This window comes from Stagnimonas sp. FW305-C-60 (assembly GCF_058782965.1).
In genome coordinates, this window is sequence record NZ_JBYSYF010000008.1 from 1 (window position 1) to 57,132 (window position 57,132).

Sequence of the window (57,132 nt, forward strand, 5' to 3'; positions counted from 1 at the left end):
GTCTTGCCATGGTCAACGTGACCAATCGTGCCCACGTTTACGTGCGGCTTGTTACGGGAAAACTTTTCCTTGGCCATCGCTGCGCTCCGCGTCTAAATCAAAGAACTGTCATTAAAAAGATGGTGCTCACAATCGGGATCGAACTGACGAGGAGCTTTGCCCCTCGTCAAAACCCATGACCCGATCATTAGAGGTCATCGGTTCGCTTCCGATTGAAGCGGCCTGCATTTACATCTGAAAGGTGGTGCTCACAATCGGAATCGAACCGATGACCTCTTCCTTACCAAGAAAGTGCTCTACCGACTGAGCTATGTGAGCGCTGCTGCTAAATACTGCTTCTGCTGGAGCGGGTGATGGGAATCGAACCCACGCTATCAGCTTGGAAGGCTGAAGTTCTACCATTGAACTACACCCGCCGGAACCGCAAGAAAATCAACAAATAACTGGTGAAAATGGTGGAGGGAGAAGGATTCGAACCTTCGTAGACATAAGTCAGCAGATTTACAGTCTGCCCTCGTTGGCCGCTTGAGTATCCCTCCAGCAAACGAGCCCGAGATTCTCCGGGGTTGCACCCCATTCTGTCAAGACAGAGCGCCGGAATTCTAGAGGCTCTTGTGTGCCTCCAAGCGCTCCCAGCGCTGATAGGCGCTGGACAGCTCTTGGTTGAGCGCCGACACCCGCTTCTGCACTTCCACCGCCTTGGCCGGCTCGCGGCCGTACAGCTCGGCCAGCGACTCCCCCAGCTTGGCGATCTCGGCCTCCAGCTTCTCGATGCGCGCCGGCAGCTCCTGCAACTCGCGCTTCTCCTTGGGACTCAGCGCCTGCGTGGCCGCCACGGGGGGATGGACCACAGCCGGTGCCTCCGCCGCCCGAGCCGCGGGCTTAGTGGCCGCCACGGCCACCGGCGCCGGACGCTGGCGCAGCCAGTCGCTGTAGCCGCCGATGTATTCCGCCACCCGCCCGCCGCCTTCAAAGGCCAGGGTGCGGGTGACGACGTTGTCGAGAAAGGCGCGGTCGTGGCTGACCACCAGCACGGTACCGGCGAAGTCCAGCAACAGGTCTTCGAGCAGGTCGAGGGTCTCGACGTCGAGATCATTGGTCGGCTCGTCGAGCACCAGCAGATTGGCCGGCTGGCTGAACAACTGCGCCAGCAAGAGGCGCGAGCGCTCACCGCCAGACAGCACCCGCGTCGGACTGCGGGCGCGGTCGGGCGTGAACAGGAACTCCTGCAAATAGCCCATCACATGCTTGCGTTTGGCGTTGTCGCCCTCGCCGATGGTGACGAACTCCTTGCCGCCGGCGATGTTTTCCCAGACCGGCTTGTTCTCGTCGAGCGTGGCGCGCATCTGGTCGAACCAGGCGACTTCGATATTGGTGCCGGTCTTCAACTCGCCGGAGCTGGGCTGCAGACGCCCGAGCAGCAGGTTCAGCAGCGTGGTCTTGCCGGCGCCATTGGGGCCGATGATGCCGATCTTGTCGCCACGGATGACGTTGAGCGAAACATTACGCAGGATGGTGCGCCCGCCCACCGAGTAACCCACGTTCTTGGCCTCGGCCACCAGCTTGCCGGAGGCAGCGGCTTCCTGAACGATGAACTCCGCCTTGCCCTGCAGATTGCGCCGCTCGGCGTACTGCCGGCGCATCTCCAGCAGGCGGCCGACGCGGCCCATGTCGCGAGTGCGCCGGGCCTGGATGCCCTTGCGAATCCAGACTTCCTCCTGCGCCAGCTTCTTGTCGAACTCGAACTGGGTCTTGGCCTCCGAGGCCAGGCGCTCCTCGCGACGACGCAGGTAGTTTTCGTAGTCGCCGGGCCAGCTGGTCAGCTGGCCGCGGTCGAGTTCGACGATGCGGGTCGCCAGCCGGCGCAGGAAGGCACGGTCGTGAGTGATGAACAGCAGCGCCCCAGGCCAGGACAGAAGAAAACTCTCGATCCAGGCGATGCTGTCGAGATCGAGGTGGTTGGTGGGCTCGTCGAGCAGCAACAGATCCGGCTCCAGCGCCAGCGCGCGGCCCAGCAGGGCGCGGCGCTTGTAGCCACCGGAAAGATCGTTGAACAAGGTGTCGCCGGGCAGCTCCAGGCGGGTGACGATGGACTCCACCCGCGCGTCCAGCGTCCAGCCGTCACCGGCATCCAGACGCCCCTGCAGCTTGCCCATGCGATCCAGGATCTGGTCCAGGCGCTTGGGCTCGGCATGCTCGGACTCGGTGAGCAGATGGTGGTACTCGGCCAACACCTGACCAATCTCGCCGAGACCGCTGGCGACCACGTCGCGCACCGTGCCCGGCAGGCTGGCCGGGATGTCCTGCGGCATCTCGGCGATGCGCATGCCCGGCGCCTTGATCACCTCGCCGTCGTCCGCCACCTGGGTGCCAGCGATGATCCGCAGCAGCGTGGACTTGCCCTCGCCATTGCGGCCGAGCACGCAGACGCGCTCGCCGCGCTCCACCACCAGGCTGACGCGGTCGAGCAGCGGCGGGCCGCCGAAGCGGAGGGTGAGATTCTTGATGGTCAGCACGTGAAAGGAACTCGCTAAAGAGGAGCCAGGAGCAGCGCCTGCTGCTCGGCCGAGGACAGCGCGGCGAAAGCGCGCGGCTCCGCGGGAGGATCGAAATGGGACTGCAAGGCCAGCTGCCACCAGCCGACGTCATGCCAGGCGGCGCACTTGTACCCGACCCGACGGTAAATGCCCACCAGCGAGAAGCCGCAGGCCTCATGCAGGCCAACGCTGCCGGCGTTGGGCAAGGTGATGCCGGCATAGGCGTTATACAAGCCCAGCGCGCGCAGGATGTGGAACAGGCGAAGGTAGAGCCGCCGCCCCAGCCCCTGCCGATGCGCCTCCGGCGCCAGATAGATGCCGACATCCACGCCCCAGCGATAGGCGGCACGGCTGCGATGCTCGCTGGCGTAGGCATAGCCCAGAACCCTGCCCTCGCGCTCGACCACCAGCCAGGGGTAGCGCGCCAGTACCGTCTCCAGGCGACGGCCCATCTCGGCCGCGTCCGGCGGCGGGTCGATCTCGAAAGTGATGACCGTGTCGCTGACATAGGGCGCGTAGATCGCCGCGATGGCGGCGGCATCGGCGGTGGTGGCATAGCGGATGAGGGTGGTCATGGCGGGGACTCGCAAACCGGCTCGTTAAGTAGTGTTTACGGCAAGGAGTGCCGATCAGGTGCCACGCGGCTTTGCCCGCGCGGTGGCCTGCGCCGCCAGCGGATCGTCCGGCCAGGGATGGCGCGGATAGCGGCCACGCAGATCCTTCTTCACCTCAAAGTAGCTGCGCGCCCAGAAGCCGGCCAGATCGGCGGTAATGGCGATGGGCTTGCGCCCCGGCGAGAGCATGTGCAGCACCACCTTCACCCGGCCGTCGCAGACCGTCGGCGTGTCGCTGGCACCGAACATCTCCTGCAACTTCACTTCCAGCGCCGGTGCCTGGCCCGGCGTGTAGCCGAGCGCGTGGCGGTTGCCGCTGGGCGCGCTCAGATGGGTCGGCGCCAGGCGCGACAGCGCCTGCTGCTGCGGGTAGTCGAGCAGAGCGTTGAGCGCGCCCATCAGGTCCAGCTTGTCGAGATGGCTCAGCCGGCTCATGCCGTCCAGATAGGGCGAGAGCCAGTCTTCCAGGCTAGCCAGCAGGGCCTGGTCGCTCACCTCCGGCCAGCCGGCCTCCGGCTGCCAGTGGCGCAGCGACTCCACCCGCGCCTGCCAGCCGCGCGCACCCTCGCTCCAGGGCAGCGCATGGATGCCGGTAGCGCGGATGCCGGCGATCAGCGCGGCGCGGATCTGCTCGCGCGCGGCGGCATCCGGCTCGCGCAGGGGCCGCGCCGACAGCACGATGGCGCCCAAGCGCTCCTGTTGTTCGGCCTGCACCGCGCCGAGGCTGGCATCCCAGCGCACCAGCGCTTCGCGGCGCAGGCGGCCGCTGTGTTCGGCGCGCAATTGCGCCTCGTCCAGCGGGGCGGCGAGGCGGATGCGGCGCTGGTTGTTCTCGATACTCCAGTGGGCGATGGCCAACCAGTCGGCGCGCGCCAGCGGATCGGTTTCCGGCAGCCGCGCCTCGCCGCCGTCGGCGCAGAGGAAGGCCACCTCGCGCTGCTGGCGACCGCTGTCGCGGCTGCCCTCGCGGCGGCGCGCCAGACGCTCGGGAAAGGCGTGGGAGAGCAGTACCGCGACGGCGTCCTCTCCTCCCCCCGCCTGCGGGGGGGCGTTTGGCTCCAGCGGGACTGACTTAATGTCAGTCCCGATCCGGCCAAACGCGGGAGGGGGGCGGTCGGGCGTGAACCGCCCCCTCCCCGACCCTCCCCCGCTCGCGGGGGAGGGAGAATCCAGCAGGCGAAGGAACTGCCGCACCGCGTCCTGCACCCGCCGCAGCTGTCCCGGATCGCCGCGACCGGCGCGCAAGCGGGCGACGCGCTCGCCGGCATCGCTGCCGCCGTCGGCCTCGCGCTCCTCCAGCGCCGCCGCCAGCCAGGCCGCCAGCTCGCCCTGCCCGCGCGCCTGCCCTTGCAGCAGCAGATGCGCCAGACGCGGCGCGGTGGGCAGGCGCGCCAGCTGACGGCCGTGCAGCGTGATCCGGCCCTGGGCGTCGATGGCGCCCATCGCCAGCAGCAGTTCGCGGGCATAGCTCCAGTTGGCGGCGGTCGGCGCGTCCAGCAGGCGCAGCTGCGCCGGGTCACTGATGCCCCAGCCGGCCAGTTCCAGCGCGAAGCGGCTGAGGTCGGCGGCGAGGATTTCCGGGGTGTCGTGCGCCACCAGGCGGCCGTGCTGCTCCTGCGACCACAGCCGGTAGGCGGTGCCCGGCCCGAGACGGCCGGCGCGGCCGGCGCGCTGGTCGGCCGAGGCGCGCGACACCCGCCGCGTCTCCAGCACATTGGCGCCGGCGCCGAGATCGAAGCGGGCAATGCGCAACAGGCCGCCATCGACCACCGTGGTCACGCCCTCGACGGTCAGCGAGGTCTGGGCGATGTTGGTGGCGAGGATCAGCTTGCGCCGACCCTCGGCGTCCGGGCGCAAGGCCAGATCCTGCAAGTCGCTGGACAGCTCGCCGTACAGCGGCCGGATCGCCAGCTCGCGGTAGCGCTCGGCAACCCGGCGCTCGACGCCACGGATTTCGCGGGCGCCGGGCAGAAAGCAGAGGATGTCGCCCTCGGTTTCGGCCAGCGCGCTGCTCACCAGCGCCGCCACCGCCTCGTCGTGCGCGGCCTCCGGGCGCCCGGGCCGGTAGCGGATGTCCACCGGGTAGAGGCTGCCGCCGGCGCTGACGATGGGCGCGCCATCCAGCAGAGCCGCGACCCGCTCGGTATCCAGCGTCGCCGACATCACCAGCAGGCGCAGTTCGGGATTCAGGTTGTCGCGGGCGTCGAGGGCGAGCGCCAGCGCCAGGTCGGCATCGAGGCTGCGCTCGTGGAACTCGTCGAAGATCACCAGGCCCACGCCCGGCAGCTCCGGGTCAGCCTGCAGGCGGCGGGTGAGCAACCCCTCGGTGACCACCTCGATGCGCGTCTCGGGGCCGATGCGGCGCTCGAAGCGGATCTGGTAGCCCACCCGGCCACCGACCTTCTCACCCAGGAGCGCCGCCATGCGCGCCGCGGCGGCGCGCGCCGCCACCCGACGTGGCTCCAGCAGGACGATCTTCTTGCCAGCCAGCCAGGGCTCGTCGAGCAGGGCCAGCGGAATAGTGGTGGTCTTGCCCGAGCCCGGCGGCGCCGCCAGCACCGCCCGCCCACCGGTGCGCAGCGCCGCCCGCAGGGCGGGCAGGGCTTCGAGCGCGGGATAGTCGGGCAGCTTCATGGGGCGCGCATTGTCCCCGATGCGCGACAATTCGCCCATGAGTGAAATCGAATTGCACCGCAAGCTGCTGGGCGACGAGGCCCGCAACGCCGCCTTCCATGCCGCCCTGAAGTCGGTGATCGTGCCGGGCAAGAGCACGGTCGCCGACCTGGGCGCCGGCACCGGTTTTCTGTCCTTCCTGGCACGGCAACTGGGCGCCACGCACTGCACCCTGATCGAGTACACCGATACCCTGAATCTGGCCCAGGAGCTGGCGCGACAGAACCGCATCGACGGCCTGAGCTTCATCCAGGGCCACTCGGCCGAGCTGAAGCGGCCGCCCAAGGTCGACATCGTGGTCTCGGAAACCCTGGGCAACTACGCGCTGGAAGAGGGCCTGCTGGAAACCCTGGCCGACGCCCGCCGCTACCTGAAGAAGAACGGCGTGCTGATCCCCTGCGGCCTGCGGCAGTTCGTCGCGCCGGTGCTGAGCCCGCGCCTGCAGGACGAGATCGACATCTGGCCCCGGGTCGGCTACGGCATCCGTCTCGACGAAGCCCGGCGGGTGAGCCTCAACAACATGTACGTGCGCCGTATCGAGACCGCCGATCTCGGCGGCGACGAGACGCTGGCCAAGGTCTGGGACCGTCTGGAGTTCCGCGCCGATGCCGAGCCGGCGCCCTCGCTGCGGCGGCAGAGCCTGCACTGGTCGGCGAAGCTGCTCGGCGAGGCCAGCGTCCACGGCTGGGCGCTGTGGTGGGAAGCCGATCTGGTGCCCGGGATCAGCCTGTCCACCGCGCCGAGCGCACTCGCCACCCATTGGGATCAGGTCTATCTGCCGCTGCTGCAACCGGTGAGTCTGGCGGCCGGCGAAACCCTGGAGCTGACGCTGACCAGCGACACCCGCGCGGAGGTCGGCGTGCGCGTCGGCTGGCGCAGCCGCCGGCTCGCCGAAGGCAAGGCCCTGCACACGCAGGAGCAGGACATCATGCAAGGGAGGCTCTGAACCCGTGCTCAAGAAGCTGCTGTGGCTGGCACTGGCGGTCGCGGTACTGGTATTCGGCGGCATCGCCGGCCTGGCCTGGCTGGCGCCGGACACCGCCACCCGCCTGGCGATCAAAGCCGAGCGCCGCGCCTCGGGTCTGAGCGAGCGCCGGGTGACGGTCGATGGCCTCACCTGGGCACTGCTGGAGGGTGGGCCGGCGGGCGACAGCGCGCCGCCTCTGGTGCTGATCCACGGCTTCGGTGGCGACAAGGACAACTGGACCCGCGTCGTCCGCACGCTGACCCAGACCCAGCGGGTGATCATCCCCGACCTGATCGGCTTCGGCGACAGCGACAAGCCGCCGATCACTGCCGGCTACACCGTGCCGCAGCAGACCGAGCGCCTGCACCGTCTGCTGCAGCAGCTGGGAGTGAACAAGCTGCACCTGGGCGGCAACAGCATGGGTGGCTGGATCGCCAGCACCTATGCCGCCGCCCATCCCGACGCGGTGCTGAGCCTCTGGCTGCTGGCTCCGGCCGGCGTCGCCAATGCCGACAAGAGCGAGATGACGCGTTTCATGGAAACCGGCGGCGCCCTGCCCCTGGTGGTGCACGACCGCGCTGAATTCGACGCCCGCCTGGACTGGGTGTTCGGCAGCGCGCCACCGCTGCCCGGCTTCGTGCGCAAGACCATGACCGCCCGCGCCATCGCCAATGCCGCCTTGCATGAAGAAATTCGCCAGCAGCTCTACGGCGTCTCGCCGCCGCAGGAGACCGTGCTCAGCGATAGCCCGGCGGCGCAGTTGCCGGCGCTGATCGTCTGGGGCGGCAAGGACCGAATACTGCATAGCTCCGGCGCCGGCGTGCTGCGCGGCTTGATGCCGAACTCGACCTCCATCCTGCTGCCCGGCGTCGGCCATCTGCCGATGGTCGAGCAGCCCCGGCAATGCGCCGCCGACTATCTGAAGTGGCGCGCCGGGCTGCTGCCCTGAGCCTTTTCAGCGCGGCGGCGGCGGCCGGGTCTGCCGCTCCAGCTCGGCGATCCAGACCAGCGCGTGTTCGCGGCTGTCGCCGCACATCTCCGGCTCGGGTCTTAAGCTGGCGCAGACGCGCGGCCGGGTCGGCTCGTGGAAGATCGCGCAGCGCAGATCCTCGGTGAGATATCCGCAGCGCACGCCCGCCGGCTTGCCCTGCGGGTGCAGCGGCATGGGCGAGGAGATCGACAGCGCGATGCAGCAGGCACCGCAACCCGGCCGGCAATTCATCGGCAGGAACGGCGGGCAGCCGCGATAATGGGGGCATTCATTTCCGCCATTTCAGCACACGATGAGCGACGACAGCCCCAAGACCACGTCCGAAACCTTCCTGCGCGAGCTGGTTGCCCAGCTTGATCTGGAGACTCTGGAACTCAATCTGTTCCGCGGCAGCTCCCGCGATCTCGGCGGCCGCAGCGTGTTCGGCGGGCAGGTGATCGGCCAGGCCATCGTCGCCGCCACCCGCACCGTCGAAGGCCGCATGCCGCATTCGCTGCATGCCTACTTCCTGCTGCCCGGCGACATGAACGCGCCCATCGTCTACGAGGTGGACCGCATCCGCGACGGCGGCAGCTTCAGCGCCCGCCGCGTGCAGGCGATCCAGCACGGCCGGCCGATCCTGTCGATGATCGCCTCCTTCCAGGTGCCGGAAGACGGCCTGGAGCACCAGGTGGCGATGCCGGATGTGCCGACGCCGGAGTCGCTGAAGTCGACCGCCGAGCTGATCCCGCAATGGATCGCCGAGGCCGGCGAGGTGCATCCGCGCATCCTCGCCTCGCTCAAGCGCGCCGAAGTGCTGGAATTCCGCCCGGTGTATCCCTGGAGCCCGCTCAAGCCGAACATCACCGAGCCGCGCCAGGCAATCTGGTTTCGCATCGGCCAGAATCTGCCGGACGACCCCATCCTGCATCGCTGCCTGTTGGCCTACGCCAGCGACTTCAACCTGATCGGCACCGCGCTGCGCCCGCACGGCAAGAGCTGGTATTCGCCGGACATGGTGGTGGCCTCGCTGGACCACGCGCTGTGGTTCCACCGCGATCTGCGCGTCGACGACTGGCTGCTCTACTCGATGGACTCGCCCACCTCCCAGAGCGCTCGCGGCATGACTCGTGGTCAGGTGTTTGATCGGCAGGGGCGTCTGGTGGCGAGCGTGGCGCAGGAAGGCTTGTTGCGGCTCACCGACAAGAAGGCCTGAGGCCCTCTCCCTCTGAATTGCCTCCTGGCATTTTTCCTTCTCCTTGCGGGGGGAAGTGGAATGCAGTTCGCGCGTTCGCGCTCTTTTGGCTGCGTGCGTGTTGAGAGCTTTTTTCGCCTCTTGGCGACTCACTTTTCTTTGCTTGTGCAAAGAAAAGTAAGCAAAAGAAAGCACCCCCCTGCGTAGCGCCCCCTACGGGGGTAAACCTGCGATGCTCGGTCTCCGGGGGACGCCGGCGAACTCGGCGCCCTATAGGCGCCTCAAACAGGCGCCGGCTTCCATACCCCCGGAGACCTCCGCTTCTCGGCGCCACGAAGGGGACCGGACCATCTACAGCACGGCGGTCTTCGCCTGCCGCAAAGACAGAAGCAACCGAAGGCGCGCGCTTCGCTCGCGCGATGTTGGCGCAGCCAACGAGCCTGAGTGCTGTTGATGTGGCTTTTGACTTGCCCTCCCCTTCGTAAGCGCCGAGAAGCGCAGTGGACGGGGGGTATGGAAGCGCCCGCATGTTCGAGGCGCCTATAGGGCACCGAGTTCGGGCGCGCCCCCCCGGCCACGAGCATCGCAGGGTACCCCGTAGGGGCGCGACGCAGGGGGGTGCTTTCTTTTGCTTACTTTTCTTTGCACAAGCAAAGAAAAGTGAGTCGCCAAGAGGCGAAAAAAAGACCTCAGACAGCACACACAAGGCAGAGCGCGAACGCGCGAACCGCACACACAGCCCAACGCGAAAACACTGCACTCCGCTCCTCGCGCACTTGCCACGACCACAACATCTGCGCAAATGCCGCACTGCAACCCGCCATCCAGCCAGCACACTCAGTTGTACAAGTGCTCCGCCGCCATCTTCTCCAGCCCGCCGCGGTAGTAGTCGAAGCGCTGCGCCAGCTCGCGGTAGGTCGCGGTCAGGCCGAACTCGTCGGCCAGCGGATGCCGTGAGGCCATGTGGAAGCGCGAAGCACCCATGTCGCGGTAATAGCCCAGGGTCACCGGCCGGCGCTTGTAGCGGTGGCGGTGTTCCACCCACTCGGCGCAGACGCCGCCGAGAAACAGCGAGTAGTTGGCGATGTGCGCCTGCACCACGAAGCGGCGCGAGGCATCGGCGGCCTGCTCTTCCATCACCAGATCGACCAGGTAGTCGTAGGCGGTGTCGTCGCCGTCCTGCACCCGGCGCAGACGCTCGGCGCGGCTGAACAGGGCCAGCAGATGGGCGATGTAGTGCAGGGCCTGCTGCTCCTGGCGATTGCGCCGGCCCGGCAGGGCGTTGCGCAGCATCACCTCGAACCAGAGCTGCGGCGAGACCGGCAGATCGAGGGTGTCGGCGTCGCGCAGGGCGGCGTACACGTAGTCGGCGTCGAGCATGGAGTCGAGGGTGTTGAAGAACTGGCCGACCTCGGTGATGGCGCGGGCGATGTCGATCTTTCCCGGGAAGCGCTCGAACAGGAAGTTGAGATCGCGGGCCGGCAATGGCGGATGGCCAAGCTGGGCGAAATCGGGCGTCTGCATGCGTATTACCTCCGGTGCTGAACTACCTTCCCTTGCCTTGAGGTTCTGCAAAGTCCAGGCCAGTTCACCAGCCAGGAAGCCGACGCTCCCTGCCCGCCAGCGCGCCGGAAAGACAAAGCCCCAGCTAGCCGGACTGCTGCTCGCGCCAGGCCGAGGGGCTGAGGCCGGTCCAGCGCCGGAAGGCGCGGCTGAAACTGCTGGCGTCGGAGAAACCCAGCAGGAAGGCAATCTCGTTGAGCGAGATCCGCGCCTCGCGCAGCTGCGCCAGCGCCAGTTCGCGGCGGGTGTCGTCGAGCAGATTCTCGTAGCGCAGGCCGCGTTCGGCGAGTTTGCGTTGCAGGCTGCGCAGGCTCAGGTGCAGGGCCGCGGCCAGCTCGGCGGCGGTGGGTTCGCCATCCGGCAGGCGCTCGATCAGCAGGGCGCGCAGCCGCGCCGGCAGGTCGGCCTGGTCCAGCCGCGCCAGTTGCTGCGCGGCCAGGCCTTCGTTGATGCGCGCCAGCTCGGCGTTGGCGCCTTCCAGCGGCCGATCGAAGTCGGCGGCGGCGAACACCAGGCGGTTGTCGGCGGCCCCGAAGGACACCGGCGCGTGAAAGGCGCGCCGATAGGGCTCGATCTGCGCCGGCGGCGCCCGCCGCAACTGCACCCGCAGCGGCAGCACGCTGCGCCCGGAGAGGCCGCGCACGGTGCGCACCTGCAGGGCGGCGAAGGCATCGGTGGCCTCCTCGGCCGGCGCCGCCTCGCCGCGGACGGTGTGCAGCAGCAGATGGCACTCCTCGCCCTGGCGCTCCAGTTTCAGCTCGCCGGCGTCGGTGACGATGCGGCAGTAGCGCTCCGCGCGGGCATAGGCCTCGGCCAGGGTGGCGCTGGCGGCCAGCGCATAGCCCAGAGCCTGGAAAGTGGTGGGCTGCACCTGACGCGCCACCCGCAAGCCGAAGGCGGGGTCGCCGCTGGCGGCGACCGCCAGCTGCCAGAGCCGGCGGGTCTGCGCCACCGGCAGGCGCGCGTCGGGATCGGCCAGGCGCTCGGGCGCGATGCCGGCCTCGGCCAGCAGGGCCTCGGCGTCGAGTCCGGCGGCCAGCAGGGCCTTGCGGATCGCGCGGGTCCAACTGGCGAGGGCGGTGAAGGCGTCTGGCTTGGCGTCTGCGGTCAAGCGATTGGCGCGCCGGGCTGGGCGCGGGTAAGGGGTTGGCTCCTAGAGTCTGCGACACAAACCCCGAGCCCGTCACCGACCTCCATGAGCACTGCCGCCTACAGCGACGCCGAGAAGACCGCCCGCATCAAGACCGTGGTCTACGCCGCCGGCGAGAGCCTGCGCAAGCGCCACCCCTGGCTGCGCCGGCAGGACGCCATCGGCGCCGGGATCATGGCCTTTGCGCTCGCCGGCATGGGCCTATCCGGCTGGCTCTACTACCGCGGCGATCTTGCCTGGTGGCTGTGCCTGCCGCTGTCGGCCTTCTTCGCCTCGCTGATCCACGAGCTGGAGCACGACCTCATCCACCTGATGTACTTCCGCAAGCGGCCCCTGCCCCACCATCTGATGATGGCGCTGTGCTGGCTCTCGCGCCCCGGCACCATCAATCCCTGGATCCGCCGCAAGCTGCACTTCCAGCACCACAAGTATTCCGGCAGCCACCGCGATCTCGAAGAACGCGGCATCACCAACGGCCAGCCCTGGGGACTCAAGCGCTTCCTGATGCTCGGCGACTGGCTGCTGGCCCTGTGGCTGCGGGTGCCGCAGATGCCCAATACCAAGCGCAAGCTGCTGCTGGCCTTCGCCGCCCCGCTGGGCTATTTCCCGCTGGGCTGGATCCACCTCGCGATCTGGTACTGCTTCCTGGGCTTTCACGGCGCCAACCTCTACGCCGCGCTGAGCGGCAGCGAGATCGCCTGGAGCGCGGCGACGCTGGCACGCATGCCCTGGATCGACCTCGCGACGGTGGTCTGGGTCGGCCCCAACCAGTTGCGCATGTTCTGCCTGCATTTGGTCAGCTCCAACATGCACTACTACGGCGATGTCGAGGCGGACAACGTGATCCAGCAGACCCAGGTGCTGAACCCCTGGTGGCTGCTGCCGTTCCAGCTGTTCTGCTTCAACTTCGGCAGCACCCATGCCATCCATCACTTCGTGGTGAAGGAGCCCTTCTACATCCGCCAGTGGACGGCGAAGCAGGCGCACGCGGTGATGCGCGAGATGGGCGTGCGCTTCAACGACACCGGCAGCTTCGCGCGCGCCAACCGCTGGCAGCGCAGCACCGTGGTCACGCCGGCTCAGGCGGAAGGCTTGGCACTGCGATAGCGCTGCGGGCTGCGGCCCGCCCAGCGCTGGAAGGCATGGATGAAGGCCGCCGGCTCGGCATAGCCGAGCTGGTCGGAGATCGCCTCGATGCTCAGGCGACTGTGCTCCAGCAGCTCGCGCGCCTTGCGGTAGCGCGCCTCAGCGGCCAGGGCGCGGAAGCTCAGCCCCTCCTCGGCCAGACGCCGGCGCAGCGTGCGCTCGGCGAGGCCGAAGTAGCGCGCCACCCGGGCGGCGCTGGGCGCGCGGTCGTCGAACAGTTGCAGGCAGTTGCGCACCTGCTCGGCCAGCCGATCCGGGCTCTGCAGCTGCTCGACCAGTTGCTCGTCGCAGAGCCGGCGGTACAGCGCATGGGTGGCCGGGTCGTGCGCCGGAAAGCGCAGTTGCAGCAGCTCGCGACGGAACCAGAATCGCGCCTGCGTCTCGCCCCACTGCACCGGGCAGCCGAAATGGCTCTCGTAGGCCGCCGCCTCCGGTGGCCGCGGATAGGGCAGATCGACCCGCTGCGGACGCAAGTCGACGCCAATGCTGGCCTGGATGTCGCGGATCAGCTTGTAGGTGCCGGACATCTCGCCATCGACGCGAAAGCGGAAGGCGCGGCCCGGCAGCGGCGGCGGCTCCAGGCACAGCGCGCTCAAGGGATCGCCGGGCAGGAAGCTCAGGCTGCTGTAGAGATAGGTCAGCCGCTGGTAGCGCACCCCGCAGGCGAAGGCCTCGCCGGCATTGGCGCAGGTGATCAGCAGCATCGACAGCGGGCCATAGCCGGCGAAGCTGAAGTGACGGCCGCTCTTCAGGCCGGCGAGAGGGTCGCGCAGCACTTCCGCCACCTCGCAATGGATGCGCAGCTCCAGCGTGCGGTCGATGCGCGCCGAAGGGTCGATGCGGTCGAGATCGAGGCCGTGCCGGGCCAGCACCGGCGCCACGTCCTCGCCCAGGCTGCGCAGGCCTTGCAGGCTGTACATCAACCCCAGGATCGAACGCTTGGTCATGCCGGGACACTCCAAACCGGCAATTGCCGGCGGCCGAATTTATCAATTTACAGCCGCTGACAGCATGGTGGCGCCCAAGTCGCGGCCCTAGATTGGGCAGGCACCCGAGGAGGTGCTCATTACTAGTAGAGGTCGAAATGAATGCCAGTACCCGCCAGTCCAGTCTTCCCCCGATCGAAACCGAGGTGGCCATCGTCGGCGCCGGCTTCGGCGGTCTGTGCATGGCCATCAAGCTGCTGGAGGCCGGCCGCAAGGACTTCCTGATTCTGGAGAAGGCCGACGAGGTCGGTGGCACCTGGCGCGACAACGGCTACCCGGGCGCGGCCTGCGATGTGCAGTCGCACCTCTACTCCTTCTCCTTCGCGCCGAAGACCGACTGGAGCCAGCGCTACGCCGGCTGGCGCGAGATCCAGGACTACATCCTCGACGTCACCGAGCGCTACCAGTTGCGCCCCTACCTGCGCTTCGGCCAGGAGGTGATCGGCGCCCGCTTTCGCGAGGACGAGGGCCGCTGGGAGATCCAGACCCGCGGCGGCGCCACCATCCTCGCCCGCCACTGGGTGCTGGCCTCGGGGCCGCTGCATGTGCCGGCGATTCCGGAGATTCCTGGCCTAGCCAAGTTCAAGGGCAAGCTCTTCCACTCCGCGCAGTGGGACCACAGTTACGACCTCAACGGCAAGACCGTGGCCTCGATCGGCACCGGCGGCAGCGCCATCCAGTACCTGCCGGAGATCGCGCCCAAGGTGAAGCAGCTGCACGTCTTCCAGCGCACCGCCGCCTGGGTGATTCCGCGCGACGTGCGCAAGTACTCGGAGTTCCGCAAGAAGCTGTTCGCCCAGTCCACGCTGCTGCGCAAGCTGCACCGCGCGCGGCTGTACTGGACCAACGAGTCGCGGGTCTGGCCGATCTTCCACCCGGCGCTGGCGCGCGGCCTGCAGAAGCTCGCCGAGATGTTCCTGCGCTCGCAGGTCAAGGACCCGGAGCTGCGTCGCAAGCTGACGCCGGACTACACCATCGGCTGCAAGCGGGTGCTGATCTCCAACGTCTACTACCCCACCTTCAACCGTCCGAACGTGGCGCTGATCACCGAGGGCATCAAGGAGATCCGCGAGCACAGCATCGTCACCCGCGACGGCGTCGAGCGGCCGGTGGACTGCATCGTGCTCGGCACCGGCTTCGTGGTCGATCCGCGCGTGTACATGAAGGGCTTCACGCTCAGCGGCCGCGATGGCCACGAGCTGGGCCGGGACTGGCAGCGGGCGCCAGAAGCTTATCTGGGCACCACGGTCAGCGGCTATCCCAACATGTTCCAGTTGGTCGGCCCCGGCACCGCGCTGGGCCACAACTCCATCATCTTCATGATCGAGGCCCAGGTTCGCTACATCCTCGACTGCCTGAAGCAGCTCGATGCGCAGGGCGCCGACTACCTCGACCTCAAACCCGAGGTGCAGCGCGAGTTCAACACCGAGTTGCAGTCCAAGCTCAAGGGCTCGGTGTGGTCCACCGGCTGCAAGAGCTGGTACCAGACCGCCGAGGGCGTCAACTTCACCATGTGGCCCTGGTCGACCTGGCGCTTCTGGCTGCGCACCCAGCGGGTGCAGCCCGAGGACTATCACTGGCTGCGAGCCACTAAGACGGTGAATAACAAAGCCGTAACGACTACCTAGACGGTCCGCCGCTTCGACGCTGGTCAATTGCCGTGGCCTTGGCCGGGCCTTCGCCGCGACGGCAAAAAACCAGCAGAAACACCGCCCGGAAGCCCATAGTCACCCGCTAGCGAGGTCAAAACAGAGGAAGTAGTCCGTGCGACGGGCCGGTGAGGCCGCCCGTCGCAAGAAGCAAGTGGTCAACGGCCTGGGTGACAGCCTGCTCCAACAGTCTCACCCACGAAGAATTACCTGATGCACGCTTACACCAGCCGGGTCTTCTTCGGCGCGTTCGAAATGCCGCCTTCGCGAACTCGTTTTGACCTGGAGTAGTGCCAATGGGCAGAACTCGTTCTCCGAGAACAATTTTCCAGGCTTCTGCCCAGCGGATAGCCCCGGAGTGTTTCGAGGCCGACAACGCAGCCAGGATCGCCTCGATCATTCAATGGTCCGACGACGCGATCATTGGCAAGTCACTGGACGGGACGATCACCTCCTGGAATCGCGGAGCCGAGAGGACATATGGCTTCACCGCGCAGGAGGCGATCGGCAGGCCCATCGGCATCATCCTTCCGTCCAATCGCAGTGATGAAATGCAGACCGTTGTTGAAAGACTTCGGGCTGGTGAGCGGATCGAGCACTACGAAACGGAGCGTCAGCATAAGGACGGCCGGATTCTGGACGTCGCGTTGACGGTTTCTCCGATCATGTCCGAGTCGGGGGCAATGGTGGGGGTTTCATCCATCAGCCGCGACATCGGCGGCGCTCGCCAGGCGAGCCACTATGTTCGCAGTCTGATTGAGGCGTCTCTGGATCCATTGGTGACGATTAGCTCCGAAGGCAAGATCACCGACGTGAACGAAGCCACCATCCGGGTGACCGGGGTGCCCCGGCAAAAGTTGGTCGGAACCGATTTCTCCAACTATTTCACAGAGCCAGAGAAGGCTCGCGAAGGCTACAAGGAGGTTTTCGCCAAAGGCTCGGTGACCGACTACCCGCTGACAATCCGTCATAAGGAAGGACGGCTCACCGATGTGCTCTACAACGCCTCGGTCTACAAAGACATCCGAGGCGCCGTGCTCGGCGTGTTCGCCGCCGCCCGCGACGTGACCGCCAGCAAACGCGCCGAGCAGAAATTCCAAGCGCTAATCGAGGCCGCTCCAGACGCGATGATCATGGTCAACCGTTTGGGCACGATCATGCTGATAAACGGGCAAACCGAACGTAGCTTTGGATACTCGCGTAATGAGCTTCTCGGAAAATCCATCGAGCAGCTTGTTCCCGAGAGATTCCACGGATTGCATCGCGGCCATCGGATTGCGTTTTTTGAGAAACCGATGCCTCGCCCGATGGGGGCTGGACTGGACCTGTGGGGGCGGCGAAAGGACGGAACCGAGTTTCCGATCGAGCTCAGTTTGAGTCCCATCGAGACCGACGAAGGAACGCATGTCACCGCGACCATCCGCGACATCACCATCCAGAAGCAGGCGAGCCACTATGTTCGCAGTCTGATTGAGGCGTCTCTGGATCCATTGGTGACGATTAGCTCCGAAGGCAAGATCACCGACGTGAACGAAGCCACCATCCGGGTGACCGGGGTGCCCCGGCAAAAGTTGGTCGGAACCGATTTCTCCAACTATTTCACAGAGCCAGAGAAGGCTCGCGAAGGCTACAAGGAGGTTTTCGCCAAAGGCTCGGTAACCGACTACCCGCTGACAATCCGTCATAAGGAAGGACGGCTCACCGATGTGCTCTACAACGCCTCGGTCTACAAAGACATCCGAGGCGCCGTGCTCGGCGTTTTCGCCGCCGCCCGCGACGTGACGGTGCAAAGGAGGACGGAGGCCGAACTGGTCTCGGCTCGTGAAACCGCTCTTCAGGCGAGTCGAGCGAAATCGGCGTTTCTGGCGACGATGAGCCACGAAATTCGCCCCCCCATGAACGGGGTTGTTGGAATGATAGAAATACTCGCGAGAAGCTCTCTCTCCGATCACCAAGCCGAACTGATTCAGACCGTTCGAAAATCAGCGGACACCCTGCTCCGGATCATTGACGACATCCTGGACTTTTCGAAGATCGAGGCCGGCAAACTGGACCTGGATCTGCGACCGGTCTCTGTCGTCGACATCGCCACCGGCGTCTGCATGTCGCTGGGTTCCATGGCCTCGGTCAAGGGAGTGAATCTGGAACGATTCATCGACCCGCGCATCCCACCCTGGGTGCTCGCGGACGACGTCAGGCTGCGTCAGATTCTCTACAACCTGGCGGGCAACGCCATCAAGTTCAGCGGGGGCCGGCAGGATCGGGCGGGAGAGGTGTCTGTTCGGGCAGAAATCGACTCTGAGTATCCTCTGCGTCTGAGATTCCGAATTGCGGACAACGGAATCGGAATGAGTCCAGAGACTGTGAGCAACCTTTTCGCGTCGTTTAGCCAAGCTGAAGTCTCAACGACGCGCCGCTTTGGCGGGACCGGTCTGGGGCTGGCAATCAGCAAGCGCTTGGTCGATCTCATGGGCGGCAGCATCGAGGTATTGAGCACCCTGGGAAAGGGATCCGTTTTCACCGTCACGCTGCCATTCGACGTCGCCTCGGAACCTCCACGGAACAGCCTCCAGGACTTCCGTGGAATCCCCAAGCAGTCAATCACACAGGCGCGCGCCGCCGGCAGGTCGGTCTTGGTTGCCGAGGACGACCCGGTAAACCAAAAAGTCATTCGACAGCAACTAGAGTTGCTTGGGTATGCCGTGGAGGTCGCCAGCAATGGCGAGGAGGCCCTACGGTTATGGCGCGGAGGCAGCTACGGCCTTCTGCTCACCGACCTCCACATGCCGGAAATGGACGGCTACACGCTCACGCGAGCGATCCGCAACGGCGAGCCAGCGCTGCAGCGAGCTCCAATCCTGGCACTGACGGCCAACGCGCTGCGCGGCGAGGGGAATCGAGCCCGTGACGCCGGCATGGATGACTACCTGGTCAAGCCCATAACGCTGGATCGGCTGAAGGCGGCGCTGGAGAAGTGGTTCCCCGATGCGACCAGGGCGGAGGCGTACGCCCCCTTTGGCGCTGGACAGGATTTGGCAGATCGGGAGGCCGCCATCAAGCCCGAGGAGGCAGTCGACGTGTCCACCTTGGAGGCTCTCGTTGGGACCGACGCAACGACCATACGAGGCTTGTTGAGCGACTATCTCGCCTCCACCACCTGCCAGGTCCAGCAGGTTCTGGAAGCCCAAGACAGCGGCGATCTAGACGTGGTTTCCATGACCTGTCATAAACTGAAATCCTCTTCCAGAGCGGTCGGGGCGGCGCGCCTCGGAAGCACCTGCGAGGACCTGGAAGCCGCTGGAAGCGCGAAGGATCAGGAAGCCGCCAGACGGCTGATTCCGGAGCTTCAGAGAGGCCTGTCTGAAGTCGAACGGTTTATCGCGCGCTTTCTAGAACGCTAGAGAGCCACGCGACCATGAGGCCTCGCCGATGAATGTCATGCTGATCGATGACGATCCGTTTTGGCTGAAGTTGCTCTCCCAGCAGATGGAAAAGCTTGGCTACCCCAGCGTCGCGCCCTATTCGAACGCACTCCGGGCCTTGACCGACCTTGAGGGTCGTTCCTGGATGTATGACCTTATCGTCTGCGACTTGCAGATGCCCGAGATGAACGGGATCGAATTCCTGAGCCAGCTCGCCCTGGTCGATTTCCAGGGCCGCCTGATCCTGGTTTCCGGAGAGGACGAACGCATTTTGGCCGCGGCCCGTCAGTTGGCGGAGGCGAAGAAGCTCAAGATTGCCGGCGCACTTCACAAACCGATTTCCCTACCTGGTCTACGGCAGGTCATCGAGCAGCGGCAACCGGAACTTCCCGCGCACGACGCTTCCACGAAAAACTATCTCCCTGAAGAGCTGCTCAGAGCCATAACCAACGGCGAGCTGATGAACCATTACCAACCGCAGGTCGATATGGCGACCGGCGACTTGCTTGGGTTCGAGGCTCTGGTTCGATGGCAGCATCCAACTGACGGGGTAGTACTCCCAAGCAGGTTCATCCCCCTGGCGGAGGAGCACGGCCTGATAAACGCACTGACCCGACATGTCATGACCGAGGCTCTGCGTCAGATCGCCCAATGGCAAACCTCCGGCCTGGCGACGCGAGTCGCAGTCAACGTGTCGATGGAAAACCTCGACACGCTCGAGTTCCTCGCGTTCATCGACGCAGCAACGGCGGGCGAGGGAGTGCTCAACTCCAACCTGGTGGTGGAAATCACCGAAAGCCAGACCATGCGGCGACCATTGATTGCCATGGACATTCTCACCCGACTTCGGTTGAAGAAAATCGGCCTGTCGATCGATGATTTCGGGACCGGTCACTCCTCCCTGGTCCAGCTTCGCGATGTGCCGTTCGATGAACTGAAGATCGACGGCAGCTTCGTCCATGGCGTCGCCGACAACGCCAGTTGCCAGGCGATCGTCGAAGCCAGTGTGACGATGGCGCGCAAGCTGAAGATCAAGACCGTGGCGGAAGGCGTCGAGGACCGTGCCGATTGGGACTGGGTCCGGAACGTGGGTTGCGATGTCGCCCAAGGGTTTTTCATCGGCAAGGCCATGCCGGCGCAGGCGGTCAGCCGCTGGATGGCCGACTGGCGATCACGGTGCCCGATCCGTCAGTTCTGACCAGGCCGAAGCAAGCCGCCCACTCGGATGCACTGTGAGTCACTCGTCCTTTTCTGGGAGGCCGGGGACGAGTGCGAGGGCGTAGAGTCTCCTCCAGAGCCGCGATTCCACGGCCTGGAGGAGAACCATGAAAACCCACCCCCTGGGCGGCCTGCGCGGCTCGGTGCGGCTGGCCGGCGTCGGCTTCGAGCAGATCACCACCCGCGTGCAGGAATTCCACCGGGCGATCGCCGACATGCCGTTCAACACCGCCGCGGCGGTGCCGGGCATCGAGCCCGGCGCACGCTCGGCCAAGCAGTTGCACGACAGCATCACCGATGGCGTCTACGCCGCAGTACGCGGCATCGGCGGCGGTCTATTCAAGCTCGCCGAGGGCAGCCTGAAGGCGGCCGAGCGCAACTTCCAGCCGGCCAGTCGCCAGGCCCTGGCGCTGACGCCGGCGGCGCTGGCGCGCGACAACCTGGTGAGCGCGGTCAGCGGCCTGGTCGGCGACTTCATGGCGCAGGAGCGCAATCCGCTGGCGGTGCGCATGGGCTTCTATCGCGAGGGCCACCGCCGCGCGCTGACCCCGGCGTCCCTGGCCGCCGCCTATCCCGAGGCCAGTGGCCGGCTGGTGGTGTTCATCCACGGCCTCTGCTGCAACGAGCACACCTGGCGCTTCTACCAGAACCCCGACGACCCCGAGACCCGCCCCTACGGTGATCGCCTGGACGAGGCCGGCTGGACCTCGCTGTACCTGCGCTACAACAGCGGCCTGCGCATCTCCATGAACGGCCGCCAGCTGGCGCGGCAGCTGCAGAAGCTGGTCGAAGCCTGGCCGGTGCCGGTGCAGGAGATCGCCCTGATCGGCCACAGCATGGGCGGCCTGGTGGCGCGCTCGGCCTGCTATGCCGGCGGCAAGTCGCAACTGGGCTGGACGCAGAAAGTCAGTCAGGTGATCTGCCTGGGCTCGCCGCACACCGGCGCGCCGCTGGCGCGCGGCGCGCATCTCGCCGCCAACGCCCTGGATGTGTTCCCGCTGTCGCGGCCGGTCGCCAAGGTGCTCAATGTGCGCAGCGTCGGCATCCGCGACCTGCGCCACGGCTACATCGCCGACGAAGACTGGCGCCGGCGCCCGGAGAACGCGCTCAATGCCGATGCGCTGACCCCGATCCCGCGCCTGCCCGGGGCGCGCTACCACTTCATCGGCAGCAGCTTCGGCGCCGACGAGCACGATCTGGTCGGCAAGGTGCTCGGCGATGGTCTGGTGCTGCTGCCCAGCGCCACCGCGCGGCACCTCGCCGATGCCGATACCGCCGTGCTCTACCGCGCCCATCACATGAGCCTGCTCAACCACCCGGTGATCTACGCGCAGATCGCGGCGCGGCTGGGCGTGCGCAAGCCGCCAACGCGGCGGCGGCTCGCCCCCTCCTGAAGGAGGATTCGAGACGGGCGGGCAGCGCATACAATTCCGTCCCGATTTTTACCCTCAACTACAACGCAGATCAGGAGAACAAGATGCGTATCGAAGGTTCCAGCTTCATCGTCACCGGCGGTGCTTCCGGCCTGGGCGGCGCCACCGCCCGCCGTCTGGTCGCCCTGGGCGGCAAGGTGGTGATCGCCGACCTCAACGAGGCACTCGGCCAGCAGCTCGCCGCCGAGCTGGGCGCCAATGCCCGCTTCTGCAAGGTCAACGTGACCTCCGAGGCTGACGCCCAGGCGGCGGTGGAGCTGGCGCACAGCGCCTTCGGCGGCCTGCAGGGCCTGGTCAACTGCGCCGGCATCGCCACCGGCGACCGCGTGGTCGGCAAGACCGGCCCGCACAGCCTGGAAGGCTTCGCCCGCACCATCCAGATCAACCTGATCGGCAGCTTCAACATGCTGCGCCTGGCCGCCGACGCCATGGCCAAGCAGGAGCCCAACGAGGGTGGTGAGCGCGGCGTGATCATCAACACCGCCAGCGTCGCCGCCTACGACGGCCAGATCGGCCAGGCCGCCTACAGCGCCAGCAAGGCCGGCGTGGTCGGCATGACCCTGCCGATCGCCCGCGAGCTGGCCCGCTTCGGCATTCGCGTCATGACCATCGCTCCCGGCATCTTCGAGACCGCGATGATGGCCGGCATGGCGCCCAATGTGCGTGCCTCGCTGGAAGCCACCGTGCCCTTCCCGGCCCGCCTCGGCCGCCCCGAGGAATACGCGCAGCTGGTGCAGCAGATCGTCGAGAACGCGATGCTCAACGGCGAAACCATCCGCCTCGATGGCGCCATCCGCATGGCCCCGAAGTAAGCCCGAAGCAAAGCGACCTCATGCGCCGCATGGGGTCTGATGCCTGACCAGGGCGCGCCGCGGTGAAACCTCACCCGGCGCGCCTTCTTTATTTGCCGCCCCGCAGGCCTTGACCCTGAACTCCCTGCTGCTCCTGAAGCTGCTGCTGGTCCCCAGCCTGATCGCCGGCATCACCGCCGCCGGCCGGCGCTGGGGTCCGGCGGTGGCCGGCTGGCTGTCGGCCTTTCCGGTGGTTTCGGCGCCCATCCTCTGGCTGCTGGCGCTGGAGCGCGGGGCGGGCTTCGCGGCACAGGCCGCCGCGGCCACTCTGTCGGCGGTGCTGGCGATCCTGGTGTTCGGCATCGCCTACTGCCGCGCGGCGCGGCGCCACGGCTGGCCGCTCAGCTTGCTGTTCAGCCTCGCCGCCTATGCGCTGGCGGTGGCGCTGCTGAATCTCTGGACACCGCCGCTGTGGCTGGCCGCCACCGGCGTGCTGCTGGCGCTGTGGCTGGCCCCGGGCGCCTACCCCGCGCCACCGCCCTACACCGCGCCCTCGCGCGCGGCCCGCGGCGATCTGTTCTGGCGGATGCTCGCGGCGGCGGCACTGGTGCTGGGCGTCACCGGCGGCGCGGAAACCCTGGGCGCGCGGCTGAGCGGACTGCTGGCAATGTTCCCGGTGATGGCCAGCGTGCTGGCGGTGTTCTCGCATCACCAGGCCGGCGCCGGTTTCAGCATCCGCCTGCTCAGGGCGATGGTTTACGGCTACTACGCCTTCGCCGGCTTCTGCCTGGTGCTGGCGCTGGCCCTGCCGGCGATGAGCCGGGGCCTGGCCTTCACGCTGGCGCTGGGGGTGGCGGCGCTGATCCAGGCGCTGGCGCGGTCGCGCATGCAGCGCGCCGCGCTCTGAGTCCCTCTCAGCGCTTGCCTTCGGCCACCGCCGAGGGGCGTGGCGCCGGCAACATGGGGATGTCGAAACGCCGGTAGAGGTCGGCCAGCAGCCACAGCGGGCCGATCAGCAGGAACTGCAGATCCTTGAAGAACGAAGGCTTGGCACCTTCGATGTGGTGGCCGATGAACTGCAAAACCCAACCCACCACGAAGATCGCCGCCGCCAGCCAGATCAGCTTGGCTCCCGCGTAGTCTTCCAAGGCCAGCACGCCGGCGTAGAAGAGGCCGGACAGCAGCGCCATGCCCAGCGCCAGACGCCAGGACAGCAGCAGGTAGTAGCCGACGAAGACGGCGATGGCAGCAGTGGCGAGATTGAGGCTTTGGCTGCCGACAGGGACCGCCTTCAGCGCGCACCAGATGGCGAACACGATCAGCGGGATGCCAAGCCAGTGTGTGAGCTTGTTCTTGGGATTGCGGTGGCTGGCGCTGTACTCGTCCAGCCACTGGTTGAGTGTCTTCATGGCGCTGTCCTCCTCGAAAAGCTCTGTTATTTACGCTTTTTTTAAGTATCCGCTTGCCCCCTGGGGCCCGCGATAGTAAAAGCGGCTTACAGGTTTTAGACCTCGTTTGTTCACAATTTTGGAGATGGCTCGCGCATGGTGGACGTTCCGCGCACGGACAGCGCAGACCCGGTAGACCGGGTCATCGCCCTGCTATACCGCTCGGTGCTGGCGGTGCCACCACCGGAATTCCGTGCCTGGGCGCTGGACCGCATCAACTCGGTGATCCCGCACGATGCCGCCCTCTGGGGCACTGGCTTCTGGGAAGGCCGCCGCTTTCACAACGTCACCCTGCGCGACGTACCCGACGACTACCCGCTGCGGCTGGAGCGCACCGCCGACGAGAACCCGCTGATCCGGCAGATGCTGGCGGTCCCCGAGGTGCCGACCACCATGGACAGCGTCTATCCGGATGAGCAGTTCTTCCAGTCGCGGCTGTACCACGAGGCCTTCGAGCCGGTGGGCATCCAGCGCATCCTCGCCACAGTGCATGTCGACACGCGCTCGGGGCTGTACTCGCTGGTGTCGCTATACCGGCGCGACCGCAAGGCCCGCTTCACCGAAGCGGAAATGGCGATCCAGGGGCGGCTCAACTACCACCTGTTCAACGCCGTCTCGCATTCCTTCTTTATTCATCTCGCGCGCACCCACCGCGACCGTCCGGCGCAGGCGATGGCGGCGGTGGTGGATCAGAGCGGTCAGTTTCACGAGGCGCAGCCGCGCTTTCTCGATGCGATGGAGCAGCACTTCCCCGAGCATCGCGGACACACGCTGCCGTTCCCGCTGCCGGCTCCGGGCGAGACCCGCAGCATCGGCAGCCTGTGCGTGCGCTGCGAGGCCATGGGCGATCTCTACATCGTCCACATCTGGCCCTCGGGGCCGCTGGACAAGCTCACCCACCGCGAGCGCGAGATCGTCATCGCCGTGGCGCACGGCCTGTCGTTCAAGCAGGCGGCGCGCAAGATCGGTGTCGCGCCCTCCACCGTCGCCAACCACCTGTACCGTATCTACCGCAAGCTGGGCGTCGCCAGCCGCACCGAGCTGGCCGACCTGATTCATGCCGAGGTTCCAGCCGAGGACTGAGGGTTTGTGAATAAACCTACTGCGCTACCCATTCGCCGCCTCATGCGGTGCTCGCAATCCTCACGCACACAAGTGCGCTGCGGTTGCTGCGCTCCTATTCGTTGCGACTGGGCATGCTCGCTACGGTTTCTTCACAAACTCTGAGCGGCTGACAAAGGCCGCCGGGAAATCAGTCGGCGCGGTCTATAAACTTTCTGCCCGGTTCGCGCATCCGAACCGCCAAGGCCAAACCACCCGCCATGCAAATCATCAGCCCGCAAGACTTGAAGCCCCTGCTCGCCCAGGGCGCCGTCACCCTGCTCGACGTGCGTCTGCCGGACGAGGTGGCGACCGCCAGCCTGCCCGGCGCGGTGCTGATCCCTCTGCACGAGCTGCCGGCGCGGTTCGCCGAGCTGCCCCGGGACAAGCCGCTGGTGGCCATGTGCCACCATGGAGTACGCAGCCAGACCGCCGCGCGGTTTCTGGAACGCAATGGCTACCCCGAGGTCTTGAGCCTCGACGGTGGCATCGACGCCTGGTCGTGCAGCGTTGATGCGACCATCCCCCGCTACTGAGCATCCCCATCACCACACTCTTCGGACCCGCCATGCGCCTGAACCGCTACGCCGTTGCCCTCGCCGCCGGCTGCTGCGCCACCGCCGCCCAGGCCAACGCCCTGCTCGACGTCTACCAGCAGGCGCTCGCCAACGACAAACCCTTCCAGGCCGCGCAGTTCCAGCGTGACGCCGCTCTGCAGGCCAAGCCGCTGGCGATTGCCAACCTGCTGCCGCAGATCGGCGCGCAGGGCTCCTACACCGAAGAGAAGAGCAACAGCTCCTACTCCTCGGCGCGCTTCGGTTCCACCACCTCCGGCACGGTGGATCAGGACAGCGACGGCAATACCACCGCTTATTCGGTGTCGCTGACCCAGGCGATCTTTGACTGGTCGTCGATCCAGAAGCTGCGCCAGTCCAACGACCAGGTGGCCCTGGCCGAAACCAGCTACCGGGCCTCGCAGCAGGACCTGATCCTGCGGGTCGCCACCGCCTACTTCAACGTGCTGGCCGCCGCCGACACCCTGCGCTTCTCGCAGGCCGAGAACCAGGCCGTGGGCCGCCAGCTGGAGCAGTCCAAGCAGCGTTTCGAGGTCGGCCTGTCCGCGATCACCGACGTGCAGGAGGCGCAGGCCCGCTATGACCTCACGGTGGCCTCGCTGATCACCGCCGAAACCGCACTGTCCAGTGCCCGCCGGGTGCTGGCCGAGACCACCGGCGGCACCGACAGCGCCGCCGGCACCGTCCCCGAGGACATGCCGCTGGCCGGCCCCGATCCGCAGACGCCGGCGACCTGGATCGAGGCCGCGCGCAAGGACAACCTCAATGTGCTCGCCGCCCGCCTGCAGACCGAGATTGCCAAGAAGGACATCCAGATCGCCCGTGCCGGTCACCTGCCGACGCTGAGTCTGCAAGCCGGCTACAACAACTCCTCCGGCGACTCCACCATCACCACGACGGCGGGCGGCACCACCAGCACCAGCGACTCGCCACAGGACAGCGACGGCACCTCGATTGGCCTGGTCGCCAAGCTGCCGCTGTTCGCTGGCGGCGCGGTGCGCGCCAGCGTCAAGGCGGCGAGCAGCACTTCCAGCCAGCGCCAGGCGCTGCTGGAAAGCGCCACCCGCACCGCCGAGCGCCAGACCGGCGACGCCTACCAGGGCGTGCTCTCCGGCATCGCCCGGGTGAAGGCCTACAAGCAGGCGGTGATCTCCTCCAAGACCGCGCTGGAAGCCAGCGAGGTGGGTCTGCAGGTCGGCGCCCGCACCTCCATCGACGTGCTCAACGCCCAGCAGCAGCTCTACTCCGCCGAGCGCGACTACGCCCGCGCCCGCTACGACTACCTGCTGTCGGTGCTGCAACTGAAGGCCAATGCCGGCCGCCTCGCCGAGGCCGACCTGGCCGAGATCGACCGCCTGCTGGTCGGCGGCTGATTTATTTAGTCTCGGCTGCGACCTTAAGGCCGCCTGCCGCATCCACTGCGGCAGGCGGCCTCTTGCGTTTGCGAGGCTATTTTCAAGACCGAAGCCGACCATCCTCAGCCCCGTGGCGCGCCGGCGGTTGACGCGCTAGCTTCGCGCACCTGCCTAGGAGAATCTAATGCGCCCGTCCCTGCCTGCCCACCGCGTGCTGCTGTTCGTCGCCACCGTGCTGGCCACGCCGCTGGTGCAGGCGGCGACGCTCAAGCCCCTGGCGCTCGCGGCGGTGCCACAGACGCTGCTGGCGCCTGCCGAAGTTCAGGCCGAGATCGGCCGGGTGCAGGGCAACCCGCTGCGCTATGCGGTGGCCGAGGCGCTAAATCTCGACCAGCGCCATGGCGTCTGGGATGAACCGGAAGCCGGCCTGGCGCGCTGGCGCCTGCGCATCGCCTCCGAAGGCGCGCGTTCCCTGAGCCTGCACCTGCGCGAGCTGAACCTGCCGGAAGGCGCCCAGCTCTGGCTCTACGACGCCAGCGGCAGCGGCGACCGCCAAGGCCCTTATGACCGCAATAGCGCCGCGCTCTACCAGGGCGAGCTCTGGCTGCCGGTGGTGCGCGCCAGCGAGGCGGTGCTGGAAGTGCAGCTCCCGTCGTCCGCCGCCAGCGAGCTGCGGCTGGGCGTCGCCGAGGCCTTCCACGGCTTCCGCAGCCTGAGCGCCGCGGGTGGTGGCACCGAACCCAAGGCCTCGATCGGCAGCGACTCCGGCAGTTGCAACGTCGATGTGGTGTGCAGCGCCGGCAACGGCTGGAGCAGCGAGATCCGCTCCACCGTGCTGCTGTCCACCGCCGGCGTCAGCCTGTGCAGCGGTTCGCTGGTGAGCAACACCTTGCAGGACGACCGGCCGCTGATTCTCACCGCCAACCACTGCGGCATCCGCAGTACCAATGTCCGCACGGTGACCGCCTACTTCAATCTGCAGTCCGGCACCTGCGGCGGCAACCAGAACGGCCGCACCGACCAGAACCTCGCCGGCACGAGCTTCCTGGCCCGCGATCAGGAATCCGACTTCACCCTGTTCACCCTGGCCAGCGCGCCGCCGGCCGCCTACAACCCTTACTACGCCGGCTGGGACGCTCGCAGCGGCGTCGCCCCGCAGTCCGGGGTCGCCATCCACCACCCTAGCGGCGACGAGAAGAAGATCAGCGTCTACAGCGCCGCCGCCAGCGCCGCCGACAACGTCAGCATCGGCGAGGGCAGCAGCGCCTTCTTGGTGGACGCCTGGCGGGTGGTCTGGACGCAGGGCACCACCGAGGCGGGGTCTTCCGGCGCGGCCTTGTGGAACCAGGATCATCGGGTGGTCGGCGTGCTGTCCGGCGGCGGCGCCTCCTGCACCACGCGCTCGGAACCGGACTACTTCGCCCGTCTGGAGCGCGGCTGGACCGCGAACAGCAGCAGCAGCGGTCAGCTCAAGGCGCACCTGGACCCCAATAGCAGCGGCTGCCTGACACTCAACGGCAAGAGCCTGGGCAGCGCCGCGCCGGTGACCAGTTGCAGCGGCGGCTCCTCGGGCGGCACCAGCGGCGGCGATTCCGGCAGCGGCGGTGGCGGCGGCAGCCCCGGCCCGGCGCTGCTGGCCGGGCTGGCGCTGCTGGCTATTTCACGCCGTGCATGCCGCGCCGCAGCAGCGGCGTAGCCAGCGCGTAGAGCACCCCGGCGCCGATGCCGACCGCGGCCATCAGCTCGAACAGCTGCACATAGCGGGCGGAAGCCTCGGCGAAGTTGAGCACGCCGCCGTCAGGAATCTCGATGGAGGCGAGCTTGCCGAACTGCGCGGCCAGCACTTCCGAATAGGCGGTGGCGAGCCAGAAAGCACCCATCATCAGGCCCACCACCTTGGCGACCGACAGCTGGGTGACGGCGGACAGGCAGATCGGCGAGATGCACATCTCGGCGATTTCGAGAATGAAGTAGGCCAGGGCCAGCCACCAGACACTGGCCATCACCCCGCTGGCGGCGGATTCGGCGGCCAACACCATCGGCAGGAATGAGGCTCCGGCGAACAGCAGGCCGATCGCCATCTTCGCCGGCTTGCTGGGGTTGAGGCCGCGCCGCTCCAGCCAGGGCCAGAGCCAGGAAAACACCGGCGCCAGCGCGACGATGAAGAAGGCGCCGAGGAAGGTCAGCGAGCCGGCGGTCTGCGGCACCAGCACGATGTCGTGGACGATGGCGACCACCAGGCCCAGCACCAGCAACCCGACCATCGCATAGGCGAGCTGGCTGCGGCCGCGATCGCTGGCGGCGAGTGCCGCCACCATCAGCGGCGGCGAGGCAAGCAGCGAGTACAGCGCCCAGGGCAGATGGCCGACGGCACCGACATCGATGGCGAACAGCTCCTTGGTCAGCAGGCGGTCGGTGAAGGTGATCCAGGAGCCATAGGTCTGCTCGTAGAGCGTGAAGAAGATCAGCACGCCGACGATCAGCACCACCAGGGTCAGCATCTGCGCACGCTCGGTCTTTGAGCAATGGCGGACCAGATACCAGACGAACCAGGCCAGGAAGCCGAGCGCGATCAGGTGCATGGCGCCGTGCACGGTCCAGGTGCGCTGGATCAGCTGCCAGACCAGGGCGACACCGCCAGCGCCGGCCAGGTAGATCAGCGATTCGCGGCTCAGCGGGCCGACCCGTTCGGCAAGCTTGGCGGGGTCGGCGGGCTCGGCATGGCCATGCAGATACTTCTGCCCCCAGAGGAACATGGCGAGGCCGGCAAGCATGCCGATGCCGGCGGCGCCAAAGCCGTACTTCCAGCCGTAGGTCTCGCCGAGAAAGGCGCAGATCAGGCTGGCGAACAGCGCGCCGACATTGATGCCGGCATAGAACAGGGTGAAGCCGCCATCGCGGCGCGGATCGTTCTCGGGGTAGAGCTTGCCGACGATGGTGGAGATGTTGGGCTTCAAAAAGCCCACGCCCATGATGATCAGCGCCAGCGACAGGTAGAACACCTGCAGCGCGAAGCCGTCGCGCACCACCACGCCATCGACCAGCTTCGCCGCGTGGCCCTCGTAGGCCATGCCCAGGTGCCCCAGCACCAGCAGCACGCCGCCATAGATCACCGCCTTGCGCATGCCCAGGTAGCGGTCGGCGACTAGGCCGCCAACCACCGGCACCGCGTAGACCAGGCCGCCGTAGGCGCCGAGCAGGTCGTAGCCGGCGTCGTCGCTGAACAGGTGGTACTTGAGCACGTAGAGCAGCAGCAGCGCCTTCATGCCGTAGAAGCTGAAGCGCTCCCACATCTCGGTGAAGAAGCAGACGTAGACGCCCTTGGGATGGCCGAGGAAGTCCGTGTGCGCGTGGGCGGAGGCGGTCATGGGGGAAGACAAAAGGGGAATGCCCCGAGTGTAGCCATGCCGCGACGCGAAAACGTAACATCGACCCGTTCGTGCCCCGCACGCCTCGCCTTTCCGCCCCGATGAAACGTCTATTACTCGCCGCCACCCTGGCGGCCACCGCCACTGTTGCCATGAGCGCCCCACAGCCCTTCACCTACAACGAGCTGGTCCGCTTCGAGCGGGTCAGCGATCCCGTCGCCTCGCCGGACGGCCTGCGCATCGCCTACACGCTGCGCAAGACCGACTACGAGGGCAACAAGGGCGTGCGTTCTATCTGGCTGCTCGATCTCGCCAGCGGCAAGACCCGCCAGCTCACCGGCGGCAAGGGCAGCAGCGACAGCGCCCAGTGGGCGGCCAATGGCGATCTCTACTTCCTCTCCAGCCGCTCCGGCTCCTCGCAGGTGTGGAAGTTGAGCCTCGCCGGTGGCGAAGCCCAGCAGGTCAGCGACCTGCCGCTGGACGTGGTGGCCTACACGCTGTCGCCGACCGGCGACCGGCTGGCGGTGGCGCTGGAAGTGTTCCCCGACGCCAAGACCCTGGCGGAGACCAAGGCGCGCCTGGAGAAGGCCGAGAAGAGCCCGAGCGCCGGCACCGTCTACGACCGGCTGTTCGTACGCCACTGGGATACCTGGGCCAACGGCGCCCGCAACCAGTTGTTCGCGCTCGCGCTCAAGGACGGCATCGCCGTCGGCGAGCCGGTGCCGTTGAGCCAGAACCTCGATGGCGATGCGCCCTCGAAACCCTTCGGCGGCGCCGAGGAGTTCAGCTTTTCGCCGGACGGCAAGACCCTGTACTTCTCGCTGCGTCTGGCCGGCAAGACCGAGGCCTGGAGCACCAACCTCGATGTCTGGAGCGTGCCCGCCGACGGCTCGAAGAAGCCGAGCAACCTCACCGCCGGCAACCCGGCGACCGACGTCGGCCCGGTGGTCTCGCCGGATGGCAAGACGCTCGCCTACCGCGCCATGAAGCGCGCCGGCTTCGAGGCCGACCGCTACGCCATCATCCTGCGCGACCTGGCGACCGGCAGTAGCCGCGAATTGGCCGCCGACTGGGACCGCTCGGCCGACAGCCTGGTCTGGTCTGCTGACGGCAAGACGCTCTACACCAAGGCCGACGAGCTGGGACAGAACAAGCTGTTCGCCATCGACGTCGCCAGCGGCAAGCTGAGCACGCTCACCGGCCCCGGCACGGTGGAAGGCTTCACCCTGAGCGCGCGTGGCCCGGTGGTCGCCCACAACACGCTGGACCGCCCCACCGATCTCAAGCTGGTCGACGCCAGCGGCCTGAAGCCGCTCACCGCGCACAACGCCGCCGTGCTGTCGAACCTGAAGTTCGGCGAGTACGAGCAGTTCAGCTTCAAGGGCTACAACGACGAAACCGTCCACGGCTATGTGGTGAAGCCGGCCGGCTACAAGAAGGGCAAGAAGTACCCGGTGGCCTTCATCGTCCACGGCGGCCCGCAGGGCAGCATGGGCAACCACTTCCACTACCGCTGGAACCCGCAGACCTATGCCGGCGCCGGCTATGCGGTGGTGTTCATCGACTTCCACGGCTCCACCGGCTACGGCCAGGCATTCACCGATTCAATCTCGGGCGACTGGGGCGGCAAGCCGCTGGAAGATCTGCAGAAGGGCTGGGCGCACGCGCTCAAGACCTACGACTTTCTCGACGGCAACAAGGCCGCGGCGCTGGGCGCCAGCTACGGCGGCTACATGATGAACTGGATCGCCGGCAACTGGCAGGACAGCTTCAAGGCCATCGTCAACCACGACGGCGTGTTCGACAACCGCAGCATGGGTTACTCCACCGAGGAGCTGTGGTTCGACGAGTGGGAGCACAAGGGCACGCCCTACGAGGTGCCTGCGGCCTACGAGAAGCACAATCCGGTCAACTTCGTGAGCCAGTGGAAGACGCCGATGCTGGTGATCCACGGCGCCAAGGACTACCGCATTCCGGTCGAGCAGGGCCTGGCCGCCTTCAGCGCCCTGCAGCGGCGCGGCGTGCCCAGCCAGTTGCTGGTCTTCCCCGACGAGAACCACTGGGTGCTGAAGCCGCAGAACAGCGTGCAATGGCACCAGACCGTCGAGGCCTGGCTGGCACAGTGGCTGAAGTAAGCCATCCAAGACGTTAAGGATCACTCCATGCTCAAGAAGCTCAGTCTCACCACGCTCGTCGCCGGCCTCGTAGCCTGCGCCGCGCCGCCCCCCTACCCGCTACCGGAGCCGGAAACCCCGGTGGAGCAGATCGCCGGCATGGCGATCAGCGCCGCCGGCCTGGCCACCACGATCGGCGCGCTCGCCTCCGACGCCTTCGAAGGCCGCCTGCCCGGCACGCCCGGCGAGGACAAGACCGTCGCCTACCTCAGCGAGCAGTTCAAGGCGCTGGGCTTGAAGCCCGGCAACCCGGACGGCCGCTACGTGCAGGACGTGCCCCTGGTCGGCATTGACGGCACGCCCTCGCTGAGCTTCCAGGCCGGCAAGACCACGCTGGCGATGACACCGGGCAAGGACTTCGTCGCCGCCACGCCCCGCTTCGTGCCGGAGGTGACGGTCAGCAACTCCAACCTGGTGTTCGTCGGCTATGGCGTGCAGGCGCCGGAGTACGACTGGGACGACTACAAGGGCCTGAACGTCAAGGGCAAGACCCTGGTGATGCTGATCAACGACCCGCCGGTGCGCGGTGCCGACGGCCAGCTCGACCCGACCAAGTTCGCCGGCAAGGGCATGACTTACTACGGCCGCTGGACCTACAAGTTCGAGATCGGCAGCAAGCTCGGCGCCGCCGCCGTCATCATCGTCCACGAGACCGAGCCGGCCGCCTACCCCTGGAGCGTGGTCGAGCACTCCTGGACCGGCGAGCAGTTCGAGCTGGCCGCACCCGACAAGAACATGAGCCGGGTGCCGGTGCAGGCCTGGATCACGGTGGACAAGGCGCGCGCGCTGTTCGCCGCCGGTGGCCGCGACTACGACGAGCTGAAGCAGGACGCGGTGCATCCCAACTTCCAGCCGGTGTCGATCAAGGCCAAGGCCAATTTCCACATCAGCAACCAGGTGCGCACGGTGGAGTCGCACAACATCGTCGCGCGCCTGCCGGGCAGCGACCCTCGGCTGACGGCGGAAACGGTTATCTACACCGCGCACTGGGACCACCTCGGCCGCGACAACCATCTGCAGGGCGACCAGATCTTCAACGGCGCGGTCGACAACGCCTCCGGTGTCGCCGGCCTCTTGGAGATCGCCAAGGCCTACCAGGCCCTGCCCTCGCCGCCCAAGCGCTCGGTGCTGTTCCTGGCGGTGACCGCCGAGGAGCAGGGCCTGCTCGGCTCGCGCCACTACGCGCGCAATCCGCTCTATCCGCTGCCGCTGACCAGCGCGGTGATCAACATGGACGCGCTCAACCCCTGGGGTCCGACCAAGGACTTGCAGGTGATCGGTTCCGGCCAGACCACGATGGAAGACACGCTGGCCGCGGTGCTCGCCGACCGTGGCCGCATCACCGTGCCGGACGCGCAGCCGGAGAAGGGCAGCTATTACCGCTCCGATCAGTTCGAGTTTGCCAAGGTCGGCGTGCCCGGGCTCTACGCCTGCCGTGGCAGCCAGGCCATCGGCCAGCCGGAAGGCTGGCTGGCGGAGAAGAACAAGGTCTTCACCAGCAACAGCTATCACAACGTCAGCGACGAGGTGCGCGAGGACTGGAACCTCGCTGGAGCCGCCAACGATATGCAGGCCCTGTTCGAGGTCGGCTACCGACTGGCCCAGGGCACGGCGACCGCCGAGTGGAAGAGCGGCTCGGAGTTCAAGGCGATCCGCGAGGCCTCGCTGGCGTCCTGGGCGCCCTGAGCCGTTCGTTACCCGAAGCGATCACGGGCCGCACATCGCGGCCCGTTTTTTTGTCCGCCGCCGGCCTCGGAGCATTCTTTGGCTCAACACGAACCAGTCCCCTCCCCCGCGAGCGGGGGAGGGTTAGGGTGGGGGCGACGAGCGGAGCGGGCGGCGCTGCGACCAGCTTTCGCGAAAGCAACGCTGCTAGCGTTCGCCCCCATCCCGGCCTTCCCCCGCAAGCGGGGGAAGGGGACCAGCCAGGTCACCGTTTCCGCGAAGAGCTGCCCTAGTCTTCGTCCGGCAGTCGCTGCACATAGTCCTCGATGGCCTGTAGCACCCGCCGCGGATCGGATTCTTCCAGCAGTTGCTGCTTGCGCTCCGGCGCCACCGGCAGCAGCTCGCAGAGACGGTAGGCCACCCAGGCGGCATCGTCGAAGCGCGCCGGCTGTGGGAAGTTCTCGGCACCCAGTTCGCGGATCAGACGCTCCAGCAACTGGCCGAGCAGGCGGTAGCGCTCCGGCAAGTTCAAGGGGTCGGGCGGCTCGACCAGTTCGACCTCGGCGCGGATCAGGCCATCGCTCTCGGTCCAGCGGCGCCGGATGCGGAAGCGGCTTTCGCCGCGCGCCAGCAGGTGGAACTGGCTGGGTACCGGCATGTCCCATTCGGCGATGCGCGCGGTGCAGCCCCAGTCGCAGGGGATCGCCGGCTGGCCGACCTCGTAGCCGGCGCGGATCAGCGCCACGCCGAACGGGCTCTGGTCGCGCAGGCAGGCCTTGGTCATCTCCAGGTAGCGCGGCTCGAAGATGCGCAGCGGCAGCCGCCCGGCCGGATACAGCACCGTGGTCAGCGGGAAGATCGGAATCTCCAGCAGTGTCTGCGGCTGCATGCGCCCCCCGATCTAGCTTCCATATTTAGCCTACGCCATTGAATCGCCGCCGCGCCGCTCCAATAGTCGCTGACATGCCCCGTAAAGCTCTCCTGGTTCTCGGCCTGATCAGCGCCCTGCTGCACGCCTATGTCGGCTGGCGCCTGCTGCCGGATCTGCCCTGGGGCCAGACGGGCATGGTGCTCGGCCTGCTCTGGCTGGCGGTCTCCACCCTCGCCACGCCGGCGCCGCTGCTGCTGTTGCGCGGCCTCAGGCCGCACTGGCTGGCCGATGCCCTGGCCTGGCTGGGCTATCTGGCGATGGGCGTGTTCTCCTCGCTGCTGGTCCTCACTTTTCTGCGCGACCTGCTGCTACTCGCCGCGCCGCTGCTGCCGGCGGCCTGGACCGGCGACTCGCTGCGCTCGGTCTCGGCGCAGGCGGTGGTACTCCTCAGCGCGCTGATCAGCCTCGTCGGTTATTTCAACGCGCGCCGGCTGGCGCGGGTGGTGACCGTCGAGGTGCCGATCGCCGGACTGCCGGCGGCGCTGGCCGGCTTCCACATCGCGCAGATCAGCGACATCCATGTCGGCCACACCATCCGCCGCGGCTATCTCGACGCCATCGTCCAGCGGGTCAACGGCCTGAAGGCCGATCTGGTGGCGATCACCGGCGACGTGGTCGATGGCAGCGTCGCCCGGCTGCGCCCGCATGTCGCGCCGCTCGCCGAGCTACAGGCACGCCACGGCGTCTATGCGGTGACCGGCAACCACGAGTACTACTCCGGCGCCGAGGCCTGGGTGGCGGAATGGCGGCGCCTGGGCCTGCGGGTGCTGATGAACGAACACCGGGTGCTCGACCACGATGGCGCGCAGCTCCTGGTCGCCGGCGTCACCGACTACTCGGGCGGCCACTTCCACCCGGACCACCACAGCGATCCCGCCGGCGCCCTCGCCGACGCGCCCGCGCTGGTGGACCTGCGCCTGCTGCTGGCGCACCAGCCACGCTCGGCGCCGCAGGCCGCCGCCGCCGGCTATCACCTGCAGCTCTCCGGCCACACCCATGGCGGCCAGTTCCTGCCCTGGAACTTCTTCGTGCCGCTGCAACAGCCCTACACCGCCGGCCTGCGCCGGCTGCGGCAGCTCTGGGTCTATACCAGCCGCGGCACCGGCTACTGGGGACCGCCGCTGCGCTTCGGCGCGCCTTCCGAGATCACCCTGCTGAGGCTGGTCGCGGCCTGAGGGCCGCCCGCACCGCAGCTTCCGCTCCTGGGCGCGAATTGTCGCCCGGCTACTGCATTCGGCCGATGGGGGCCGACGCCGGCTTGCGCACACTCGCGGACGACCCGGCACGGTGCCACTGCATCGGCCATTTCCTGGAGGGGAAATCATGCTTCTTGCCCATCACGCGGCCCGTTGGAGCCGCGCCCTGGCGCTGGCCCTGTTCGCACTCGGTACCGGCCTGGGTCAGCCGGCCAGCGCCGAGATCGACAATGCCGCGCTCGCCAACCAGGCCGACAGCCGCAACTGGGCGGCCTGGGGCAAGAACTTCGACGAGCAGCGTTTCAGCACGCTGGACCAGATCAACAAGCAGAACGTCTCGCGCCTGGGCCTGGCCTGGTCGCTGGAACTCCCCGATGTCTGGAACGTCTCCAGCCAGCCGCTGGCCATCGACGGCGTTCTCTACTTCGCGGTCGGCTACAGCGTGGTGCATGCGGTCGATGCCAAGACCGGCACGCTGCTGTGGAAGTACGACCCCAAGGTCGACAGCAAGAAGATGCGCATGGCCTGGGGCAGCCGAGGGCTGGCCTACTGGCAGGGCAAGGTCTACACCGGCGTGCAGGACGGCCGACTGTTCGCGCTCGACGCCAAGACCGGCCAACTGGTCTGGGAGACGCTCACCACCGAGCCGGGCGACAACCGCTACATCACCGGCGCGCCGCGCGTCTGGGCGGGCAAGGACGGCAAGGGCAAGGTCATCATCGGCCACGGCGGCGCCGACTTCGGCCATGTGCGCGGCTATGTCACCGCCTATGACGCCGACACCGGCAAAGAGGCCTGGCGCTGGTGGGTGGTGCCGGGCAATCCCGCCGACGGCTTCGAGAACCAGGCGATGGAGGAAGCCGCCAAGACCTGGAGCGGCGAGTGGTGGAAGTTCGGCGGCGGCGGCACGGTCTGGAACGCCATGACCTACGACCCCGAGTACAACCGCATCTACCTCGGCACCGGCAACGGCTCGCCCTGGAACGCCAAGCTGCGCAACCCCAAGGGCGGCGACAACCTCTACCTGTGCTCGGTGGTCGCGCTCGACGCCGACACCGGCGAATACCTCTGGCACTACCAGACCACGCCGAACGAGACTTGGGACTTCAACTCGACGATGGACATGGTGCTGGCCACCGTCGAGATCGATGGCAAGCCGCGCAAGGTGCTGATGCACGCTCCCAAGAACGGCTTCTTCTATGTGCTCGACCGCGAGACCGGGAAGCTCATTTCCGCCGAGAAGCTGGGCAAGGTCACCTGGGCCGAGAAGGTGGACATGACTACCGGCCGGCCGGTGGAGAACAAGGGCGTGCGCTACGAAGGTGGCGAGGCGCTGACCTGGCCCGGCTCCGGCGGCCTGCACAACTGGCAGCCGATGGCCTACAGCCCGAAGACCGGGCTGGTCTACATCCCGGCGCGCGAGATGGCCGGCTACTACAACGACAAGGAGATCGACCCGCGCACCTGGCAGATGGACAAGGACGGTCCGCTGGGCATCGCCGGCTTCTTCGACGACGTACCCAAGAACGCCGGCAAGAGCTCGCTCCTGGCCTGGAACCCGCTGACCCAGACCAAGGCCTGGGAGCTGCCCACACCCGGCGCCACCGCCGGTGGCGTGATCGTCACCCAGGGCGGCCTGGTGTTCCAGGGCCAGGCCGACGGCAAGTTCGTCGCCCACGATGCCGACACCGGCGCCGAACTGTGGAGCGCGCCGATGGGCGTCGGCACCCAGGCGCCGCCGCTCACCTACGAGGTGGACGGCAAGCAGTACGTCAGCGTGCTTGCCGGCTGGGCCGGTGGCCAGATGCTGCTCGGCTCGCTCTCCGCCCAGCACGGCTGGGTCGGCCGCGAGCATCCCCGCCGTCTGCTCACCTATGTGCTCGACGGCAAGGCGCCACTGCCGGCCTCGGCGGCGCCCAGCGAGGTGAAACCGCTGCACGACCCCAGCTTCGTGATCGACCAGGCGCTTGCCGCCAAGGGCAAGCCGCTCTACGGCAAGAACTGCACGATCTGCCACGGCACCGGCGTGGTCGCCGGCGGCTATGCGCCGGATCTGCGCGCTTCGCCGCTGCCGCTCGCCGCGCCGGCCTTCAAGGCCATCGTCCAGGGCGGCGCGCTGGAGGCGCGTGGCATGCCCAAGTTCGACGAGCTGAGCGACGAGCAACTCGATTCCATCCGCCACTACATCCGCCTGCGCGCCGAGGAGAAGCCGACGCTGTGGTCGCAGGTCAAGGCGATCTGGGGCTTCATCGTGCTGATGGTGAAGATGGAGCTGCTCAAGCGCGGCTGGATCGACGGCTGAACTAGGGCTGGTTCTGGCGGCGAGGCGGACGCACAATGGGCTCCGCCAGCGCCACCGGAGGGTCGTCATGCTCCAGCTCCGCCCCAGTTGCGAATGCTGCAACAAGGACTTGCCGCCGGACTCCGAGGAGGCACGCATCTGCTCCTTCGAGTGCACCTTTTGCGCCGCCTGTGCCGACGGCCCGCTGGGCGGCATCTGCCCCAATTGCGGCGGCGGCCTGGTTGCCCGGCCGCGACGACCCGCGCACCTGCTGGCCAAGTATCCCGCCTCGACCCTCAGGGTCTACCAGCCGGCCGCCTGCCGGCCTGCTGCCAGCGCCTGACTGCCAGCGACGGCGCTATTGACCTCGGTCATCGGCGCCGTCGCCATTCCCGGGCAGGCTCAAGCTGCCCTAATTGCCGGAGTCCGTCATGAGCACCTACCGCCACATCCTGGTTGCCGTCGAAGCCGACGAGGAGGCCGATCGCCTGCTGGCGCGCGCCCACGACCTGGCCCACCTGTTCGGCGCCGAGTTGAGTGTGCTGAACGTGGTCGAGCCGATGCCGATGGATCTCAACGGCGATCTCGGCGTGATCCCGATGAACCTGAGCAGCGAGATGAGCGAGCAGGCGCGCAAGACGCTGCAACCGCTGTGCGCCGCCCATGGCCTGGCGCCGGCGCGGCTGCGCGTCGCAGTAGGGCAGATCACCAGCACCATCCTCGATGTCGCCCAGGAGCTCGGCGCCGATCTGGTCATTCTCGGCCACCACCGCCAGCGCGGTCTGGCGGCGCTGTTCTCGCACACCGACAAGGGCGTGGTCAGCAAGGCGCGCTGCGACGTGCTGGTGGTGGCCCTGACGCCGCCCAGCGCCACCGCCAAGGCCTGAAACCGCCGCCGGTTGATCCACGTCAACCGGCGGGGGCGCGTGCAGGTACAGACTTCAAGGCACCCCTGTAGACCCTGGAGTCCCCCGTGAGCACTTATCAACGCATCCTGGTGGCGGTTGAAGCCGACGACGAGGCGCGCCCGCTGCTCGCCCATGCCCATCAGCTGGCCACCCAGTTTGGCGCCAGCCTCGACGTCCTGAATGTGGTCGAGCCGGTCTTGAGCGACTTCAGTGGCGATGTCGGCGTGGTGCCGACCAATGTCACCAGCGAGCTCAGCGAGCTGGCCAAGAAGACGCTGCAACCCTTGTGCGCCAGCCACGGCCTGGAGCCGGCGCGGCTGCGCATCGAAATCGGGCAGATCACCAGCACCATCCTCGAGGTCGCGCAGGAGCTCAAGGCCGATCTGATCATCCTCGGCCATCACCGCGCCCGCGGTCTGGGCGCGCTGTTCGCACACACCGACAAGGGCGTGGTCAGCAAGGCGCGCTGCGACGTGCTGGCGGTAGCCCTGAAACCGGCCTAGATCCTCCGCCGGCTTTTTAGCGCAGCATGGCCTTGAGGAAGCGTCCGGTGTGCGAGCGCTTGTTCGCCGCCACCTGCTCCGGCGTGCCTTGGGCGACGATCTCGCCGCCGCCGTTGCCGCCCTCGGGGCCAAGGTCGATCAGCCAGTCGGCGCGCTTGATGACATCGAGGTTGTGCTCGATCACCACCACGGTGTTGCCGGCATCACGCAGGCGCTCCAGCACCTTGAGCAGCTGCGCGACATCGTGGAAGTGCAGGCCGGTGGTGGGCTCGTCGAGGATGTAGAGCGTGCGGCCGGTGTCGCGCTTGGAGAGCTCCTTGGCCAGCTTGATGCGCTGCGCCTCGCCGCCGGAGAGCGTGGTCGCGTTCTGGCCCAGCGTGATGTAGGAAAGGCCCACGTCCATCAGGGTCTGCAGCTTGTTCTTGAGCGCCGGCACCGCCTTGAAGAACTCCAGGCCGGCCTCGACGGTCATGCCCAGCACCTCGTCGATACCCTTGCCCTTGTACTTGATCTCCAGTGTCTCGCGGTTGTAGCGGCGGCCCTTGCAGGTGTCGCAGACCACGTAGACATCGGGCAAAAAGTGCATCTCGACCTTGATCAGGCCATCGCCCTCGCAGGTCTCGCAGCGCCCGCCCTTCACGTTGAAGCTGAAGCGCCCGGCCTCGTAGCCGCGCGCGCGCGCTTCCGGCACCTCGCAGAACAGCTCGCGGATCGGGGTGAACAGGCCGGTGTAGGTGGCCGGATTGCTGCGCGGCGTGCGGCCGATGGGCGATTGGTCGATGTCCACCAGCTTGTCGAGGTGCTCGAAGCCGCCGATGGCGTCGCACTCGGCCCAGCGGCTAGCGGCGCCGTTGAGGTGGCGCGCCGCGTAGTTCATCAGGGTGTCGTTGATCAGCGTCGACTTGCCGGAGCCGGAGACGCCGGTGACGCAGGTCATCAGCCCGGTGGGAATCTCCACCGTGACGTTTTTCAGGTTGTTGCCGCGCGCGCCCTGGATCACCAGCATCTTCTTCGGATCGGGCGGGTGGCGCTGCTTGGGGATCGCGATCTTCTCGACGCCGGAGAGGTACTTGCCGGTCAGCGAGTCGGGGTGCTTCTCGATGTCCTCCGGCTTGCCCTGGGCGATGATGCGGCCGCCGTGCACGCCGGCGCCGGGGCCGATGTCCACCACATGGTCGGCGTGGCGTATGGCGTCTTCGTCGTGCTCGACCACGATCACGGTGTTGCCGAGATCGCGCAGATGGAAGAGGGTCTTCAGCAGCCGCTCGTTGTCGCGCTGGTGCAGGCCGATGGAGGGCTCGTCGAGCACGTACATCACGCCAACCAGGCCGGCGCCGATCTGCGAGGCCAGGCGGATGCGCTGCGCCTCGCCGCCGGAGAGCGTCTCGGCGCTGCGCGCCAGGCTCAGGTAGTCGAGGCCGACGTTGTTGAGAAAGCCCAGGCGGGCGACGATTTCCTTCAGGATCTTTTCGGCGATCTCGCCCTTGTGGCCGGGCAGGCGCAGGTTGGCGAACCAGTGCTCGGCCTCGCGGATCGATAGCGCGCTGAGCGTGTGCATGGGATGGTCGGCGACGAAGACATTGCGCGCCATGCGGTTGAGCCGCGCGCCGCCGCAGTCCGGGCAGGGCTTGTCGGAGAGGTACTTGGCCAGCTCCTCCTTCACCGCCAGCGACTCGGTTTCCTTGTAGCGGCGTTCGAGGTTGGGGATGATGCCCTCGAAGCGATGCACCCGGCTGACCCGCTTGCCGCTCATGTCCGGATAGTGGAACTCGATCTTCTCCTCGCCGCTGCCGTAGAGGATCAGGCTGCGGATCTTCTCGGCGAGTTTCTGGAACGGCTTGCCGGCGTCGAACTTGTAGTGCTTGGCCAGGCTTTCGATCAGCGCCCAGTAATAGGCGTTCTTGCGATCCCAGCCCTTGATCGCGCCGTCGGCGAGCGAGAGGTCGGGTGCCGCCACCACCCGCTGCGGATCGAACACCTGCAGGCTGCCCAGGCCGTCGCAGGTCTGGCAGGCGCCGTGCGGGGCGTTGAAGGAGAACAGCCGCGGTTCGAGTTCCGGCACCGAGTAGCCGCAGTGCGGGCAGGCCATGCGGTTGCTGAAGGTGATGTCGTGAGGGGTGAGGGGTGAGGCCTGAGGCGTGAACTGCTCAGCCGACGCCCCGGCGGCGCCTCCCGCCTCCCGCCTCCCGCCTCCCGCCTCACCACCGTGCGGCGCCACCAGCACCAGACCATCCGCCAGCCGCAGCGCAGTCTCGAAGGATTCGGTGATGCGCTGCTTCAGATCGGCGCGCACCTTGAAGCGGTCCACGACGATCTCGATGTCGTGCTTGAGCTTGCGGTTGAGGATCGGCGTCTCGTCCAGCTCCAGCACCTTGCCGTCGACGCGGGCACGCACGAAGCCCTGGGCGCGCATTTGCTCGAACCATTCGGCGTGCTCGCCCTTGCGGCCACGCACCACCGGCGCCAGCAGCATCCAGGCGGAGCCCTCGGGCAGGGCCAGCACATGATCGACCATCTGCGCGACGCTCTGCGCCTCCAGCGCGACTCCGTGGTCGGGGCAGCGGGCGGTGCCGACGCGGGCGAACAGCAGGCGCAGGTAATCCTGGATCTCTGTGACCGTGCCCACCGTCGAGCGCGGGTTGTGGCTGGTCGACTTCTGTTCGATGGAAATCGCCGGCGACAGACCCTCGATGGAGTCGACGTCGGGCTTGTCCATCATCGACAGAAACTGCCGGGCATAAGCCGACAGCGACTCGACATAACGCCGCTGCCCTTCCGCGTACAGGGTATCGAAGGCCAGCGAGGACTTGCCGGAACCGGACAGCCCGGTAATCACCGTCAACTGGTCGCGCGGCAGGCTCAGCGAGACGTTCTTGAGGTTATGGGTGCGGGCGCCACGAATCGTGATCTGGTTGCTGCTCGCGCTCATGGACAGGGGGGCTCAAAAGTTGATCGGCTATTATGCGCGGCCTTGAACACCCGAAACGTCTAGCAACATGAATGCCCTGGAAATCCGCGCGACCATCGGCCTCGCGCTGATCTACGCGCTGCGGATGATCGGTATGTTCATGATCCTGCCGGTGTTCGCGCTCTACGCCCACGCCCTGCCGGTGCCGGCCAGCGATCTGCAGATCGGGCTCGCCATCGGCATCTACGGCCTGGCCCAGGCCGGCCTGCAGATTCCGCTGGGCATCGCTTCCGACCGCTGGGGCCGCAAGCCGGTGATCGTGCTGGGCCTGGCGGTATTCGCCGCCGGCAGCTTCCTGGCCGGCGCCACCCAGGACATCCACTGGATCATCGCCGGTCGCATCCTGCAGGGCCTGGGCGCGGTGTCCTCGGCGGTGTCGGCCCTGCTCGCCGACCTCACCCGCGACCAGGTACGCACCACCGCCATGGCCATCCTCGGCGCCGGCATGGGCCTGGCGTTTCTGGGCGCCCTGGTCGCCGGGCCGGTGGTGGCCGGGCATATCGGCGTCGACGGCATCTTCCGGCTCACCGGCCTGCTCGCCCTGGGCGGCATCCCGGTAGTGCTCTGGCTGGTGCCGACCGCGACCCTGCCCAAGGTCAGCAATGCCGGCGTCTGGTCGGTGCTGCAAGACCCCCAGCTGCTGCGCCTGGATGGCGGCATCCTGCTGCTGCACGCCCTGCTCACCGGCCTGTTCGTCGCCGCGCCCTTCGCCATCGTCGAGACCTTGGGCCTGCCTTCGGAAGCGCACTGGAAGCTCTACCTGCCGGTGCTGCTGCTGTCGCTGCTGCCGGTATTCCCGCTGGTGCGCCGCGCCGAGCGCCGCCACGCCACCCGTGGCCTGTTCCTCACCGCCATCGTCGGTCTGGCCCTGGCGCTGCCGCTGCTGGCCCTGGGCTACCGCCAGCCGGCGGTGCTGGTCGGCGCGCTGACGCTGTTCTTCGTCGCCTTCAACACCCTGGAAGGTCTGCTGCCCTCGCTGATCAGCCGCCGCGCGCCCGCCAACCAGCGCGGTGCGGCGCTCGGCGTCTACGGCAGCGCCCAGTTCCTCGGCCCCATGCTCGGCGGCGCCCTGCTGGGTGGGGTGAAGGGCCACTGGGGACTGTCGGCGGCCTTCGCGGCGGCGGCCGTGCTGCCGCTGATCTGGCTATCATTCGCCACTGGCCTGCGCGCACCGCCTGCGGCAGCGGCGGCGGCCCCCACTCACGACTAATAAGGACAGGCTCATGGCCCGTGGCGTAAACAAAGTCATCCTCATCGGCAACCTCGGCAAAGACCCCGAGGTGCGCTACCTGCCCTCCGGCGGCGCGGTCACCAATGTCACCATCGCCACTTCCGAAAGCTGGACCGACAAGGCCACCAACGAGAAGAAGGAAAAGACCGAGTGGCACAACGTGGTGTTCTTCAACAAGCTGGCGGAAATCGCCGGTCAGTACCTGAAGAAGGGCGCCAAGGTCTACGTCGAAGGCAGCCTGCGCACCCGCAAGTGGGAGAAGGACGGCATCGACCGCTACACCACCGAGATCGTGGTCAGCGACATGCAGATGCTCGACGGCCGTGGTGGTGAAGGCGGCGGCGCCGGAGCCGGTGGTGGTGGCGGCGGCTACGCCCGCAGCTCCGGTTACGACCAGCCGCCGGCGCGCAGCAGCGCCCCGGCCCGTCCGGCGGCACCCGCCCCGGCGCCGATGCCGGAGCACGGCGGCTTCGACGACGACGATATTCCGTTCTGAGTCCCGTGGAGGCGAGAGCCTGTCACCCCAGTCAGCCCCGGTCTCCGGGGCTGATTTCGTTGAGCCCGGCGACGCGGCGATCTCAGGAGCTGGCGCGACCTTGATCGGCGCTGCGACGTCTGGGAGGAGGCTGAGTCCCGCTCACCGGACGGCCGCCCCGCAGCCGCCGCCGGGCGCGCTCCAGAGTGTGCTGAACCAGCAGCCTTTCCACCAGCCCATCCAGCCCGCCGAGGGCCTTGCCCATCAGCTCGGCGCCGACGCTGCTGACTTTCAGTTCCGAATCCAGACCCAGCGGCTGACCGCTGAGCACACCGGCATCGAGCATCTCCCGCAGGGCCAGCGCCAGATCGGCCTCGCGCAGGCCGGTGGACTTCCAGGCCTCGGCGAAGTCGCGAATCCGCAGACGCGCGCCTGGCCAGTCGGTACGGTAGTCCCGGCAAATCTGGATCACCGCGTATTCGCGGACTTGAGATGAGATGTGCATGGCGAGCCTCCTGCCCGCAGTTCACCTGTGCTTATAGCGCTCCCGTCTACCGGGGCAGCGGTGCGGGCCGTGGCCAGGAATACTCAGTCCCGACCGGCGGTGGTCTCGGACCGGCTCACCGGAGCCGGCCATTGGGTTTTCGCCGGCAATCGGCGAGCATGGCGACCTCGTCGTCGCCAATCGCCATCCCATGAAAGCCATCGTCTGCACCCAGCTCGGCGGCCCCGAGCTGCTGGAACTGCAAGAGCGCCCCTCGCCCGCCCTGCGCCCGCGCGAGTTGCGCGTGGCGGTGAAGAGCGCGGGCGTGAACTTTCCCGACTCGCTGCAGATCGCCGGCAAGTACCAGATGAAGCTGGAGCCGCCGTTCACGCCCGGCGCGGAAGTCGCTGGCGTGGTCACCGAGGTGGGCAGCGCAGTGAGCCAGTACAAAGTCGGCGACGCCGTCGCCGCCTTCGTGCCCAGCGGCGGCTACGCCGAGGAGTGCGTGCTCAGCGCCGATGCCGCCCTGCCGCTACCGGCGCAGCTCAACCCGGCCGAGGCGGGCGGTTTTCCGCTGGTCTACGGCACCACCCTGCACGCCCTGAAGCAGCGCGGCCAGCTCAAGCCCGGCGAAACCCTGCTGGTGCTGGGCGCGGCCGGCGGTGTCGGTCTGGCGGCGGTGCAACTGGGCAAGCTGATGGGAGCGCGGGTGATCGCCGCCGCCTCCAGCGCCGAGAAGCTGGCACTGTGCAAGGCGCAGGGCGCCGACGCGCTGATCGACTACTCCAAGGAATCGCTGAAAGACGCGATCAAGACCCTGACCAAGGGTCAGGGCGCGGATGTGATCTACGACCCGGTGGGCGGTGCGCTGGGTGAGGAGTGCCTCTCCTGCATCGCCTGGAACGGCCGCTATCTGGTGATCGGCTTCGCCTCCGGCCCCATCCCCAACCTCGCCGCCAACCGCCTGCTGCTCAAGGGCGCTTCGGCGGTGGGCGTGTTCTGGGGCGCGTTCGCGGTACGCGAGCCGGCACTCAACCTCGCCAACTTCCAGCAGCTGTTCGCCTGGATCGAGGCGGGCCAACTCCAGCCCTATATCTCCGCCCGTTATCCCCTGGCCGAGGCCGGCCGCGCGCTCCGTGACATGATGGACCGCAAAGTGACCGGCAAGATTGTCCTCATCCCCTAGTCAATGAAGATTCGAAGCACGGATGTTTGATCGCATACTCGTAGTCTGTACCGGCAATATCTGCCGCAGCCCCATCGCCGAAGGCCTGCTCAAGGCCCGCTTGGAAGGCAAGCAAATCTGGTCGGCCGGCACCATGGCCCTGATCGGCAATGGCGCCGACCCCTACTCGGTGGAGGTGAGCGCCGAGTACGGCGTCGACATCGCCGGCCATCGCGCCCAGCAGCTGACGCTGCCCATGCTCCAGCAGGCCGATCTGGTGCTCACCCTCGACGGCTCGCACAACGCCTGGATCAACAGCCGCTACCCGCAGTTCCGCGGCAAGGTCCACAAGCTCGGCAAGTGGCGCAAGGACGAAGACGTGCCCGACCCCTACCGGCAGCCGCGCGAGGACTTCGTCGCCGCCTACCAGCAGATGGAAGCGCACGTCGGCGACTGGCTTTCCAAGCTCAAATAGTCGCCAGGCCAGGCCGCGCGCGGCCTATAATCGCGCCCCATTTCACAGCCCCGGCTTATCCGCCGTCCCGCTGCCATGAGCAATAACGAAACTCCCGCCACGCCCGCGGAGAGCCCGGCGTCGCCGAAGCTCTACCTGATCTCCTGGGGCTGCCAGATGAACGAGTACGACTCGTCCAAGATGGCCGACGTGCTGGCGCAGTCGCACGGCTACAGCCGTACCCAGAACCCCGAGGAAGCCGACCTCCTGCTGCTCAACACCTGCTCGGTGCGCGAGAAGGCGCAGGAGAAGGTATTCAGCGAGCTGGGCCGCTGGAAGGAATGGAAGGCCGCCAACCCCAAGCGCGTGATCGGCGTCGGCGGTTGCGTGGCCTCGCAGGAAGGCGAGGCCTTGAGCGCCCGCGCCGGCGTGGTCGACATGGTGTTCGGCCCGCAGACCCTGCACCGCCTGCCGGAGCTGCTGGAACAGACCCGCCGCACGCAGAAGCCGGCGGTGGACGTGCGCTTTCCCGAGATCGAGAAGTTCGACCACCTGCCGGCGCCGCGCGCCGAGGGCCCGACCGCCTTCGTCTCGATCATGGAAGGCTGCTCGAAGTACTGCAGCTTCTGCATCGTGCCCTACACCCGTGGACCGGAAGTCAGCCGGCCGCTGGACGACGTGCTGGTGGAATGCGCGCGGCTGGCCGAGCAGGGCGTGCGCGAGATCAACCTCCTGGGCCAGAACGTCAACGCCTACCAGGGCCGCATGGGCGAGTCCGGCGAGGTCTGCGACCTGGCGCTGCTGATCCACTACGTCGCCCGCATCCCCGGCATCGACCGCATCCACTACACCACCAGCCACCCGGCGGAGTTCAGCGAGGCGCTGATCGCCGCCTACGCCGAGGAGCCCAAGCTGGCCAGCTACCTGCACCTGCCGGTGCAGAGCGGCAGCGACCGCATCCTCGCCGCGATGAAGCGCGGCTACACGCGCCAGCAGTATCTCGACAAGATCGCCCGCGTGCGCCAGGCGCGCCCGGGGCTGTCGATCTCTACCGACATCATCGTCGGCTTCCCCAGCGAGTCCGAGGACGACTTCGCGGCGACGCTGGACGCAGTGGAGCAAGCCGGCTTCGATGCCGCGTATTCCTTTCTCTACTCGCCGCGCCCGGGCACGCCCGCCGCGAATCTGCGCGACAACGTGCCGGTGGAGCTGAAGGAGCGGCGCCTGGCCCTGCTGCAGGCGCGCATCAAGCAGCGCAGCGACGCCTTCCAGCAGGCCCTGGTCGGCAGCACCCAGCCGGTGCTGGTGGAACGCGTCTCGCGCAAGAACGCCAGCCAGATGGCCGGCCGCACGCCGCAGAACCGCACGGTGAACTTCGATGCGCCGGCGGCGCTGATCGGCCAGTTCGTGGAGGTGGAGATCACCGAGGCGATGCCCAACTCCCTGCGCGGCCGTCTGCTCCAGACCACCGCCTAGCTCCAAGCCACTGATGGCCCGACCTGCGTTCGTCTAGGTTGGGCTTGGTACTACTGGTAGCGGGGAACCGGTTCGACTGGCAGGGGCGCCCCCTCTGTTTTGTCCACTCGACGCCCCGGTTCCAGCCCTGTACCAAGTCGAAAGCCTTGGCGGCGTTGCCAGACACTTGAGGTCTGTGAGGGCGTATGGCTGTCTCGAGATTTCGCGAAAAGTTGGCCGCGGCAGGCTGCGCGCTGAGTCTGGCCTCGACTGCGGTGGCCGCGCCTGAGGATCTGACCGAACTCAGCCTGGCCGCCCTGATGAACATCGAGGTCACCTCGGTTTCCAAGCGGGTCGAGCCGCTGTCCGACGCCGCCGCCGCGATCTATGTACTGACCAGCGAGCAGTTGTCCCAGAGTGGCGCCCGCAACATCGCGGAGGCCCTGCGTCAGGTGCCCGGCGTGCAGGTGGCACGCAGCGACGGCCGTGGCTATGCCGTGAGTGTGCGCGGCTTCAACAGCACCTCGTCCGACAAGCTGGAAGTCCTGCTCGACGGCCGCAGCGTCTACACCCCCCTGTTTTCCGGCGTGTTCTGGGATGTGCTGGAAACCGATCTGGCCGATGTCGAGCGGATCGAAGTGATCCGCGGCCCCGGCGCCACGCTCTGGGGCGCCAACGCGGTGAACGGCGTCATCAACATCACCACCAAGTCGGCACTCGCTACTCCCGGCGGACGCGTGCAGCTTTCGGCCGGCAACGAAGAGACCGCCGCCCTCGCCCTGCGCCAGACCTTCCGGGTCGCCGACGGCGCGGTGCGCCTGAGCGCCCTCAATCGCTGGCGCGACGATGCCGCCCTGGCCGACGGCGGCGACGCCCAGGACGGCTCGCGCTTCAGCCAGGCCACCGCGCGCGGCGACTGGGAGAAGTTCCTGGGCGGCAGGCTCAGCGCCGGCGCCAATATCTACGACGCCCGCTTCCAGGCGCTGGCCGGCGACACCACGGCGCGCGGCGAGTCGGCGCAGGCGCGCTGGGCGCGACCGACCCAGGCCGGTGAGCACAGTCTGTCGATCTGGTACGAGCACTACGACCGCTTCATTCCCGGCACCTACCAGGAGTACCGCCACACCGCGTCCCTGGAATACGAGGTCCAGCACGCCCTCGGCGCCCGGCATGAACTGGGGTTCGGCGTCGGCTGGCGCTACACGCAGGACCACACTGGTGGCCCGCCGCTGGCGATCCTGTTTGATCCCGCCGACCGCACGCTCAACACCTATAGCGCCTTCCTGCAGGACCGCTGGTCTCTGAACCCGGCGCTGACCCTGACCCTGGGCAGCAAGTTCGAGCACAACGACCTGACCGGAATCGAAGTCCAGCCCTCGGCGCGGCTGGGCTGGCGTGCCCGGCCCGACGTCTTCGTCTGGGGCGCGATCTCGCGCGCGGTGCGCACCCCCAATCGGCTGGACCAGGACATCGCCATCTTCTGCCCGCCGCCGGCCGGCTATCCCGGAGTCTGCGGCCCGGGCACCTTCCGCGTCGGCAATCCCGAGCTGGATTCGGAAGTGGTACTGGCCTACGAGACCGGCCTGCGTCTGGCCCTGGCGCGCGGCCTGAGCGCCGATCTGGCCCTGTTCCACAACGACTACAGCCACCTGAAGAGCACCGAGCCGACCACGGTCGTGGGAGCCTTCGACAACAGCCTTCAAGGCGTGAGCGACGGTGCCGAACTGTCCCTGGACTGGCAGGCAAGGGAACAACTGAACTTCAGCGGCAGCTATTCGCTGCTCAGCCTGCGGACAGAACCCACCGCCGCCAGCGGCGACGTCAAGACCGCGCCGGCCATCAACGGCAGTTCGCCGCGGCATCAGTTGCGGCTGGGCAGCGACTACCGGTTTCTCGGCGACTGGGAATTCCACGGCGAGGCTCGCTACCTGACCCGACTGCCGGCGCAGAAAATCCCCGACCGCGCCGAACTCGGCCTGCGTCTGGCCTACACCCCGCGTCCGCATCTGAAGCTGTCGCTGAGCGCCGAGAACCTGCTGCACGACCAGGCTCCGGAGTTCGGCAACAAGCCGGCGACCCGCTCGGAACTGCAACGCAGCGCCTGGCTGAGCCTGAGCTGGACCTGGCCCTGATGCGCGCTCCCGGTCATTGCGGCGCTCGTCTCCTGCTTGCCGCGCTGGTACTGAGCCTGGCGCTGGCGCCGGGACCGGTGCGGGCCGAGGATCTGGAGGCCAAGCTGAAGTCGGCCTTCCTGCTCAACTTCGTCCGCTTCATCCGCTTCCCCGCCGAGCGTTACAGCAGCCCCGACGCTCCGGTGGACATCTGCGTGCTCACCCCCGACCCGCTCGCCGAGGCGCTGGAACAGAGCCTGGCCGGCAAGGTGGTCGGCGGACATCCGGTGCGGCTGCGTCGAGGCGACCGGCCCGAGGCCCTGCGTGACTGCCATCTGGTCTTTGTCGGCAGCCGCAGTTCCGATCTGCTCGACAGCCAGTTGGCCCGGCTCGCGGGCTTTGGCGTGCTCAGCGTGCACGAGTCCGGCGCACCCAAGTCCACCGGCGTGATCCGCCTGTACAGCAGCGACAACTACCTGCGCTTCGAGATCAACCAGGCCGCCGCCGAGCGCGAGCGCCTGGAACCCTCGGCGGGCCTGCTGGAAATCGCCACCCGGATCCGCCTGTGACCGCCCGCCCGGGAGCCCTGCGCAGGAAACTGGCCCGCCTGATGGCGTTGGCCTCGGTGATCGCACTGCTGCTCTCGGCGTTGGCGCTGCTGTTGGTGGCCGGTTATCGCAGCCGCCAGCAGAGCGAGCACGATCTGCAAACCCTGGCCTCGGTGATCGCCGACAACAGCGCCGCGGCCCTCGGCTTTGGCGACGTGCATACCGCTAGGCGCATCCTCGCGGCGGTCCAGGCCAATGCCGACATCACCCTGGTCTGCCTGTTCTCGGCCGATACCGCTGGCAGACCCGGCCCGGTCTTCTCGGCCTGGCCCAGCAACCGTGCCGAGGATTGTCCGGATACGCTGCTCCCCGACCGTGGCGGCATCGCCGCCGACCACATGCGCGTGCAAGAGTCGGTGACGGTGGATGGCGTGCCTCTGGGAAGCCTGACCATGACCATGGATCTGCGCTCGCAGCGCTGGGCGCTGCTCCAGCAGGCGGGACTAACCTCGGCCGTAGTCGGCCTGGCGCTGCTGCTGACCTTCTCGTTCGCGCTTCGCTCGCAGACCGCGATGGTGGCACCGATCATGGCGCTGGCGGCGCTGGCACGCCGGGTCAGCCTGACCGCCGACTACAGCCTGCGCACCGAGATCAAGGTCGACGACGAAACCGGGCAACTGGCGGAGGACTTCAACCATATGCTGGCCAAGATCGAGGCCAGCGACCAGGAAGCGCGCGCGGCGCGTGACGCGCTCGGCGCCGAAGTGCTGCAGAAGAGCGCGGCCAATCGCGAACTGCAGCTGACGCTGGAACGTCTGACCGCGGCCCAGGAGCAACTGGTACAGGCGGAAAAGCTGGCCTCGCTGGGCGCCCTGGTCGCCGGCGTGGCGCACGAGATCAATACTCCGGTAGGCGTCGCGGTGACCGCGGCTTCCACCTTGCGCGCGCGGGCGACGACGCTGCGCGGGCAGTACAGCGATGGCAGCATGCGTCGCTCCGATCTGGAGACCTTCATTGGCGTCGCCGAGGACAGCACCCGGATGCTGCTCAACAATCTTCAGCGGGCCGCCGACCTGATCCAGAGCTTCAAGCGCGTGGCGGTGGACCAGTCCAGCGACGAGCGCCGTCGCTTCCAGTTGTCGTCCTATATCCGCGAAGTCCTGCTGAGCCTGGGGCCCAAGCTGAAGAACATCGAAGTCGTGGTGGACTGTCCGGACGACATCTGGGTGGACAGCTTTCCCGGCGCCATCGCCCAGGTGCTCACCAACTTCGTCACCAACTCGGTGCTGCATGGCTTTGACGACGGCCGCAAGGGCCGTGTCCAGCTGCAGGCGACCTTGCTCGACGGGCAGGTGGAACTGCGCTACCAGGACAATGGCCGCGGCGTGAAGGCCGAACACCTGGGCCGCATCTTCGACCCCTTCTTCACCACCAAGCGCGGCGCCGGCGGCAGCGGCTTGGGGATGCACATTGTCTACAACCTGGTCACCCAGAGGCTGGGCGGACGCATCCGCGCCTTTTCGCCGGAAGGTCAGGGCCTGCTGCTGGTTCTGCATCTGCCGCTGACGGCGCCAGCCGTCGCGGGCGGCCGCCACCTGGACACAACAACATGAACGACGAACTGAGCTTTGCCGCCGAATCCACCGACCCCAGTCGCAGTCAGCGCACGCGCTGGAAGCTGCTGATCGTCGATGACGAGGTGGAGGTACACCAGGTCACCGAGCTGGCTCTCGCCGACTTCCGGTTCGCCGGCCGCGCCCTGCAATTCCTGCACGCCTATTCCGCCGACCAAGCCCGCGGAATCCTGGGGAGCACGCCGGACATCGCGGTGGTGCTGCTCGACGTGGTGATGGAGTCCGAGCACGCCGGCCTGGAGGTGGTCGAGTACATCCGCAACACCCTGGGCAATCGCTTTTTGCGCCTGGTGCTGCGCACCGGCCAGCCGGGCCAGGCGCCCGAGCTGGAGATGATCACCAACTACGACATCAACGACTACAAGTACAAGACCGAGCTCACCCGGGAACGGCTGTTCAGCACCGTCTATACCAGCCTTTCGGTCTACCGCGATCTGATGGCGCTCGAAGCCAGCCGCAAGGGTCTGGAGAAAGTCATCGAGGCCTCGGCCCACATCTTCGAGCTGCGTTCAGTGGAGGCTTTCACTCAAGGCGTGCTGGAGCAACTGACCGCCCTGCTGTTCCTGGACCGCGATGCGGTGATCGCGCACGCCGATGGCCTGGCCGCTGCCAGCGACCACGAGCGCTACACCATCGTCGCCGCCACTGGGAGCTTCTACGGCCTGGTCGGCGAGCGGGCGGCCATCAGCCTGCCCAGTCTGGTGGTGGAGCGCATCCGCGCGGCGCTGGAAAGCACCGAGGATCTGATCGGCGAGGACTACTACGTCGGCGTGCAGGCCTACCCGCAGCCGCTGGTGTTCTACGTGACCGCCGATGTGCCGATCTCGCTGACCGACCGCCGGGCGATTGCCCTGTTCCACCGGAATGTCTCACTGGCTCACCAGAATCTGAAGCTGATCGCCGCCGCCTCGCATGATTCGGATCCGCCATGAGCGAGCAGTTGCACTATGCGGAAGAGGCGCCGGCCGAAAGCGGGGGACCGCCGTGGCCGGTTCTGGTCGTCGATGACGACGCCGAAGTGGTGGCGGTCACCCGGCTGGCCCTGCGGGACTGCATCGTCGACGGTCGCCCCCTGGAGCTACTCGCAACCGAATCCGCCAGCGAAGCACGCCGCATACTCCAGACCCGACCCGACATCGGCCTGATCCTCCTCGACGTGGTGATGGAATCCGAGCACGCCGGTCTGGAACTGGTGCAGTACATCCGCGAGGAACTCGGGAACCGCCTGGTGCGCATTGTCCTGCGCACCGGTCAGCCGGGCGAGGCACCGGCGCGGGACCTGTTACGGCGCTATCAGATCGACGACTACCGCACCAAGACCGAGCTCAACTTCGAGCGCCTGCAGGTGCTGGTCACGGCGGCGCTACGTACCTACGGCGCCTTTACCGCGCTGGCGGCGCGGAATCTGGAACTGCAGCGTTCCAACCAGGAACTCGAGCGCTTCGCCTATGTCGCCTCCCACGATCTGCAAACGCCGCTGCGTGGCATCGTTTCGTTCACCGCCTTGCTGTCGCGCCGCTACCAGTCGCTATTCGACCAGGAAGGCAAGGAGTATCTGAATTTCATCGTCCGCGGCGGCCATGATCTGCAGCGATTGATTGACGATCTACTGGCATTTTCACGCCTGGGTCGCGACGGCAGCGAGCAGGCGCCGGTGGATCTCAACAGCGTTCTTGGCCATGCGATGGACACCCTGAGCACGGCCATCGCCGCGCGCGAGGCGCGGATCACGGCTTCCCACTTGCCAACCGTGCTGGGCAATGCCGGCCAACTGGAGCAGTTGTTCCGCAATCTGATCGACAACGGCCTGAAGTTCCAGCCGGGCGCCCATCCTTGGCTACGCATCGACAGCCGTTGCGACGATGGTCGCTGCGAGCTGTGGTTTGAAGACGGCGGCATCGGCATTGCGCCGGAGCATCAGGAGCAGATTTTTGAAGCCTTCACCCGCCTGCATACCCAGGACGCCTATCCGGGAACCGGGATCGGGCTGGCGATCTGTCGCAAGATCGCGCAACAGCACGGCGCCGAGCTGCGCGTGGAATCGGAGATCGGGCGCGGCACCCGCATGATCCTTCGCGGGCTGACGCTGGCGGCTGGGGGCCGGGGCACGGCGTGATGGCGTGATGGCCTGGCCTCATATAATCATCGGCCGCGCCAGGGCCGCGCGCTGATCGGACTGCGGCCTCGACGGCTTCACCCAAAGGCCGTGGCTGTCGAGTCACCCTCCGGAATAACACCCCCTGCATGAACCAAACCCCCGCCCATCTCGACCTGGTTCTGGAGCCCGACGAGGCCGGACGCATCGCCAGCCTCAACGGCCCTTTTGACGCCCACCTGCGGCAGATCGAACTGCGCCTGGGCATCGAGATTCGCAACCGCGGCAACTTCTACCGCCTGCTCGGCCCCGAGGACGAGATCGCGCGCGGCCAGACGCTGCTGGAGCACCTGTTCGCGCAGACCGAGACCAGCTCGCTGGCCGCCGAGCAGATTCATCTGGCGCTGCTGGAGCTGACCGGCCCACGTCCGGCCGCCGAGGAACTGGCGCCGGTCGAGGGCGACGAGGTGGTGGTGCGCACCAAGCGCGGCGTGGTGCGCGGCCGCACGCCGCTGCAGAAGGCCTATCTCAAGGCCATCGCCGCCCACGACGTGAGCTTCGGCGTGGGCCCGGCCGGCACCGGCAAGACCTATCTCGCGGTCGCCTCGGCGGTCGCCGCCCTGGAGAAGGACCGCGTGCGCCGCATCGTGCTGGTGCGGCCCGCCGTTGAAGCCGGCGAGAAGCTGGGCTTTCTGCCCGGCGACATGGCGCAGAAGGTCGACCCCTACCTGCGCCCGCTCTACGACGGCCTCTACGAGATGCTCGGCTTCGAGCGGGTGGCGAAGCTGATCGAGAAGAACGTGATCGAGGTGGCGCCGCTCGCCTACATGCGCGGCCGCACGCTCAACGAGAGCTTCATCATCCTCGACGAGGCGCAGAACACCACCACCGAGCAGATGAAGATGTTCCTCACCCGCATCGGCTTCGGCAGTTGCGCGGTGATCACCGGTGACCTCACCCAGACCGACCTGCCCAACAAGGAGCGCTCGGGCCTGAAGCACGCGATCGCCGTACTCGACGGGGTCGCCGGCATCAGCTTCACCTACTTCCGCAAGCAGGACGTGGTGCGGCATCCGCTGGTGCAGGCGATTGTCGGCGCCTACGAGCGCCACGAAGCGGAGCAGGCATGAGCGAAATCCACGTCCAGCGCGCCGTGCCTGCCGCCGGCATCCCCACCGCCGTCAGTCTGCGCGGCTGGGCCGAGGCGGCGCGCGGCAGGAAGAAGGGCGAGATCACCCTGCGCATCGTCGATGCCGCCGAAAGCCAGGCGCTCAACCGCGACTTCCGCGGCAAGGACAAGCCCACCAATGTGCTGTCCTTCCCGATGGGCGAGCCCGACTACCTGGGCGACATCGTGATCTGCGCGCCGGTGGTGGCGGCCGAGGCGGTCGAGCAGGGCAAGACCGCCCGCGCGCACTGGGCGCACATGGTGGTGCATGGCGTGCTGCACCTCCTGGGCCACGACCATATCGAGAAAGACGAGGCCGAAAAGATGGAGGCCCTGGAGCGCAAGCTGTTGGCGCGGCTGGGTTTTCCCGACCCTTACTGAGCGCCGTTGGCGCCGCCCCGGGGCCTGAAAACGCCCCGTCATGGCCCAGCCTGTAAACTACCGGTCCAGCAAGAACTCCACACTGCCCGAAACCCGGCCCGCAAGGCCTGGCTTTTGCGAGTGTGCTGACACGATGAACGACGGCCCTAGTAGCAACCACGAAGATTCCCACGAAACGACGCCCAGCAATTGGTGGAAGCGTCTGACCCTCCGCCTGGCGGGCGGCCCACGCACGCAGGAAGACCTCAAGGACCTGCTCGAGGGCGCGCGCGAAGACGGCCTGATGGACGCCGATGCCGCCGACATGATTGACGGCGTGCTGGAAACCCGGGAGCTGCAGGCGCGCGACATCATGGTGCCGCGCGCGCAGATGGTGTGCATCGAGTCCGACTGGGGGCCGGAGCAGGTGCTCGCCGCCGTGGTCGAGTCCGGCCACTCCCGCTACCCGGTGATCGGCGACAACAAGGACGAGGTGGTCGGCGTGCTGCTGGCCAAGGATCTGCTCAAGTTCACCACCGCGACCGCCACCTTCGATCTGGCGCAGGTGATGCGGCCAACCAGCTTCGTGCCCGAGTCCAAGCGGGTCAACGTGCTGCTCAAGGACTTCAAGCGCAAGCACCAGCACATGGCCATCGTGGTCGACGAGTACGGCGGTGTCGCCGGCCTGGTGACCATCGAGGACATCCTGGAAACCATCGTCGGCGAGATCGACGACGAGCACGACGAGGCCGAGGGCGCCTGGATCATCAAGCAGGACGAGCGCCGCTACATGGTCAACGCGCTGACGCCCATCGAGGAGTTCAACGAACACTTCAACGCCGAATTCAGCGACGAGGAATTCGACACCGTCGGCGGCCTGGTGGTGCACCACTTCGGTCATCTGCCGCGCCGCGGCGAGAGCGTGAAGGTCGGCAGCTTCCAGTTCAGCGTGCAGCGTGCCGACTCGCGGCGCGTGCAGCAGTTGCAAGTGCTGCTCTCCCAGGACTGATGTCCGCCCTGCGCCACTGGCTGGCCGCGAGCCTGCTGGCCCTGCTCGCCTGGCTGCCCGCCGCGCAGGCCGAGCCTCTCCCAGCTCCGGCACCGCGCATCAGCTTGCTCAGCTTCGCGCCTGGGCCGGTGTACTGGCAGCGCTTCGGCCACAACG

47 protein-coding genes, 3 tRNA genes and 1 pseudogene (1 of these 51 only partly in view) are annotated in these 57,132 nt (G+C 67.3%); 35 read left to right on the forward strand and 16 right to left on the reverse strand.

The annotated features are described in order from the left end of the window. From AC3WT6_RS16145 to hrpB, 7 genes and pseudogenes are all read right to left on the reverse strand, one after another. A pseudogene (locus tag AC3WT6_RS16145) lies at positions 1–77 on the reverse strand (hypothetical protein); the annotation flags it as partial. 165 nt (positions 78–242) lie between these two features. After that, positions 243–318: transfer RNA gene (locus tag AC3WT6_RS16150), tRNA-Thr, on the reverse strand. A gap of 24 nt (positions 319–342) precedes the next feature. Continuing rightward, positions 343–416: transfer RNA gene (locus tag AC3WT6_RS16155), tRNA-Gly, on the reverse strand. Between the two features lie 37 nt (positions 417–453). Beyond that, positions 454–539 (reverse strand) — tRNA-Tyr (locus AC3WT6_RS16160). A gap of 63 nt (positions 540–602) precedes the next feature. Next, the gene (locus tag AC3WT6_RS16165) at positions 603–2,516 is read right to left on the reverse strand and encodes an ATP-binding cassette domain-containing protein (RefSeq protein WP_492654634.1); all 1,914 of its coding nucleotides are present in this window, start codon (positions 2,514–2,516) and stop codon (positions 603–605) included. A gap of 14 nt (positions 2,517–2,530) precedes the next feature. Beyond that, the gene (locus AC3WT6_RS16170; protein ID WP_492654635.1) at positions 2,531–3,112 is read right to left on the reverse strand and encodes an arsinothricin resistance N-acetyltransferase ArsN1 family B; all 582 of its coding nucleotides are present in this window, start codon (positions 3,110–3,112) and stop codon (positions 2,531–2,533) included. 54 nt (positions 3,113–3,166) lie between these two features. Beyond that, positions 3,167–5,785, reverse strand: a complete 2,619-nt coding sequence (hrpB, locus tag AC3WT6_RS16175) for an ATP-dependent helicase HrpB (RefSeq protein WP_492654636.1) — start codon at positions 5,783–5,785, stop codon at positions 3,167–3,169. 37 nt (positions 5,786–5,822) lie between these two features. Here hrpB and AC3WT6_RS16180 point away from each other — a divergent pair, with 37 nt between their 5' ends. Together AC3WT6_RS16180 and AC3WT6_RS16185 are read left to right on the forward strand one after the other, a co-directional pair. Further along, positions 5,823–6,770 (forward strand): methyltransferase domain-containing protein, encoded by a 948-nt coding sequence (locus tag AC3WT6_RS16180; protein WP_492654637.1) that lies wholly within the window; start codon positions 5,823–5,825, stop codon positions 6,768–6,770. Between the two features lie 4 nt (positions 6,771–6,774). Further along, a complete protein-coding gene (locus AC3WT6_RS16185; protein WP_492654638.1) occupies positions 6,775–7,740 on the forward strand; it encodes an alpha/beta fold hydrolase in 966 nt (321 codons plus the stop codon). Positions 7,741–7,746: 6 nt separating this feature from the next. On the opposite strand, the gene AC3WT6_RS16190 is transcribed toward AC3WT6_RS16185, so the two are convergent. Then, positions 7,747–8,013 (reverse strand): YkgJ family cysteine cluster protein, encoded by a 267-nt coding sequence (locus tag AC3WT6_RS16190; RefSeq protein ID WP_492654639.1) that lies wholly within the window; start codon positions 8,011–8,013, stop codon positions 7,747–7,749. A 61-nt stretch (positions 8,014–8,074) separates the two neighbouring features. Between AC3WT6_RS16190 and tesB the strand changes: the two genes are divergently transcribed. Beyond that, complete coding sequence (gene tesB / locus AC3WT6_RS16195; protein WP_492654640.1) at positions 8,075–8,977, forward strand: acyl-CoA thioesterase II; 903 nt, start codon at positions 8,075–8,077, stop codon at positions 8,975–8,977. Positions 8,978–9,793: 816 nt separating this feature from the next. Here the strand turns inward: tesB and AC3WT6_RS16200 are convergent. Both AC3WT6_RS16200 and AC3WT6_RS16205 read right to left on the reverse strand, forming a co-directional pair. After that, positions 9,794–10,480, reverse strand: coding sequence for a hypothetical protein (locus AC3WT6_RS16200; protein ID WP_492654641.1), 687 nt, complete (start codon positions 10,478–10,480; stop codon positions 9,794–9,796). 124 nt (positions 10,481–10,604) lie between these two features. Then, positions 10,605–11,630, reverse strand: a complete 1,026-nt coding sequence (locus tag AC3WT6_RS16205; RefSeq protein WP_492654642.1) for an AraC family transcriptional regulator — start codon at positions 11,628–11,630, stop codon at positions 10,605–10,607. 84 nt (positions 11,631–11,714) lie between these two features. Here AC3WT6_RS16205 and AC3WT6_RS16210 point away from each other — a divergent pair, with 84 nt between their 5' ends. Next, positions 11,715–12,776 carry a fatty acid desaturase gene (locus AC3WT6_RS16210; protein WP_492654643.1) on the forward strand — a complete coding sequence of 354 codons (1,062 nt, stop codon included), beginning with the start codon at positions 11,715–11,717 and terminating at the stop codon, positions 12,774–12,776. Here the strand turns inward: AC3WT6_RS16210 and AC3WT6_RS16215 are convergent. Then, positions 12,749–13,762 carry an AraC family transcriptional regulator gene (locus AC3WT6_RS16215; protein ID WP_492654644.1) on the reverse strand — a complete coding sequence of 338 codons (1,014 nt, stop codon included), beginning with the start codon at positions 13,760–13,762 and terminating at the stop codon, positions 12,749–12,751. The genes AC3WT6_RS16210 and AC3WT6_RS16215 overlap by 28 nt on opposite strands. 137 nt (positions 13,763–13,899) lie before the next feature. Between AC3WT6_RS16215 and AC3WT6_RS16220 the strand changes: the two genes are divergently transcribed. The 6 genes from AC3WT6_RS16220 to AC3WT6_RS16245 all read left to right on the forward strand — a co-directional run bounded on the left by AC3WT6_RS16220 (position 13,900) and on the right by AC3WT6_RS16245 (position 23,221). After that, on the forward strand, positions 13,900–15,429 hold the full coding sequence (locus AC3WT6_RS16220; protein ID WP_492654645.1) for a flavin-containing monooxygenase: 1,530 nt from the start codon (positions 13,900–13,902) through the stop codon (positions 15,427–15,429). Between the two features lie 317 nt (positions 15,430–15,746). Then, positions 15,747–18,851, forward strand: a complete 3,105-nt coding sequence (locus AC3WT6_RS16225) for a PAS domain S-box protein (protein ID WP_492654646.1) — start codon at positions 15,747–15,749, stop codon at positions 18,849–18,851. Positions 18,852–18,879: 28 nt separating this feature from the next. Further along, positions 18,880–20,070, forward strand: a complete 1,191-nt coding sequence (locus AC3WT6_RS16230; protein WP_492654647.1) for an EAL domain-containing response regulator — start codon at positions 18,880–18,882, stop codon at positions 20,068–20,070. A gap of 127 nt (positions 20,071–20,197) precedes the next feature. Further along, entirely contained in the window at positions 20,198–21,484 is a 1,287-nt protein-coding gene (locus AC3WT6_RS16235; protein WP_492654648.1) for an esterase/lipase family protein, read from the forward strand. 83 nt (positions 21,485–21,567) lie between these two features. After that, positions 21,568–22,335, forward strand: a complete 768-nt coding sequence (locus AC3WT6_RS16240) for a 3-hydroxyacyl-CoA dehydrogenase (RefSeq protein ID WP_492654649.1) — start codon at positions 21,568–21,570, stop codon at positions 22,333–22,335. Between the two features lie 109 nt (positions 22,336–22,444). Further along, on the forward strand, positions 22,445–23,221 hold the full coding sequence (locus AC3WT6_RS16245) for a hypothetical protein (RefSeq protein WP_492654650.1): 777 nt from the start codon (positions 22,445–22,447) through the stop codon (positions 23,219–23,221). A 7-nt stretch (positions 23,222–23,228) separates the two neighbouring features. Here AC3WT6_RS16245 and AC3WT6_RS16250 read toward each other — a convergent pair whose 3' ends face one another. Continuing rightward, entirely contained in the window at positions 23,229–23,723 is a 495-nt protein-coding gene (locus AC3WT6_RS16250; protein ID WP_492654651.1) for an Mpo1 family 2-hydroxy fatty acid dioxygenase, read from the reverse strand. A gap of 135 nt (positions 23,724–23,858) precedes the next feature. Here AC3WT6_RS16250 and AC3WT6_RS16255 point away from each other — a divergent pair, with 135 nt between their 5' ends. From AC3WT6_RS16255 to AC3WT6_RS16270, 4 genes are all read left to right on the forward strand, one after another. Further along, positions 23,859–24,845: a helix-turn-helix transcriptional regulator gene (locus AC3WT6_RS16255; RefSeq protein WP_492654652.1), complete on the forward strand. Its 987-nt coding sequence runs from the start codon at positions 23,859–23,861 to the stop codon at positions 24,843–24,845. Positions 24,846–25,084: 239 nt separating this feature from the next. Beyond that, a complete protein-coding gene (locus AC3WT6_RS16260) occupies positions 25,085–25,399 on the forward strand; it encodes a rhodanese-like domain-containing protein (RefSeq protein WP_492654653.1) in 315 nt (104 codons plus the stop codon). A 32-nt stretch (positions 25,400–25,431) separates the two neighbouring features. Continuing rightward, complete coding sequence (locus AC3WT6_RS16265; RefSeq protein ID WP_492654654.1) at positions 25,432–26,811, forward strand: TolC family outer membrane protein; 1,380 nt, start codon at positions 25,432–25,434, stop codon at positions 26,809–26,811. 166 nt (positions 26,812–26,977) lie between these two features. Further along, a complete protein-coding gene (locus tag AC3WT6_RS16270; RefSeq protein WP_492654655.1) occupies positions 26,978–28,489 on the forward strand; it encodes a trypsin-like serine peptidase in 1,512 nt (503 codons plus the stop codon). On the opposite strand, the gene AC3WT6_RS16275 is transcribed toward AC3WT6_RS16270, so the two are convergent. Then, positions 28,449–30,161: a peptide MFS transporter gene (locus AC3WT6_RS16275; RefSeq protein ID WP_492654656.1), complete on the reverse strand. Its 1,713-nt coding sequence runs from the start codon at positions 30,159–30,161 to the stop codon at positions 28,449–28,451. The two genes, AC3WT6_RS16270 and AC3WT6_RS16275, sit on opposite strands and share 41 nt — an antisense overlap. Before the next feature lie 101 nt (positions 30,162–30,262). Here AC3WT6_RS16275 and AC3WT6_RS16280 point away from each other — a divergent pair, with 101 nt between their 5' ends. Together AC3WT6_RS16280 and AC3WT6_RS16285 are read left to right on the forward strand one after the other, a co-directional pair. Next, positions 30,263–32,296, forward strand: a complete 2,034-nt coding sequence (locus AC3WT6_RS16280) for a S9 family peptidase (protein WP_492654657.1) — start codon at positions 30,263–30,265, stop codon at positions 32,294–32,296. 27 nt (positions 32,297–32,323) lie between these two features. Next, positions 32,324–34,021 carry a M28 family metallopeptidase gene (locus AC3WT6_RS16285; protein WP_492654658.1) on the forward strand — a complete coding sequence of 566 codons (1,698 nt, stop codon included), beginning with the start codon at positions 32,324–32,326 and terminating at the stop codon, positions 34,019–34,021. A 268-nt stretch (positions 34,022–34,289) separates the two neighbouring features. Here AC3WT6_RS16285 and AC3WT6_RS16290 read toward each other — a convergent pair whose 3' ends face one another. Then, entirely contained in the window at positions 34,290–34,889 is a 600-nt protein-coding gene (locus tag AC3WT6_RS16290; protein ID WP_492654659.1) for an LON peptidase substrate-binding domain-containing protein, read from the reverse strand. 74 nt (positions 34,890–34,963) lie between these two features. Between AC3WT6_RS16290 and AC3WT6_RS16295 the strand changes: the two genes are divergently transcribed. The 5 genes from AC3WT6_RS16295 (at position 34,964) to AC3WT6_RS16315 (ending at position 39,819) form a co-directional block, all read left to right on the forward strand. After that, a complete protein-coding gene (locus AC3WT6_RS16295; RefSeq protein WP_492654660.1) occupies positions 34,964–36,106 on the forward strand; it encodes a metallophosphoesterase in 1,143 nt (380 codons plus the stop codon). Between the two features lie 148 nt (positions 36,107–36,254). Continuing rightward, entirely contained in the window at positions 36,255–38,429 is a 2,175-nt protein-coding gene (locus AC3WT6_RS16300) for a PQQ-dependent dehydrogenase, methanol/ethanol family (protein ID WP_492654661.1), read from the forward strand. 67 nt (positions 38,430–38,496) lie between these two features. After that, complete coding sequence (locus AC3WT6_RS16305) at positions 38,497–38,751, forward strand: DUF1272 domain-containing protein (protein ID WP_492654662.1); 255 nt, start codon at positions 38,497–38,499, stop codon at positions 38,749–38,751. 88 nt (positions 38,752–38,839) lie between these two features. Beyond that, a complete protein-coding gene (locus AC3WT6_RS16310) occupies positions 38,840–39,295 on the forward strand; it encodes a universal stress protein (protein ID WP_492654663.1) in 456 nt (151 codons plus the stop codon). An 86-nt stretch (positions 39,296–39,381) separates the two neighbouring features. Next, positions 39,382–39,819 (forward strand): universal stress protein, encoded by a 438-nt coding sequence (locus AC3WT6_RS16315; protein ID WP_492654664.1) that lies wholly within the window; start codon positions 39,382–39,384, stop codon positions 39,817–39,819. A gap of 16 nt (positions 39,820–39,835) precedes the next feature. Here AC3WT6_RS16315 and uvrA read toward each other — a convergent pair whose 3' ends face one another. Further along, a complete protein-coding gene (gene uvrA / locus AC3WT6_RS16320) occupies positions 39,836–42,748 on the reverse strand; it encodes an excinuclease ABC subunit UvrA (RefSeq protein WP_492654665.1) in 2,913 nt (970 codons plus the stop codon). A 67-nt stretch (positions 42,749–42,815) separates the two neighbouring features. Here uvrA and AC3WT6_RS16325 point away from each other — a divergent pair, with 67 nt between their 5' ends. Together AC3WT6_RS16325 and ssb are read left to right on the forward strand one after the other, a co-directional pair. Continuing rightward, positions 42,816–43,997: an MFS transporter gene (locus AC3WT6_RS16325; RefSeq protein WP_492654666.1), complete on the forward strand. Its 1,182-nt coding sequence runs from the start codon at positions 42,816–42,818 to the stop codon at positions 43,995–43,997. A gap of 13 nt (positions 43,998–44,010) precedes the next feature. After that, entirely contained in the window at positions 44,011–44,514 is a 504-nt protein-coding gene (ssb, locus tag AC3WT6_RS16330) for a single-stranded DNA-binding protein (RefSeq protein ID WP_492654667.1), read from the forward strand. An 82-nt stretch (positions 44,515–44,596) separates the two neighbouring features. Here ssb and AC3WT6_RS16335 read toward each other — a convergent pair whose 3' ends face one another. Continuing rightward, positions 44,597–44,998, reverse strand: coding sequence for a hypothetical protein (locus AC3WT6_RS16335; RefSeq protein WP_492654668.1), 402 nt, complete (start codon positions 44,996–44,998; stop codon positions 44,597–44,599). A gap of 190 nt (positions 44,999–45,188) precedes the next feature. Between AC3WT6_RS16335 and AC3WT6_RS16340 the strand changes: the two genes are divergently transcribed. From AC3WT6_RS16340 to AC3WT6_RS16395, 12 genes are all read left to right on the forward strand, one after another. Next, on the forward strand, positions 45,189–46,163 hold the full coding sequence (locus AC3WT6_RS16340) for an NADPH:quinone oxidoreductase family protein (protein ID WP_492654669.1): 975 nt from the start codon (positions 45,189–45,191) through the stop codon (positions 46,161–46,163). Positions 46,164–46,185: 22 nt separating this feature from the next. Further along, the gene (locus tag AC3WT6_RS16345) at positions 46,186–46,617 is read left to right on the forward strand and encodes a low molecular weight protein-tyrosine-phosphatase (RefSeq protein ID WP_492654670.1); all 432 of its coding nucleotides are present in this window, start codon (positions 46,186–46,188) and stop codon (positions 46,615–46,617) included. Positions 46,618–46,692: 75 nt separating this feature from the next. Next, positions 46,693–48,072 carry a tRNA (N6-isopentenyl adenosine(37)-C2)-methylthiotransferase MiaB gene (gene miaB / locus AC3WT6_RS16350; protein ID WP_492654671.1) on the forward strand — a complete coding sequence of 460 codons (1,380 nt, stop codon included), beginning with the start codon at positions 46,693–46,695 and terminating at the stop codon, positions 48,070–48,072. Between the two features lie 212 nt (positions 48,073–48,284). Continuing rightward, complete coding sequence (locus AC3WT6_RS16355; protein WP_492654672.1) at positions 48,285–50,183, forward strand: TonB-dependent receptor plug domain-containing protein; 1,899 nt, start codon at positions 48,285–48,287, stop codon at positions 50,181–50,183. Beyond that, positions 50,183–50,731: a YfiR family protein gene (locus tag AC3WT6_RS16360; protein ID WP_492654673.1), complete on the forward strand. Its 549-nt coding sequence runs from the start codon at positions 50,183–50,185 to the stop codon at positions 50,729–50,731. Before AC3WT6_RS16355 ends, AC3WT6_RS16360 begins: the two co-directional genes overlap by 1 nt. Next, entirely contained in the window at positions 50,728–52,323 is a 1,596-nt protein-coding gene (locus AC3WT6_RS16365; RefSeq protein WP_492654674.1) for an ATP-binding protein, read from the forward strand. Before AC3WT6_RS16360 ends, AC3WT6_RS16365 begins: the two co-directional genes overlap by 4 nt. Further along, complete coding sequence (locus AC3WT6_RS16370) at positions 52,320–53,276, forward strand: DUF3369 domain-containing protein (RefSeq protein WP_492654675.1); 957 nt, start codon at positions 52,320–52,322, stop codon at positions 53,274–53,276. Before AC3WT6_RS16365 ends, AC3WT6_RS16370 begins: the two co-directional genes overlap by 4 nt. Further along, a complete protein-coding gene (locus AC3WT6_RS16375; protein ID WP_492654676.1) occupies positions 53,273–54,460 on the forward strand; it encodes a sensor histidine kinase in 1,188 nt (395 codons plus the stop codon). The genes AC3WT6_RS16370 and AC3WT6_RS16375 overlap by 4 nt, the downstream gene beginning before the upstream one ends. A 128-nt stretch (positions 54,461–54,588) precedes the next feature. Next, positions 54,589–55,569 (forward strand): PhoH family protein, encoded by a 981-nt coding sequence (locus AC3WT6_RS16380; RefSeq protein ID WP_492654677.1) that lies wholly within the window; start codon positions 54,589–54,591, stop codon positions 55,567–55,569. Beyond that, entirely contained in the window at positions 55,566–55,988 is a 423-nt protein-coding gene (ybeY, locus tag AC3WT6_RS16385; protein ID WP_492654678.1) for an rRNA maturation RNase YbeY, read from the forward strand. The genes AC3WT6_RS16380 and ybeY overlap by 4 nt, the downstream gene beginning before the upstream one ends. Positions 55,989–56,121: 133 nt before the next feature. After that, positions 56,122–56,976 carry a CorC family transporter gene (locus AC3WT6_RS16390; RefSeq protein ID WP_492654679.1) on the forward strand — a complete coding sequence of 285 codons (855 nt, stop codon included), beginning with the start codon at positions 56,122–56,124 and terminating at the stop codon, positions 56,974–56,976. Next, positions 56,976–57,132: the 5' end (the start) of an Lnb N-terminal periplasmic domain-containing protein gene (locus AC3WT6_RS16395; RefSeq protein ID WP_492654680.1), read on the forward strand. The gene runs 1,073 nt beyond the window's last position; 157 of the gene's 1,230 nt are visible here — the first part of the coding sequence; its start codon is at positions 56,976–56,978; the stop codon falls past the right edge of the window. Before AC3WT6_RS16390 ends, AC3WT6_RS16395 begins: the two co-directional genes overlap by 1 nt.

Bases quoted from the DNA above. Each gene is read 5' to 3' on its own strand.
- AC3WT6_RS16190 (WP_492654639.1), bottom strand. From the start codon at position 8,013: ATGAATTGCCGGCCGGGTTGCGGTGCCTGCTGCATCGCGCTGTCGATC.
- ssb (WP_492654667.1), top strand. From the start codon at position 44,011: ATGGCCCGTGGCGTAAACAAAGTCATCCTCATCGGCAACCTCGGCAAA.
- AC3WT6_RS16260 (WP_492654653.1), top strand. From the start codon at position 25,085: ATGCAAATCATCAGCCCGCAAGACTTGAAGCCCCTGCTCGCCCAGGGC.
- AC3WT6_RS16220 (WP_492654645.1), top strand. From the start codon at position 13,900: ATGAATGCCAGTACCCGCCAGTCCAGTCTTCCCCCGATCGAAACCGAG.
- AC3WT6_RS16370 (WP_492654675.1), top strand. From the start codon at position 52,320: ATGAACGACGAACTGAGCTTTGCCGCCGAATCCACCGACCCCAGTCGC.
- AC3WT6_RS16200 (WP_492654641.1), bottom strand. From the start codon at position 10,480: ATGCAGACGCCCGATTTCGCCCAGCTTGGCCATCCGCCATTGCCGGCC.
- tesB (WP_492654640.1), top strand. From the start codon at position 8,075: ATGAGCGACGACAGCCCCAAGACCACGTCCGAAACCTTCCTGCGCGAG.
- AC3WT6_RS16255 (WP_492654652.1), top strand. From the start codon at position 23,859: ATGGTGGACGTTCCGCGCACGGACAGCGCAGACCCGGTAGACCGGGTC.
- AC3WT6_RS16265 (WP_492654654.1), top strand. From the start codon at position 25,432: ATGCGCCTGAACCGCTACGCCGTTGCCCTCGCCGCCGGCTGCTGCGCC.
- AC3WT6_RS16390 (WP_492654679.1), top strand. From the start codon at position 56,122: ATGAACGACGGCCCTAGTAGCAACCACGAAGATTCCCACGAAACGACG.
- AC3WT6_RS16360 (WP_492654673.1), top strand. From the start codon at position 50,183: ATGCGCGCTCCCGGTCATTGCGGCGCTCGTCTCCTGCTTGCCGCGCTG.
- AC3WT6_RS16280 (WP_492654657.1), top strand. From the start codon at position 30,263: ATGAAACGTCTATTACTCGCCGCCACCCTGGCGGCCACCGCCACTGTT.
- AC3WT6_RS16310 (WP_492654663.1), top strand. From the start codon at position 38,840: ATGAGCACCTACCGCCACATCCTGGTTGCCGTCGAAGCCGACGAGGAG.
- AC3WT6_RS16325 (WP_492654666.1), top strand. From the start codon at position 42,816: ATGAATGCCCTGGAAATCCGCGCGACCATCGGCCTCGCGCTGATCTAC.
- AC3WT6_RS16305 (WP_492654662.1), top strand. From the start codon at position 38,497: ATGCTCCAGCTCCGCCCCAGTTGCGAATGCTGCAACAAGGACTTGCCG.
- uvrA (WP_492654665.1), bottom strand. From the start codon at position 42,748: ATGAGCGCGAGCAGCAACCAGATCACGATTCGTGGCGCCCGCACCCAT.
- AC3WT6_RS16270 (WP_492654655.1), top strand. From the start codon at position 26,978: ATGCGCCCGTCCCTGCCTGCCCACCGCGTGCTGCTGTTCGTCGCCACC.
- AC3WT6_RS16250 (WP_492654651.1), bottom strand. From the start codon at position 23,723: ATGAAGACACTCAACCAGTGGCTGGACGAGTACAGCGCCAGCCACCGC.
- AC3WT6_RS16275 (WP_492654656.1), bottom strand. From the start codon at position 30,161: ATGACCGCCTCCGCCCACGCGCACACGGACTTCCTCGGCCATCCCAAG.
- AC3WT6_RS16380 (WP_492654677.1), top strand. From the start codon at position 54,589: ATGAACCAAACCCCCGCCCATCTCGACCTGGTTCTGGAGCCCGACGAG.
- AC3WT6_RS16375 (WP_492654676.1), top strand. From the start codon at position 53,273: ATGAGCGAGCAGTTGCACTATGCGGAAGAGGCGCCGGCCGAAAGCGGG.
- AC3WT6_RS16215 (WP_492654644.1), bottom strand. From the start codon at position 13,762: ATGACCAAGCGTTCGATCCTGGGGTTGATGTACAGCCTGCAAGGCCTG.
- AC3WT6_RS16335 (WP_492654668.1), bottom strand. From the start codon at position 44,998: ATGCACATCTCATCTCAAGTCCGCGAATACGCGGTGATCCAGATTTGC.
- AC3WT6_RS16290 (WP_492654659.1), bottom strand. From the start codon at position 34,889: ATGCAGCCGCAGACACTGCTGGAGATTCCGATCTTCCCGCTGACCACG.
- AC3WT6_RS16230 (WP_492654647.1), top strand. From the start codon at position 18,880: ATGAATGTCATGCTGATCGATGACGATCCGTTTTGGCTGAAGTTGCTC.
- AC3WT6_RS16345 (WP_492654670.1), top strand. From the start codon at position 46,186: ATGTTTGATCGCATACTCGTAGTCTGTACCGGCAATATCTGCCGCAGC.
- AC3WT6_RS16210 (WP_492654643.1), top strand. From the start codon at position 11,715: ATGAGCACTGCCGCCTACAGCGACGCCGAGAAGACCGCCCGCATCAAG.
- ybeY (WP_492654678.1), top strand. From the start codon at position 55,566: ATGAGCGAAATCCACGTCCAGCGCGCCGTGCCTGCCGCCGGCATCCCC.
- AC3WT6_RS16225 (WP_492654646.1), top strand. From the start codon at position 15,747: ATGGGCAGAACTCGTTCTCCGAGAACAATTTTCCAGGCTTCTGCCCAG.
- AC3WT6_RS16235 (WP_492654648.1), top strand. From the start codon at position 20,198: ATGAAAACCCACCCCCTGGGCGGCCTGCGCGGCTCGGTGCGGCTGGCC.
- AC3WT6_RS16180 (WP_492654637.1), top strand. From the start codon at position 5,823: ATGAGTGAAATCGAATTGCACCGCAAGCTGCTGGGCGACGAGGCCCGC.
- AC3WT6_RS16295 (WP_492654660.1), top strand. From the start codon at position 34,964: ATGCCCCGTAAAGCTCTCCTGGTTCTCGGCCTGATCAGCGCCCTGCTG.
- miaB (WP_492654671.1), top strand. From the start codon at position 46,693: ATGAGCAATAACGAAACTCCCGCCACGCCCGCGGAGAGCCCGGCGTCG.
- AC3WT6_RS16170 (WP_492654635.1), bottom strand. From the start codon at position 3,112: ATGACCACCCTCATCCGCTATGCCACCACCGCCGATGCCGCCGCCATC.
- AC3WT6_RS16300 (WP_492654661.1), top strand. From the start codon at position 36,255: ATGCTTCTTGCCCATCACGCGGCCCGTTGGAGCCGCGCCCTGGCGCTG.
- AC3WT6_RS16340 (WP_492654669.1), top strand. From the start codon at position 45,189: ATGAAAGCCATCGTCTGCACCCAGCTCGGCGGCCCCGAGCTGCTGGAA.
- AC3WT6_RS16285 (WP_492654658.1), top strand. From the start codon at position 32,324: ATGCTCAAGAAGCTCAGTCTCACCACGCTCGTCGCCGGCCTCGTAGCC.
- hrpB (WP_492654636.1), bottom strand. From the start codon at position 5,785: ATGAAGCTGCCCGACTATCCCGCGCTCGAAGCCCTGCCCGCCCTGCGG.
- AC3WT6_RS16240 (WP_492654649.1), top strand. From the start codon at position 21,568: ATGCGTATCGAAGGTTCCAGCTTCATCGTCACCGGCGGTGCTTCCGGC.